Source organism: Mesorhizobium newzealandense (assembly GCF_042682145.1).
Lineage (GTDB): Bacteria > Pseudomonadota > Alphaproteobacteria > Rhizobiales > Rhizobiaceae > Mesorhizobium > Mesorhizobium newzealandense.
In genome coordinates this window covers 113467-171137 of record NZ_JBHUGZ010000016.1, presented here as the reverse complement: position 1 = coordinate 171137, position 57671 = coordinate 113467, and the positions used below count along the sequence as shown (strand labels likewise).

The window sequence follows — 57671 nt, the reverse complement described above, 5'->3', positions numbered from 1 at the left end:
CCGTCCAGCCGTTGCCCGATACAGCAATCGCCAATGTGCAAACAGCGCTGGCTCCCGACGCCTTACGTCTGGCGCTTGTAGCTGATCGGCGAGGTGTTCATGCAAGTGTGTCTATCGCGAGGCTCTTCATAAGCCGTTACCGTGACATCGCCCCTGCCATTCCTGAAGGTTCCAGCTTCCGCCGTACCCGCACGACGCCGAACGTCTCAGCGGCCGATAGCGCGTGACCGTCACGAGCCCGAGTTGTCGCCGAGCTGTCAACAAAAAAGCCGCTCTAACTCCGCCCTTTATACGACCCACAATCGTGAACTTTGTCCACCAAAACTTTAATCATCTTCCGTAAACTCGCAATGAAAATGCAAACTCTTTTTATATATCTTCCCTTGCTGATAACACAAATCCGGTGTTTATTCTATCTATGATGTACTATCGGACATAAATCTATCTATGAGGTACTATCGGACATAAATGAAGAGAAAATCGCGACTGTACTTGTGAAAGGAATTCTAGTGTCTATCGTAGAGGCTGTAAGCGACGCTCATTTCCGCAACGTCGAACGCATCGGATTCATTGGTACCGGCAGCATGGGGCGACCGATGATCGCCAAGCTCCTGCAAGCCGGCTATCAAGTGAACGTCTACGACATCGATCCTGCGGCTGCGAGAGACGTGCGGGAAAAGGGAGCCCGGTGGCATGACACACCGCGCGACGCGGCCCGCGATTGCGAAATCGTCATCACCTGTCTGCCGCTGCCAAGCGACGTCTTTGACAACATGACGGGCGAGCAAGGCGCTCTAGCCGGAATGGCACCGGCGAGCGTGTGGATCGATACGTCCACCACCGACTACCACAACACGATCGAGATCGCCCGCCGGGCCGCAGCAATTGGTGTGGATTCACTAGAAGCGCCCGTGAGCAACTTGTCCCACATGGGGGTCGATTTCGCCAATGTCAGCTTCTTCGTCGGCGGGCCACCGGAGGCCTATGTGCGTTGCGAGACGGTGTTGCAAATCATGGGAGCCGTCTCCTTCCATGTCGGAGACATCGGTCAGGGCCAATCAGTCAAATTACTAACGAACCTGCTCTTCTACACTGCAGCCGTTGCGAGCGGCCACGCGCTCTGCCAAAGCGTGCGAGATGGCGTTCCAGCGCAGCAGGCGTGGCGCAAGTTTGTCGCCTCGTCCGCAAACTCCGTTGCAACCGAGCAGTTCGTCCCGTTTCTCCTGGATGGCAGCTACGATCGCTCTTGCACTCTGGAGATCGCGGTGAAGGATATGGGCTTGACAGTCCAGCTAGCCGACGAACTCGGCGTGGGATTGCCGATCGGGCGCGCAGTCGAAAGGCGCTATAGCGAGGCGGGACGGAAGTTCGGCCGATACGACAGCCATCTGCGGGTCGTCGAGCTGGCGGAGGTGGTCTTCGGCGTTCGACTGCAAGTGCCGGGCTATCGCGCGCCATCCAAGTACGGTGCCGACCCCGCGCATCCGCCAGACCAAGAATTCCTGACCGATCCCATCGGACGGATCAAACCGAAGCGTGAGCATGTGTTTCCGCTCGACGACGTCCCGCTCAATGACATCCAGATACGCTTGCTCAAGTCGCTGGTCGGCGAGGTCACCCACGTCAATCGCCTGATCCTTGACGAGGCGTTTGATCTTGGGCGCGGCATGGGCCTGAGCGATGCCCTGATCTACGACGTTATCACCTGGAGCGTAGGCGCCTCTGCATGGTCGGATAGCCATGCTGAGCAATACGCCAACGGGCAGCTTGTAGATCTAGACAGTGCCACTGCGCCGCCGCTGACGACCGTGCCGCATCTCATCTGCCCCTACACGGAGGAACTGTGATGAATACCCTCGACCAACGGACCGCACTTGAGGAAGCCGCACGAAAGCGCATCAAGGATTCCCATGCCCTCGACGGCGACGTTGGTCGCTTGGCCAACTTCTATCGCGATTGGGCGAGTTCCTATGAAGTGGATGTCGTCCGCGACGGATATTGCGGGCCGACGGTGGTTGCGGAACTCGCGGGCGCCGTGCAGACAGCGTATTTTGCCAATGAGCGAGCAGCTATCGCGATCCTGGACGCTGGCTGCGGAACGGGCCTCGTCGGTGTTCAGCTTGAACGCCTCGGCTTCCGGTTGATCGAAGGGCTCGACCTCTCCGAGGAGATGGCCGAAAAGGCCCGGCAGACCGGCGTCTACCAGCATGTTCGAGCGGGTGTCGATCTTAACGGGCCGCTCTTCGAATACTCCAGCGGGAGCTATGACATCACGGTCTGCTGCGGCGTCTTAACGCTAGGGCATGTTCGACCGGACGCACTACGCGAACTGGCCCGCGTCACGCGCCCCAACGGATTTATCATCGCAAGCACCCGCAAGAGCTATGCGGAGACCACATCCTTTGAAGCTGAGGTACGGTCTCTGCAGGATGCGGGCACCCTGGTGCCGGCACAGTGTCTAAACGACGGCAAATACGTCGCCGAGGAGGGGGCGCATTACTGGGTTCTCCAAGTGACCGATAAAGCCAACGCACCCACGGAGCAGCAGCTATGACCCCACTACCGCAAATCTCACTAGCAACACTGGCAGCCGATGCAACGCGTCACGAAGAGTGCGAGCGCCTACGCGTGGCCTGCGAGGAGTACGGATTCTTTTACCTTGTCGAGCACGGAATCCCGAAGGAACAGATCGCACAAGCCATCGACGCTTCCAGCCGGTTCTTCGCATTGCCTCAGTCGACTAAGGAACGCTACGGTCACGCCTCGCAAGGGGTGTACCCCACTTCCGCCCGTGGATACAGTCCGTTGTACGGCGAGGTGCTGCATCCCGAGGCCGGCCCCGATCCGAAGGAAATGTTCGACCTCGGAATCGACAACGAAGCCGACCGACGTCCGTTTGCTGGTTGCACACGCCTTCCGGACGACGCGTTGGCTCCTGGTTTCGCTCGAAGCCTGCTTGCTTTGCAAGCTACCGTGGTCAACGAGGTTGTGCCGCAACTCGGGAACGCGCTGGCCAACCTGCTCGATATGGAGGAGGGCTGGTTCCAACGCCATTTCAGCCCGCCGACGGTGCTGCAGCGCGTGATCCGGTATCCATCTAGCGGAGGCATGGCCGGAAAGCATACCGACAATGGCTTCTTCACGCTGCTGCTGCAAGAGGAACTCCCCACGCGCTCCTTGCAGGTGTGGTTCGGGGGGCGCTGGGTGCCGGCGCCGAGCCTGCCCGACAGTCTCGTAGTCAATCTGGGCGACATGTTTCAAGCCTTGAGCGATGACCGATTCAAGAGCACGCCCCATCAGGTCGTGCACACTGGTCCGGCCGAACGAATTTCCCTTCCCTTTTTTATCTATCCCAACATCGACGCCCGCCTGACTTCCCGGCAAGGAAAGCAAACCTTCAGCGTCGCGGAAGTTATGTTGCGCAACTTCGACTCGATCTGGGAAACCGGGAATGGCGCCGGACGGGCGCGAGAGTTGCAGTAGGTTGTTCGGCTTTGTCATGCTGCGCATATATGGTGACGGCGTTGTCACCTTAACTTGATGGGGAGCGCGAAGTCGAAGTGGGTCGATTTCAGGCGGCTGCAGTCGCTGCTTTCCACTTGGCTATGGCGGTAAGTCGGTGGAGATGTATCTGGAAGGCGGAGTGTTGGTGGTGGGACGGAACGAAGTGGTTTCGGAGACCTGAGAAGATCGACACGAACCGTTGCAGGCCTCTCGATGATCGAAAGCCCTGCATGGCGTTCTCACGCTTTCGCAGTGGCACATGTGAATTCTCGGCGCGGTTGTTCAGGCCTTTGTGCGATCGATGCTCGACGTTCGGCATAACCTGACGCCGCGCCGCGCCATAGGAGCGTAGCTTGTCGGTGATCATCCGCTTCGGCGCGAAGCACTGCTTCTTCAGAAGCCGGGTCAGCAATCGCTTGGCTGCCTTGGTGTTGCGGCGGGCCTGAAGGCGTTGGAATGTTTTCGCGCGGCCAAGATTTGAGGAACGTGGCATCCTATGAAAATCGTTCGCATCTCGTTGTATCAGGTCGACCTTCCACTGACGAAACCGTACTGGCTTTCCGGTGGGCGTCTCAAATTTGAGACTCTCGACAGCACGTTCGTCAAGATCGAGACGGATGAAGGATTGTTCGGCTGGGGAGAAGGCTGTCCTTGGGGAAACACCTATTTGCCCGCGCACGGCCCTGGAATCCGAGCCGGTATCGCCACGCTTGCGCCCTCCTTATTGGGACAGGATCCCTGCGCTCTTAATGCCATCAATCAAACGATGGACGTAGCGCTGCCAGGACATCTATACGTCAAATCGGCCGTGGATATGGCCTGCTGGGATACCCTCGGAAAAGCCAGCGGCTTGCCTCTTTGGCGCTTGATGGGGGCTGACAGGGCTGATCCGGTGGCTGTGAATTCATCAATTTCCACCGGGTCGAATGAAGAGATGATTGCCCTTATTCGTGAGGCTTACGCGGAAGGTTATAGAACACACTCGGCCAAGGTCGGCGGGAGCATTCCCGTCGTTGACATATCGCGGATTGAGGCGATTGAAGCGGCGTTGCGACCCGATGAAACTGTCACTTACGATGTCAATCGCGCCTGGCTGCCCGCCGTGGCAGTGCAGGTCCTCAACAATGTCTCGTTGCGCGGCTGGGTCGAGCAACCATGCGAGACGCTCTCGCAATGTGCGCAGGTGGCTCAAAGAGTAAAACAGCCCATCATGCTCGACGAGTGCCTCCACACGTTCCAAGATCATCTCGATGCATGGAAGCTCGGCGCCTGCGAGGGAGTGAAGGTGAAACCAAATAGAGTCGGCGGCTTGACAAAGGCAAAGCAAATTAGGGACTTTGGCGTGTCCGTCGGGTGGCAGATGCATTTGGAAGATCTCGGTGGATCCGCGCTGGCGGACACCGCCGCCATCCATCTGGCTTCCTCCACTCCAAAAGAGAATCGGTTGGCGAGTTGGCTCTGCCACCATCACCTCGCTGTCGACCCGGTTCCCGGACAGGGGGCCAGAAATATTGACGGTTTTGCCACCCCACCTTCCGCACCCGGCCTCGGGGTGACACCGGACGCCGGGATTCTCGGCGATCCCGTGTCCGTCTTCGCATAGGCATGAGGGGCGTTGTCACCTTAACTTGATGAGGAGCGCGAAGTCGAAGTGGGTCGATTTCAGGCGGCTGCAGTCGCTGCTTTCCACTCAGCTATGGCGGTAAGTCGGTGGAGATGTATCTGGAAGGCGGAGTGTTGGTGGTGGGACGGAACGAAGTGGTTTCGGAGACCTGAGAAGATCGACACGAACCGTTGCAGGCCTCCTTCGCGCCTTCGTGGCGCACCCTCGTCTAGAGCACGTCCCGCGATCAATGAATCGATTGTGATGTGACGTCGGGCTTCGCGGGTGATTCAACATCCACTTTGATGAGGTTGTCTAATCGCTGCTTGAGCGTCAAGCATCTATCGCGTTGATATGGCGCTGCCGGGTGCATGGTTGTCTTCGCGGTCGACATCGGTCGCCGCATGATGGAGCTTCGCGGGACGAGCCTTCAATGTGGACGACGCACTTTGCTGAGACAGCGGTGCAACCCCATCAGCGGAATGGCTCGGCTCACGTCCCGGCAGGGACGCCTCAGGCGCTCAGATTCTGAACGCTATCTGGATTTACGCTATGGCTCCTGCGCTCGGATTGAAGAGCTCGCCAGTCTTGAGCATCGTGTGCATGATCACCGCCAATTTGCGCGCCACGGCCACGGCGGCTCGTTTGAAGCCGATCCTCTCCCGGAGCTTAAGACCCCATGTACGTAGGCTGCTCTCGGTCGAACAGCGTGTCAGGATGACCGCCGCAGCTTCGTAGAGAAGTCCCCGCAGATGTCGATCACCGCGTCGGGATATATGGCCGTCATAATCGACTTCTCCCGATTGGTAGCGGCGGGTTGTCAGGCCGATCCAAGCGGCGACAGAGCGGGACTTCTTCAAGTTGTTTGGATCCTCAATGGCGCTGACGAAAGAGGTCGCGGTGATCACGCCGATGCCGGGGATCGACATGAGGGTGCGGCAGGCTTGGCTTTGACGAGCATCCGCAACCAGTTGGCGCCCGAGCTCGGCCGCGCGAATGCGAATGCTGCGCCAGGCCTCCAACATTGGTATCACGATAGGAACAAGCTCGTTCTGATCGATGAGAAGACTCCGGACATTCTTTTCGAATGTGGTTCCCTTGCCTGCTGGGACGACGAGGCCGAACGTTTTCATGATCCCGCGGATCTGGTTGGAAAGCTCGACGGTGATCCTGACCAGTCGGGTGCGTGCTGCCACGAGCGTGCGGGTCAACATACTGTCGAAGCCTTTCACGCGCACCTCGCGAAAGAACCCTGCTTCAGCAAGATGCGCCAAACCATCGGCGTCATTCGCATCCGTCTTGTTCGCCGCCATATCGAGAGCGGCTTTGGCATGGCGCGCATCGATGCAGATGGCTGGCAATCCCTCGGCGCGCAGCGCATGATAGAACCACACCGACAGCGGGCCGGTTTCGAACACGACGCGCTTTGCGGCCGGCGCCCGCTTGCGGACAAGCTCGGCAATGAGGTTGGGATCAGATGCGCACTTTCCGCGCCAGATCCGTTCGCCTCCACGGCGGATCGATACTGCCGTCTCTTTCATCGACACGTCGAGACCGATATATTCTGTCATGGCTGTTCTCCGTTGATGCTGGGCCTGGCGTCCAGTCGTGAGCCCGTATTTCATATTATCGGGGAACAGCCACCCTTCAGGAACATGATTTGGTTCTCAGGGCCGCCGCTCCGGCGATTACCCCATGTGGATGATGGGAAGAGCACTGAGCGACGATCTTCGATCGCGGGTCTTGAAGGCTTCGGACGCGGGCATGTCTGCCCGGCAGGCGGCGGCGCGGTTCGGCGTCGGCATATCGAATGCAATCCGGTGGATCGCACGGGCGAAGATCGGCGAGCGGACGCCGCGGCCGCAAGGCCGTCGACGCGCGTCCAGCCTCGATGCGCATAAAGCCTTCATCGTGGGGTTGATCGATGAGCGCAAGGACATCACGCTGAACGAGATGGTAGAGCGGCTGGCGGTCGAGCGATCGGCTCGGATCAGTCGCAGCGCCTTAAGCGCCTGGCTTGGCCGGCACGGCTGGACGTTCAAAAAAAGTCCGCACATGCACTGGAGCAGGATCGTCCCGACATCCTGAAGCGCCGTCGTGCGTGGTTCGACGGCCAACTCGACCTCGATCCGGCAAAGCTGGTGTTCATCGATGAAAGTGTGCTGCAGAGGCACGGAAGGAGTTCAGTATGAACTAACCCCGTAACGTGAAGCTGCGTGAATGATGGAGGATGGCCCTCCGGGATCGGCTTTCAGGAGCGGGTCTCAAACCAGTCCGAGCTGCTGCGGTAAAGAGCCGTGGTGGTGAGCGTCGGATGAAACGTTCGGACGAGATCCGAGCAGGTGCATGTCCGAAAGACGAACGAAAGTGAACCCTCCGAGGTGTTAACGGCTGCGAGAAAGCGCGGACAAATGGTGCCGAGGATTGTGGGGGAGAAAGCGGCCCGATGGGGCCGCTTGGCCCGATGGGGCCGCTTTGTATTTTTTACCAGGAGGGATCGAGAGGATGGGGCTTTTGCCCTGTCTGCTCGTCGCTGGAAGGGTGCTGATGGTCAGGGGCTTGTTGGTGACGGACAAACTGCTGGATGTGGGGAGCGTAACGGCTCCAGATGCAGTCTCGCAGATCGTCGAGGAGTTCGAAGACGGCGGCTGCTTGCTCGGGTGTCCATTCGGCATTGACGATGAACTGGATTCCACGCCCGAGACCGGACGGCTGATGAGGATTTCCGGTCATGCTGCAGGCTCCTTTTCGTCAGCGGGGTGGCTGGTGCGTTGTTGACGCTGCGCCTTCGAGCGCTCGGAGGCTTCCTTGAAGCGGTAAGAATCGCCTTCGATGGGAATGACCTCACAATGGTGCAAAAGGCGATCGACCAGACTGACGACGCAGGCGGCATTGGGGAAGACCTCCGACCATTGCGCGAAGGGCTTGTTGGTGGTGACGATGGTCGAGCGTTTCTCGTATCGGCGGCTGATGAGATCGAACAGCAGATCGGCATGACGGTTGGAATAGGAGAGATATCCGACCTCGTCGATGACCAGGATATCGGGCGCCGCATAGTACTGCAGCTTTCGGCGGAGCATGGAATCGCTGTCGATGGCGGCGAGCTCGCCGAGCATTTCGCTGGCGGTGCGGAAGAGGACCGAATGGCCGGCGACCAGCGCCTGGTAGGCGACGTTAAGAGCGAGCGTGGACTTGCCGACGCCGTTAGGGCCGATAAGGACGATGTTGGCGGCCTCCTTGACGAAGGACAGCGTCATCAGTTCCTCGATGGCGGCGCGATCGATACGACGCGGCCATTTCCAGTCGTAATCGGCCAGTTGCCTGAAGTGGCCAAGCCTGGCGGCGCGCATGCGTCGCCGCAATGAGCGGTCGGAGCGCTCTTCTTCCTCCCATTGAAGCACGGCGGCCAGCCACGGCGCGTCGGCGATTTCGTCCCAGTGGGCGATCAGGCCATTGAGGCGCAGCGCCCTGGCGCGGTTGAACAGGATGCCGGGATTATTCATCGTCGTTGCCTGCGCAAGTGAGTTGATCGTAACGGTCGAGCTTGTGGGGCTGTACGACCGTATCCTTTTTGCGGACATGCTCCGGCAGCCTTGTTTCGACCGGCGGTGGAGCGCCACGCGCGATCCGGCGGCGTTCGAGCGCGACGTGAACCGATCTCGAATGAGAGGCCCCGGCCTGCAAGGCATCTTCGACGGCGGCCTGGAGTTCGGTGGCGCCGTAGAGGTCGAGCAGTTTGAGCATGGCATTGGTGATCGCGCCGATATTGGCGCCGCGCTCGGCGGCGTGGATCATCAGTTTCTGGCAGGCCGGCACGGCGCGCGTCAAACTGTTGAGGCCCCGATGCTGGCGCGCTTCGCGCTTGACGGCGACGAGCGCCTTGAGGTGCCGGGGGTCTTCGATCTGCTGGCCCCGGTCGTAGCTGCGGCGGTGGCTGGCGATCATCGTGGCGGCATCGAATATCCGGACCTGGGCGAGATCGGCGCGCACGGTGAGCGTGCGCCGGACATGAGTATGGGGAACCGAGTAATCGTTCAGGTCGAAGCGGACATAGGGTGTCTTTCCGACCTTCGCGGCGATCTGCTCCTCGATGGGGTACGGGTTGGTGGGCAATGGCAGAAGCATGGGCTGCTCCTGCGCAAACACCTGACGAACCGTCATCGTCCGGTCCTCGGGGCATGGCCGGTCGGCGGCCTGGTTGCGGCACCATTGTTCGGCCTGGGCATTCAGATCGTCGAGGTCCTTGAACTTGCGGGCGATGAAGAAGGCTTCCCGGATGTGGCGAATGGCGCGCTCGACGCGGCCCTTTTCGTTGCCCCGCGCCACGGCGACGGGACGGGGCTCGAAGCGATAATGGCCCGCGAAGGCCAGAAGTGTCGGATGGAACCGGATGGCATCGCCGTGACGCTCAAGCACAGCGCTCTTAAGGTTGTCATAGAGCAGCACCCTGGGCAAACCATTCCAGGCGTTGAACGCACCGGCGTGGCCGCGCAGGAAGTTTTCCATGCGGGCATCAAGAAAGAAGCGCAGATAGATGTCGCGCGAGTAGGACAACACCATGACGAAGGCCATCAGCGGGCGGCGAGCCTTGCCGATTTCGATGTGACCAAAATGCGCCCAGTCGACCTGGCCTTGCTCGCCCGGCAGGGTGCGCAGACGCAGGAACGCTTCCGCAGCCTTGCGCGGACGGTGGAGCGCGATCATATGCCGGAAGTGGGAGGACGAGCCCTTGTAGCCGCGCTCCTGCACCATCCCGTACAGGCGGCTGGCGGTCAGGTCTGGATATGTCTCAAGCGTCCGCTGGACGAACGGCAGATACTGGTCGATCTCGGCGGGACGTATCACCGGCCTGTGGCGGGGCAGACCGGCCTCCTTCAGAACCCGGAAGACCGTCGTATGGTGGCAATGCAATTGCGTTGCGATCGTTCCACAGCGCCACCTCTCAACGTGGTACAGGCGCAGGATCATCGCTTCCTTCTCGGCGGATATGGTCATCGGTTGGGTCTCCATAGTCGTGTTGACGGACATAGGCCCCTCGGCGACGCACGAAGCCGCCGCGAAAGAACGGCGGCAGCCGACAACTGCAGCGCCGGCAGCACGGAGCCGGAGGGATCGATGGCACCGCTTCAGCGGTGACGTCGTCCAGTGCGACGGTGCCGTCGATCAGGGGCGCGTTCAGTCGTGAACCATCCGGCAGACAAGGTGCAGACTGATGCGTCACGTTGTTTTTGCAGCGCTGGCGATATCGGCGGGAGCGGTCGGCGTGGGCAAAGCGGCCCCGGCGGGTGTTCTGGTAGCGCAGCCCCGCCGCACGCAGACTGTCACGGCGGGCTTCATGGGCGCAGTCAGAACCACAGAAGCGCTGACCCCGATCGCAATGCCGGCAAAGCAAGACCTGTGAGCGGCACCGTGCGCAGAGAAAGAAACGACCGGTTTGCATTGCGGCGGCGAACCTCTCGGAACGCCGTCGGGATTGCGGGGAAAAGCTCGACGGAATGCGCCAATGCCATTATGCTGGCGCATACCGTGAACCAGTCGGCATCAGTGCCCGGGGACCTGCAAGTCCCTCACACGGGCCGTTGGGATAGGACATCGAGTTTACGTGGTAGTGGGTCGATGTCTGATTGCGGCGCTCCGCACATGTAGCATGCGCGGACGCAGCGCGGGATGCGCCTCAGTCGCCCTCCGGGCTCCTGTCGGCGCATCCCGCGCTCTCATCCCCAACCAAATCAGATCATCAGCGTCATTCAGCACCACTCCGAGCCGAATTCCGCATCAATTCCCTCTCGGCGCCATCTATACGCGGTTCTCAACCGCCATCGACATCACGCGGCCGGGCGATTTTTTGTCCGTCGGTCCCGCCGGATCGATGCTGCTTGCCTGGCGCCGGCTGGCTGGCACGCCTGCCGAGAAACTGCTGACCGAGGCGAGCATCGGCGCGGTGCTGGATGACCTTGGTCTCCGCCGCGACGACGACGCAGTCGGCGAACTGGCAGATGATCTTCGACAGCTTTCCGCGAGCATCGGAATGGTCGGCATGCTGACCGGCGCGTTCACGGCCGCCGAAAGGTATGGCTTCGCACGAGCCTTCGGATGTTGGCTCGCGGACGCCCTGCTGGCGCAACGGCTGGGTTGGACGCAGGCCGTGCCGCTGTTGGGCGCCGAAGCGGCCTTGGGAACAAGCGGGCGCTCGCGTCGATCGGCAGCCAGCTCGGTGGCGACAGGCACTGACACAGATCCTGAGCGTGCGAAAGATCTGCTGGCCGCGCAAGCGCGCGCTGCGCTGCGCGCCATTGATCTTTCCGCCGAGCTCGAGCGCCGCGCGGACCGGCTGCTTGCAGTTGCGCCGAAACTCAGGGCCAAGGCGGCGGACGTCGTCGTCGAAAGACTCCTGTCCGACGACGCGATCGTCGCGTCCGAAAAAATCGCCGGCATGAGCGACCGCGGCCTGCGCCGGCTGTTCGACCGTCTGGTCGAACTCAGCGCCGTGCGGGAATTGTCAGGTCGATCAACCTTCCGCATCTACGGGCTGTGAGAGCGATGGCGGAGGCGATGCACAGGCGAGGGAAGGGCGGGCCAAATGACGGTCGAACAGGCGACCGCCTGTTTGATCGGGAGCTGGATCACCTGCCGCCGGAGGCGCGCTGGCGCGAGTGGATGAACCGCGTCGAGGCGACCATTTTCGCAGCGAGTGAACCGGTCGGCCGCGACACGCTCGCCCGGATTGTTGGCAAGAGCTGCAGCATCGACCTTTTGATCGACGATATCCGCGACGAACTGCGTGGCCGGCCTTACGACCTCGTCTCGGTCGCTGGCGGCTGGAAGCATCTCACCCGCCCGGCCTATGCCAATGCCATCCGCTGTGCAGTCGGCGGTAACGAACGCGCGGCAGACCTCACGCAATCTGAAGTGCTGGTGCTGATGTGCATCGGCTACTTCCAGCCGATCACCCGCGCCGAACTGTCGTCCTTCTTCGGCAAGGAGATCAGTCGCGATTTTATTGGTCATCTGCGCGGTGCGGGCCTGATCGCTTCCGGTCCGCGCAGCCCAACGCCGGGCGCGCCCTACACCTATGTGACGACAAAAGAATTCCTGCTGGAGTTCGGGCTCGACACGCTGCGCGACCTGCCGGATTTCGAGGCGCTCGAGGATGCCGGGTTGCTGTCGAAGGAAAAGCTGCTGGCGGGGGACATCATGCCGGACTTTGCGGGCGTCCGAGAGGACATAGCGGTCGAGGCAGAGGAATAGCTCTGCGTTGATACCAGCGGTCCACCTTATGGCGTTGCGGAGGCCCCGCGCTATGCCGACTTCGCCGACAGGAGCTTGCGCAAGGATTTCAGCTTCGCTAGCAGCTCATCGAACGTGATGATAGACAGACCGGACAAGCTGTTGCGATACAGTTCGAAGGAACGCTTCCGCTCGGTATCCGGGATTGTACCCGCCAGCACCACACCTTTGATGCCGTAGGACTCCAGCTTATGCTGGAGATTAAGCGCCTTAATTCGGTAGAGTTCGCTGGATCGCGCCACGGTGAACGACGAGGGGATTGCTTGGAGAGCCAATCCGCGGAACGCACTTATTCTGATCCCAAAGAGATCAGGCAACCTGCTCGGCTATCTGCGGGCTTTGGTATGACCGCTTCCAGCCCACGCAGCTCAACGCCGGGCGTGAGCAGAATGTCAGCCGCCATATATATTGCTCGACTGCTACACCCGCCACGTCCATGTCGATCCGTAGATCGTCATGTCACCATGCTGCGACCACTTGAACTTTTTCCACATATTCTCTTTTTGGTCACCGCCGAATTTCGCAGCATCGTTAATTCGATTGTAGACCGCTTCCGTGATCCACGTCCGTTGCGCAAGATCCAGATCGGTAAGCTTCGCAGCATAGTTCGCTGCCCGTCCGACCCATACAATGTCGTTGCCACCACGCACGCCTGTTCTGGCCGCCCTGATGTTGCTGACATCGATACCAACAACCTGCTTCACTGCATACTTAGCATCAGAATAGCGGGTTTCCAGCGCTGGATTGACAATCTGCTGCACCGCAAAGTTGATTTTTAAACCGCACCGAGCCGCCTGGGTGCATTGATATTCACCCACGAAAATACCCATTATACGATCACCGTCATATGAGGTGATAGAACCTCCCTCTGCCCGAACTAGCCTCGCAGCGCAGGAAAGAAATGTCTTGTAGACTTCGGCTGCAAACCACCATTTCTTGCCGTCCACCATCGCTGTCGAGCCCGACAGATCGGCATAGAGCACCGTCGCTCGTTCGAATTCGACCGCTTCGTTGCCTAAAGAGATGTCTTCCGGCTCAGGGACTACCTGTCCATTCCGCGTGGACCATTGGTCTCCGAATATTCTGGTGACTTCTGCCTTCATGTCATCTGCTAGCGCCATACAACGCTACCCATTGTTTGGTCCCAGCCTGTTGATATGGTCCCGCAGTACATTGCACGCTGGTGCCAGGAGCGCTGCAGCGTCTCCTCCTTTCTCAAAGCGGTAGGTGACAGTTGTTATGCCGGCTAGGTCACTTGGCAACTTCACTTTTTCCTCGCGGGGCTCCATCAATATGGCCCGCGCCCGACCAAGGCGGCCCATAAACAGCCCTAGCTCGAACACCACGTTGTCACGAGGGCTTGGCCACTCCTTTCCGCGGCTGTCGGTCAAATCGTCCGCGTGTGCGATCGCAACGGCAAAATCAGAATCGTCAATCTGTACCTCAAGATCCTGCAGTGTGTAGTTTGCGACACGAAAAACACCGTCTGTCCAAACGATAGTTACAAAGGCATCATGCTGGAACGCATTCTGCACCGCTCGTGCGATTGGCAGCGCTTCCGCCGACGAAATGATAAATATGCGGATCTTCTCCCGGAAATTATTGACCAGCGTGTTTCTCTGCATGAGGCGCCGGGACAGCTCCTGCGCAATATTACGATAAAGCGCAGTATGCCGTGAGGCGATATCAGCGAATGTCTCCTCGGTCACACGGGCGACTACCCCGTCCTCACTGGCGTAAACGCTCGCTGACCTTTTCTGGCTGGGCTCGATAGCCGCCATTTCGCCGACGTGGTCTTTGGGCCCTCGCTTTGCGACGAGCCTGCCGTTGACCACTACGTCAAAAGTACCAGCGAAGATCAAATACACGTCATTGTCGGAGGCGCCCTGCTCAATAATTGCCGAGCCCTTTGTCACCGCGATCAGTTCAATGCGCTCTGCGAGTTCCTCGGCGAGTAAGTGGTCGCCCATTACAATCTTCTGTGCGGCAAGGGTGGCGATGCGTAGCCTCTTGCCAACCTCGCCTTCAAACCGCTCGATCATTCCACGCCCCTTCCAACGATGGCCTCTGCCTGCCTTCGGTGATGCGTTGTTCACCTTGGAAGTGTTGGGCGAAATGCATCACGCGGCCTCTTCACGGTTCGCCAGCTCGCAACATCGGCATGCGGGCCAAGGACGGCTTATGGCCTTACCCCCATTGTGGTCGACACCCAGCAGCAGCTGCGCGGCCTCCGTCCACTTGCCGTCGAACTCTTCGAGGTGTTCGCGCCTGGCGGCCCAGATCCGGTGCGCGGAACGCTGAACCCTGTTAAGCAAACAATCGAGCGCGAGTTCGGCGATGAGATCATTAACGTGGCCCAGTTCGGTCGGACCATACGGGGCGAAATGCACTCCGCAGGCGGGCTCTTCAAACGTGGCGGGTCTGGCCCATTCCGTCATCTCGAACAGTGACATTCCAAGACTGTCGACGCCGGAAAATAGGCATCCGCCCTCCGGTGCTATGGCGACCGCGTGGCCAGCTCCGGCGTAGGGTTCGGTCCATCCGTAAACAATGGGCGTGGAACGGCCAGAATTGCGATGCCACTCATTCAGCATCGTGTCGGCTCGGCCGCTTCCGGTGGTCGAAACTATCAGGTCTGCCTGGCTGAACCAGATCGGCGATTCGAAGATAATCTGCTCGGCGTTGGCGTCGTGGCCCGTGATAGTGGCGTGCGGAAAATTAGCGCTGAGCTGCTCGGCTAGCTCCGTAGCCTTATTGCGCCCAACCGAGGTCGCACCAAGATAATGTCTCCCGACGTTCGGCCAATCCAGCTCGTCAAAATCGACGATATCCAGAGTTCCAACTCCCGCTTTGATGAGAGATGCAGCTACAAAACTACCCAGAGAACCGCACCCGAATAGAACCGCTTTCGAATTCCTAAGCTTCGTCGTGCGAGGGTCTCGCGCGCGGCCGTGAATCCAATCAGGATCAGCGCGAGCGACCCTGCTGCGCTTCGGCTCGGAAGCTCCGAGGTAACGTCCAGCCAGGAGAGCCGCAGACATCTTTTCGGGCCTGAAGCCCCCTTTGAGGATTGGATCTACTCGCCGCCGAGCGCGATTTGCGTCAGCGGGACGGTCAACGGTGACAGCCATTAGACCCGGGCCGTCCCGGCCTTCGGCTCCAAGAATCACCGTCACGGAAGATGGAACATTTAGGAAAATGGACTCGAGTACCCCGAGGCCGGAAGCGCCTGCCTTTTTCGCCAACCCCAGCAGGTCGGCGCTGCGGTGTGGATACTCGGAAGGAAGGGGCGCCTGGTCGAGCCATAGCAGGACGCCTGTTTGGATTGTCGGCTTCACAACGCTTTTGAAACGGTTTTCCAGCCATTTTTTGAGGGTTTCGTCGTCCTCTGCAAGCAGCGTGAACGATCGTCCGTACCAAACCCGTATCGGGCGTGACGGACCCCGGACGTCGAGCAGACTGTAGTGTCGTTCCGGCTTGCGCAGATCGTATGCCCAATAAGTCAGGAACTCGTCCTTAAAATCGCGCTCGACAATCGTCCCCTCGAGCAGTTCTTCGATGAGGCGGCAAGAGCGTGCTAGCAAATTCTCGACAACCTTGATGGGGTTCTTGATGTCGATTTGGTGGGAATTGCCGAGCAAACACAGGATGCCGTCGTCTTCGACGTGGGGCCACGTGAGTTTGGGCGGATGATCGACTAAAGCTGTCCGCGGGGCAACGATCGGAAACAAGGGTGTTATCAGCACATCAATGCGGCGGACGACGTCGTCTAAAAATTTAACAGACAAACGCCAGCCGCCTGTGAACTGGCGAGTCGGATAATCGGTTAGCTCATCCGGCCCTAGTCTTGACCAGCCGTCTCCATTTACAGCCCGAAAGAGAGCCTCCACGCCCTCTACTACCGCAGGGTCCAGCCGATCAAAGGTGCAGGCGCTATCTTCAAGCATGGCGATTTCCGCCGCTGTTCTGAATCGCTCCTTCGCTGGCTGCGGCCCTCGTCGTCCATCCGGCGGAGGTGCCGATTGTGGCTGGGGCGGCTAAAGCGGCAGCTCGTGAAGAGTCGAGCGAGAGCCGCTCTGAGGCGTCGGCGTAGTCGAGGTCCCGGGCGCGACGAGTGGTGGCGTCGAACAGGTGCTGGACATCAGGCGAGGCTGCTCCGAAAGCGCGCGAACCGAGCGCGGTCTGATCTCCATCACAGCCGGCCTGCAGTTCTTCAGAGTCGGACACGGCCTTGCTGGTCGCACAGCGGACTGAAAATTCACCACGGATTCCGAGGCGAGTGATCGGCGTAGGGCCAAGCTCGATGCCGATTGCGATACCAAGGTTCGCAATACCGGGCAGGATTGTTCGGCACAGATTGAAACTGGATCGCATCGCCGCGGCGCAGATGACGCTTCGGCGAACAGTTTCGCGCTCGTCGGTCTCGTAGGCCGTTCCTTCGGCTACCAAACCGTGCAGGCAGTCACCGATAAACCGCACTTTGCGCCCATCAAAGTCATGCTTCAGAACGGCCGCAAGTTCCAGACGGATTGCATGAAGATTGGAGACCAACTCCGGGATCTGGTTCGTCGCCAAACAATAATCCACGTATTTGGTGAAGCCATCAATGTCAGCGAAAATCGAGACGAGCGGCATGTGGATAGAGTTGGCGGGTGAAAGGCGCTCGTACTCGATTGTCCGAAGCGGCGGCGTGTGCCGATGGAAGATGAAGTTGGCTTCTCGAAAGATAACCTCTAGGTCGCGCCCGACATCCGCAGAGAGCGACTTAATGCGTGCGTCCGTGATGTAGCTAGGGCCTAACGTGCCCGCTGTAGAAACCCCACCGTGTTGCAGATTGTAAATTTGGCGCCGCTGATCAAACAAAGATCCGGCAGCCAACATACCGAGGACCTGCCGGGCCCGGTCGCTAAGGTAAATACCTGGCTCGGTGCCGTCAGCTAGCTTTGCCGCGTAGTTCGCAGGGCTTCCGAGGAACAGCGGCTCTGGCTCGGCGCCGCGGCCAGAGTTGACGGCAATCGACCGACCGGTGTCAATTCCTATACGTGTCTCTGTCTTGAACTCGCCGTTGAGAACGGCCTCTCCCGTTGCCTCCACCATTCTTGCGATTGCCTGAGCGAACTCCAGGGCGCGCTCGACTCGGCGCCGTTCGTTTGCTGGACCAGGAGGGGTGACGATTACAGCGTGCAGCCGTGGCCCGTGGAAGTCGACCCGCTGCGCATCGTACTCTCGGATGATCAGGTCACAGGCGCTATAGTGAGTATGTAGAAACTGCAGCGCTCGGCGATGTCGCGCCTCGGTTTGCCGTTGGGCATCCTGCAGAACCGAATGATAACCCGTGAGCTGGACATAAACGTGGACCCCGTCGACAACGATGGCATGGGATGGCGGGATCTGCACCAGAGGCTTGGGATCGCGACTGTCGCTGGCGGCGAGAGCTCTCGCCTTGAGCTGGCTATATCGATCGTCAAACAATTGTACCTGAACGATGTTCTTGGGAACGGTTTGAAGGGATTTCCGGATTCGTGCTTCGGACCCCGTGGCACTCCAGCTCATCTAACTCTCCTGGTCAATCGAAGTGTGAGCAACGAACTCTCGGTCCCCTTTCACGACGAAACGCCGGGTGTCCGATGACAACCGCTTCAGGAGATCAGGTTCTGAAATGAATGGGTAAACGGCCTCGCTGATCCGTAAGGGGCCTAACGGCATCCCGTCGGTGTCTAATCGAGCCTGTTCGTACCTGGACGCCGAGTTCACTGTTTCTCCCATAACCGTATAAGCGATGCGCCCGGTGCCCCCGAAATCCCCAATTACGACTGGCCCTAAATGCAACCCGATGCGAATGTCCAATGGAAGTTGTTCTGCAACGACGATGCTCCGGATTCGGTCAATTGTTGCGAGCGCGGCGCGAGCTGCCTTGGTAACCCGGTCCTTTGTCCGAGTTTCGTCAGGCAAACGCCAAAAGGCCATCAGCCCATCACCCATGAACTTGTCGATTTCGCCACCTGCCGTTCTAATTTCTTCGACCTGAACCTCCATGAAGCGTCGCATTTGCCGAGCTGCGTCGCTCGGGCTCATATCTTTGGAGAAACTTGAGAAACCAGCCACGTCACTAAACCACAGCAGCGCATCCGTCTGGTCCGGATCGATCTCTCCTGCTTTTGCGCTATCGAAGGTTGCGTTCACAGCCATAAGACCATCATCACAGACGAACTTGCGCAAAACCTGATCGAGGGAAACGTTGTCAGAGAGCAAGCGTGACCTTTGCTGCGTCGCTTCCATGACCTTGTCCGCCAGGACAGCAGCAACAGTTTCGAACCATTCCGATCGTTGTTCGGGGGAAAGCTTGTCAACGAAGGAGCGGTCGATTTCCCAGAGATTGGCAATCCCGTCTGCCTTCATTGAGGTGCTACGCTTCGTTTCTTCGCGGCGATGAAATGCAATTTCTCCGATCAGGTCTCCCTTGTGGCGCCTGACGATCTTATTTCCATCGCCGACTACGATGATTCCATCATCAATGATCCAGAAGCATTCCGCCGGCTCTCCGGCTCGACAAACTACTTCGTCATCATTGAGCCGGCGTTTTCTGCGCGTGGCTAAAAGCCCCTCCCTTATGAGCTCGGGGCAGCGAGCGTACCTCTCAAGGAACTGATCAAGTCCAGTCATGAAGCCATTGACCACGAAGACGCTCAAAGTGTGGATCGTCGATAAAGGCAGTCGACGGACTGCCACGGAATATGCAAACCTAATGTAGGGACGGAATCTATCTCCGTCAAGAAAATAGGAGCATTATGCGAGAATGCATAAAATAAATGGCGACGACAATGGCTGAGACCGTGGTCTCCGACCTCAAATGGGGCGTACGGAAGCGCCTCGAATTCATTGAGTTCAGGCTGTTTTGGGACGGCAGACTGAACCGGGGCGATCTGGCCGACGCCTTCGGAATGTCTCACCAGCAAGCATCATCAGATTTTGGGACATACCAGAAGTTCGCGCCTGACAATCTCGTGTACGACAATGCGCTCAAGGCCTATATTCGAACGCCCGAATTCTATCCCGTTCTTATCGGGGACAATTCAGATCGTTACCTTTTGCAAGTTGTAGCGATCCATTCGGGATGGATGCAGAAAGAAGATACGTGGTTTGACCAACTGCCACCAGTTGAAGTGGTTACCTTAGGCCGAAAACCGCTGAATACCACAAATCTACTGGCAGTACTCGACGCGATTCGCGAGCGCAAAAAGCTGCAAATTGACTATCGATCGATGACCGGCACACCGGAATCCTGGCGCTGGATTGCTCCGCATGCAATGTCGTTTTGCGCAGGGCGTTGGTATGTCCGAGCTTGGTCAGAAGAACACAATGATTTTCGAGACTACAGCCTCGGGCGAATTTTAGAGACCAGAGGCAGCACGCCTGCATCTGGTTTCAGCGCACTAGACTATGAATGGGCACAACGGATCAATCTTATTATCAGACCAAATCCTCAGCTGTCAGAAGATCGACAGAGGGCTGTCGAGTTCGAGTACAGCATGGTCAATGCTGAGGTGCTCGTGCCCGTTCGGTTGAGCCTGAGCTTTTACCTCATGAGCGAGCACAATCTTGATGTCCAACCTGGCCAGTTGCTGCCGGAGAAGCAGCAGTTGGTGTTAAAGAATCGCCAAGACGTCGAGGATGCGCGTCGACTCGCTCGACAAATGTCGAAAGAAGCGCTCAAGCGTGGTGGGGCGTGATCGCCGTGGAAGGCACGGGCCGATGGGAATTCTAGCGCTGGCACTTTACGGTAGCCGCGCACGAGGTGACAACACTAGGTCATCCGATATTGACCTTTTGCTGGTGACGGATGACGAGCGACCTGGGCATTCCCAAAAGGGCAGTATCTCCATGTCGTCGTATTCGCTCCGTGCGCTTAAGGAGCGCGCGAGTGAGGGAGATCTGTTTCTGTACCACCTCGTTTTTGAGGGTCGTCCCCTCTACGATCCCGACAATCATTTCTCTGGTCTAAGGACGGCGTTTCGCCTCAAACGATCGTACTCGACAGAGATACAGAAGGCAGTTGACCTTGGCTGGTTCATTGTTGGCTTTGGAAATTCTATCTCAAATCGTCCGCTACTCAGCCGTCGCATTACGTGGGTTGTCCGAACGATCCTGATAGCGACCGCGGCTGAGACAGGGCGCCCGATTTTCTCACGAGAAGAACTGTTGAATATTGCACCCGGTCTGGAAACAGAGCGGCTGATCGGTCAGAAGGACACCAGTGAACCTGATCCACGCAGCGGTCGTGATCTTGAATGGTTTCTAATAAGGTACGGCCGGCCCCCTTCAATTTCTACGAACGTGGCGAGGGACGAATACGTCGAGATGTTCAAAGAAACGAAAAACGATGTAGCTCTGCATCTGATTGTTAGTACCCCGAAAGCGCCCGTCGATGGATATACTTAAATGTGCCTACCATGCCTATCGAGGCCTCCACAGAATCACGTTTGTCGGTGATCGGCGGGTCGTTGCCGCGTGCAAGCTCTCAGGATTGGCGAGGGGCAGGTGCCGCATTGAGCGAAGCGAAACGCTAATGAACTTGATAAAGGCATAGAATGCTGACGATTCGCGACACGTTGAGGCTGCTCTTTCCGGACGCGTCTCGCGAACTCTCCTCCTTTTCGGAGTCTCCGGTGCTCCCGGCGGATATCTTTGCTTTTGCAGCTTTCGTGCTTGAGGCGAGCGGTGCGTATCATCATGTCGTGCCGGATACGGGCGATCAAGGAGCAGAAAGGCAAATGGTTGTCGACGCGAGCCTTCGAGCGCGCGCGGTTTCGATCGGGCGGGCGTGGCGCCAAAGTTCTGTGTCTCCCGGTTCGCTTCCGAAAGTGCCGCAACATGTCCATGACCTCTGGCGGGAGCTTGGACCTATCTCAAGGGAGCCGATTTTTCAGGCGCTTTCGCCACTTGCCGACATACCTGGGTGGTGGTGGACGATGCTGGAGTTGCTTATGATCGCCGACGAAGCCAGCAGAGATCTGGGCTTCGATCCGCAGAACGTATTCTATCAGCCGATCGCTGAGGCCTTCACCGAGGGTGATGTCATCAGCGGGAGAGAATTCCGTCGAATTCAGCGCGCGCCCGCAACTGTCTCCACTGCGGACCCCAGTATCCTTTGTGTGCAGCCAAAATCGCGCACGCCATCCGTTGGCTGTACCATGCGATCTTTGAGCCATCACCTTGCCCTTTTGCCGGGGCAAGGGGCCGTGCGAGCACGGTGGGTCACGTCGCCCTTTGGCACGTCAGAAAGGCGACCCCATGGCTTGGGATTGCTCCTCATTCCTTTCCCTTTTCAGATTGTCCCCGAAGCGTTTGTGGGTATTGGTGACCACGACGGTAAGTGGGGTTGGTTTGACGTCGATCAAACCTGGCTGCCCAAGCAATCTGAAACCGAGCGGCGCCGGGTGTTCGTCGATTTTGTTCGGAATCTAATTCAGAAGGCACGAGCTGCGGACAAGCAAATTGATGGTGTCATACTGCCTGAACTGTCTCTCGATTTTCCGCTTTTTCGTCAACTCGCGAAGGCCTTGGCGGAGGAGAAAGTTGATTTCTTAATTTCTGGATTAAGCAGCGACCGGGAAGGTCGGGGCGGAAATTTTGTGGCAATTGCTCCATTTTTTCTTTTTGAGCCGTCGGAGGAAATCAGTGGATCTGGCCTGGAGCAGGTATTCTTGATCCGCGAAAAGCATCATCGTTGGAAAATCACGGAGCCTCAAATTAAAGCCTACGGTATCGACAGCGCTTTGTCGGCGACACGTAACTGGTGGGAACATCTGAATATTCTTGGCCGCAGTCTAGACCTATTCGTCTATAGAGGAGGGACGTCGCTCACGACCTTAATCTGTGAAGATTTGGCCAGAGTGGATCCCTGCCAGGCTGTACTTAGATCTGTCGGCCCAAATTTGGTTATCGCTCTGCTGATGGATGGCCCTCAGCTTGAAGGCCGATGGCCAGCCCGCTACGCCACGGTGCTTGCTGAAGATCCCGGATCTTCGGTGCTGACGTTCACGTCGTTGGGACTCATCGAACGACAGAATGCGTCGAAGACCTTCCCCCAATCTAGCTCTGTGGCGCTCTGGAAGGACGAAGCAAACGGCGTTCGACGTCTTGAACTGCCCAGAAACGCGGACGCGATCTACCTTGCACTAACGGCGGATCAAAAGACCGAACACACTCTTGATGGGCGCTCTGATGACGCCTACTCGCATCGATGGATTTATGCGGATCACATTGGCATTGCAGCCGACCCACAGGCTAAGCCGTCTTGGCTCCTTAGCGCGAGGGGCGACCAGTAGGATGCCGGTTCTCCGCAGTCGGCTTCAGCGTGCTGTAGGCGGCTTTCGCTTGTTTGCGGAAAGCGTCGAAGACACGCTGCTCTTCACGAGAACGTGGCTCCTCCTTCCGCTGCTTGATCGCCTCTTTTGCAGCACGAGTAACCGTGGCGTACCGAGTTTTCAGATTCTGCATGGCCGCTCCTTCGTGTCTGTAATGTAGGCCTATTAGTGTCGCTCGCCAAGGCCCTACGACAGCCCCCTGGCGAGATGACACAAGCGACTTAAGCCGCTTCTTCTGGGTCAACCAGGTTCGAAAGCCCGCTATCATTAACCTTGTTGGTCGATCCGATCAAAGTGAAGACGCGCGACTTCAGATGAAATAGGTAGGCACCTGCGAAGAGGCGGCAGCACCAGGTCGCTCACACAACCTGCCGGAGGACAAATTGGCCATCACTGCGAAAGACGTCGAGGAACTGCATACCTACGCCGAGGGCGTCATGGGCCGCGCCGACCATCATGCCAGTGCGGTGAAGGGCATCGCGCTTGCCATCCTGGGCGGGATCATCTGGCGCGGCGAACCCGATTCTATCCGAATTCGCAGCTTCGCCGGCACCCCCGCCAATATGCTCTGGGCCAAGATCGGCGGGAATACCTACGTGTTTGCCTTCAACCACGAGACAGAGAAGATCGAGATCAGAGACCGCACCCAGACTGGCGCCGTCCTCCATAGTTTCGACAACAGCACGCCTGTCGCTGACGTCGAATCCGCATTCAGGGCCTTATGACTATGTTGGTTGCCCGCGCACAACTCGACTTCATCAAGACCCTCGTCGCGCGGTTCGAGCGGCAGGACAACATGATGCAGCCCGTCATCGTGTTCCAGTCGCAGTACATCGCGATTATCACCCTCCTGAGATCGGTCGGTCACGTCTTCGAGAAGGTCGATTGCGTCACTTCCGAGCAAAAGGCGTGGGGCAAGGCCAAGTGGCCCGAATGGCAACAGGCGCCGATCTTCCAGAACTTCATCGAACCCAAGCGCAACGACCTGCTCAAGCAGTTCAAAGGCGGCCTTGAGCTGCGCGATGACGCCTTCGATCCCCCGGCCGTTGTGGTTGACCTTTCAATGCCCGACATGGTCTCGATGGTGACGACCATGGATGCGGGGAGGCTCAGGGACGCTGATGGCCGCCTCGTCATGCCGGACATTCACGCAGCCATCCGATTCTGGAACCTCTGCCTGTGTGATGCCGAAGTGGCTTTTCGAGATACCCCTAGCTAGTTTCCGTCCATAAACCGCAACCGGTTGATTTTATTTAGTGAATCGTAGCTTTGCGCGAGCAAGGCCCGGCGGTTTCAGGTATCTTGGATCATGCCACTGAGTCCAATTCCCTGCCACCGCCGGAGCCGACAATGCGCCAAGAACGCACCGTCCAAGCCAGCATATTCGATCTTTTCGCCAGGCACGAGATCGGCCACGAGCTGAAGGCGATGTCGCAATGGCTGGACGAGCATCGCGATTTGCTCGGGCTGGTGGCGCGGGACCTGTGTCGAGATGACGTCAAGGCCACTGGACGGCAAGGGTTGCCCGCCGAAGCAGTGTTGCGTTGCGCGCTGCTCAAGCAATACCGCCAGCTGAGCTACCAGGAGCTGGCGTTCCACCTCGAGGACTCGGCCTCGTTTCGCGCCTTTGCCCGCTTGCCATGGTCGTGGAGCCCGCAGAAGTCGGTGCTGCAAAAGACGATCAGCGCGATCCGGCCCGAGACCTGGGAACAGGTCAATCGGACGCTGCTGTCGGGCGCCCGGCAGGCGAAGCTCGAAGACGGCGCGGTCGTGCGGCTGGACAGCACCGTGACCGCGGCACTCATGCATGAGCCGAGCGACAGCAGCCTGCTTTGGGATGCTGTGCGGGTCATGGTGCGCTTTCTGAAGCGGGCCGATAGCCTGGTAGGCGGCGCTGGCTCATCATGGCGCGATCATTGCCGCGCAGCCAAGAAGCGCGCCCGCAAGATCCAGTTCACGCGCGGTCGACCTAATCGCGTCCAACTCTACCGTGAACTGATTGCAATCACTCGCGCGACCTTGGCCTATCTGAAGCAGGCGAGCGAGCGATTGGCCATGGCGAGCACGCCACTCATCGCACTATGAACCGCGCCGGGTTTTCCGGAGGCCGTTTCGTTTGAGTCACGCGGCTATGGCTGGTTCATCCAGCATGGCGTAGTAGCGTTCCTCGGCTTCGGCCGGCGGGATGTTGCCGATGGGCTCCAGCAGCCGGCGATTATTGAACCAGTCGACCCATTCGAGCGTAGCGAACTCGACGGCTTCGAAGTTACGCCATGGTCCGCGTCGATGGATCACCTCGGCCTTGTAAAGACCGTTGATCGTTTCGGCGAGAGCATTGTCGTAGCTGTCGCCGACGCTGCCTACCGAAGGCTCGACGCCGGCCTCCGCCAGGCGCTCGGTATATCGAATGCTGACATATTGGCTGCCTCTATCGCTATGGTGCACGAGCCCGCCGCGGTGGATCGGCCGCCGATCATGGAGTGCCTGTTCCAGAGCGTCCAGGACGAAGCTCGCATGCGCCGTCCGGCTCACCCGCCAGCCAACGATCCGGCGGGCATAGGTGTCGATGACAAAGGCGACATAGACGAAGCCCGTCCAGGTCGCGACGTAGGTGAAGTCGGAGACCCACAGCATGTTCGGCGCCGGGGCATGGAACTGGCGATTAACGTGATCGAGAGGGCAAGGTGCGGCCTTGTCGCTCACCGTGGTGCGGATCGGCTTGCCGCGGATGATGCCCTCAAGACCCATGGCCCTCATCAGGCGGGCAACCGTGCAGCGGGCGACGTCGAAGCCCTCGCGCTGCAACTGCCGCCAGACCTTGCGAACGCCGTAGACGCGGAAGTTGGCCTCGAACACGCGTCGGACCTCATCCTTCAAGGCCTCATCCCGCTTCGCCCGAGCCGACAGCCGGGAGGGATCGATGCGCTTGGCGACATGGTCGTGGTAGGTCGACGAGGCGATCGGCAGCACCTTGCAGATCGGCTCGACCCCATGCGCCTGGCGGTGATCGTCGATGAACGCGATCATGGCTTGAACCGGCGGTCGAGCTCCGCCTGGGCAAAATACGCGGAAGCCTTGCGAAGGATCTCGTTGGCCTGGCGAAGCTCGCGGTTCTCGCGCTCCAAGGCCTTGAGTTTCGTTGCCACATCCGTAGGCACACCGGCGCGCACGCCACTGTCGCGTTCGGCCTTCTTCACCCACTCATGCAGCGTCTGCGCCGTGCAGCCGATCTTGGCCGCGATCGACAAGACCGCAGCCCAGCGCGAGGGGTGTTCATGCTCGTGATCCAGAACCAGCCGCACCGCACGGGTCCGGACTTCGGGAGAGAACTTGTTGGTCGTCTTGCTTGTCATGGCTCCACCTTCTCAGGAATTGGAGCCTCCGAGCAACCCGGTGCGGTTCACTATGGCAGGCCCAGGTCCGTCACTACCGGCCGTTGGTCGAACGCATCATCAGACAGAGCGAGCGGCGGGTGTTGGCCGGCAAGCCGGTGCCGGCTGGCGAGAAGTTGGTCAGCCTATTCGAACCGCATGCCGATATCATCGTCAAGGGCAGCCGCGATACCGAGTACGGTCACAAACTCAACCTGACCACCGGCAGGAGCGGCATGATCCTCGATCTGGTGATTGAAGCAGGCAATCCGGCCGACAGCGACCGCTTGTTGCCCATGCTGGAGCGCCACATCGCCCTCTATGGTCAAGCGCCGCGGCAAGCGGCGGCCGATGGCGGCTTCGCCACTCGCATCAATCTGGCCACAGCGAAGGCATGGGGCGTCTGCGACATGGCCTTCCACAAGAAGGCCGGCCTCCGGATCGAGGACATGGTCACAAGCAAGTGGGTCTACCGCAAGCTGCGTAACTTCCGCGCCGGCATCGAAGCTGGCATCTCTTGCCTCAAACGTGCTTACGGCCTGGCGCGCTGCACCTGGCGCGGCCTTGATCACTTCAAGGCTTACGTCTGGTCCTCGGTCGTGGCCTTCAACCTCGTCCTCTTCATCCGCCTCAAGCCGACCTGAGCCGGAGCCGCCATCGCGGTTGCGTCGCGCCGGCCATTGCCCTTCCGCAGTGGCGTGCGCCTGATCGTGCCGATGACACCATTCTGTCGACGGCCAACGCTCATGACACTATCCGTGCCCGCTAAGACGCCCAAGCAGGGAGCACGCGATTGTAAACCCTGCGAAATTTGCACGTTTACGGACGGAAACTAGACTAGGATCAATCCACATTCAGGATTCCCAAAACTGAGATGTGCTGAATCAATGCATTCCGGATTTACTGATTCGGAGCGGGTTGATGAGTGTAAAGCGCTATGAACTGAACGAGGCGCAGTGGGCCCGGATCGCCCCGCTTCGCCCGGGCAAGGTTGGTGATCCGGGCCGCAGCGGCGCCGACAACCGCCTGTTTGTGAACGGGGTTTATGGGTGCTGCGATCCGGAGCATTCTGGCAGCACCTGCCGGAGCGCTATGGCAAGTGGAAGAGCGTCCATGCCCGCTTCACCCGCTGGGCCAAGGCCGGTGTCTGGGAGAAGGTGTTCGTTGAACTGATCAAGGATCGCGACAACCAATATCTGATGCTCGACACCACCCTGGTCCGTGTCCACTAGCAGGCGGCATCGGGAAAAGATCCCATGAGGCGACGGGCGGCGGAACTCAGGTAAGGTTTCGGGGTCCGACATCCTAACCCTGGAGACGTCTCATGAATCTCTCATCCGTTGCTCCGCCGCCCGCCGGCGAGAAGACTGCCACGATTTTCGTTGCACTGGAATTGAGCAAGTCGACCTGGCTTGTGGCGCTGCACTCGCCGGCGGTCGACAAGATCAGCCTGCATCGCCTGCAAGGAGGTGACACCGAAGGGCTTATGGCTCTCATTGAACACCGGCGCGAACAGGCGCAGGCCGCCTTGACGCGTCCGGTTCGGGTAATGTCGTGCTACGAGGCCGGCTACGACGGTTTCTGGCTGCATCGTTTCCTGTGCGACCGCGGCATCGACAATCAGGTTCTGGACGCGGCCAGCATCCTGGTCGACCGCCGGTCACGCCGCGCCAAGACGGACCGCCTCGATGCGGCGGCGCTGCTGCGCACGCTGATGGCGCTGGAACGTGGCGAGCCGAGGGTCTGCCGGGTTGTGCGGGTGCCGAGCCTCGAGCAGGAGAACGATCGCCGTCGCAGCCGGGAACGGGCTCGGCTCGTCAACGAACGCGGCCAGCATTCCAGCCGCGTCAAGGGGCTTTTGATGACCCAGGGCATCCGCGACTTCAAGCCAGCCAGACGGGACTGGCGTGAGCAGCTCGAGACGCTGCGCACGGCTGACGGGCGGGATCTGCCGTCCTGCCTGAAGAACGAGATCAAGCGCGAGTGCCACCGCTTGTGGCAAGTGATTGAGATGATCATGGAGGTCGAGGCTGAGCAGCGTCAGGCCGCCGAGATCACAGCTCCCGGGATCATCCAACTGAGTCATCTGCGTGGCATTGGCCTGACGATCGCAAGCGTAATGACAAACGAGGTGTTCTTCCGCGACTTCCAGAATCGGCGTGAGGTCGCCGGTTATCTCGGTCTTGCATCCAGCCCTTGGAGCAGCGGCGCGGTCAGCCGCGATCAAGGCATCCAGAGATCGGGCAATCCGCGAGCGCGTCGAACCGCCATTGAACTTGCCCGGCTGTGGCAGCGCCATCAGCCCGATAGCGGTCTCGCGCGCTGGTTTCATGAGCGCGTCGGCGCCGGCAAAGGACGCATCCGCCGCACCATGATCGTCGCCTTGGCGCGCAAGCTGATAATCGCCTTGTGGCGGTATCTGACCCAGGGCCTGCTGCCGGAGGGCGCCATGACCAAGGCCTGACGAAAGAGTTCGACGCGAGGGGCGGCCAACGTCACTTGCGACGAAGCGGGATGGATGTGGACCGGCGCCCCCCAGGGCTGTTAACGCCGTCAAAAAGATGGGTCCCATCCTGCCCGGCCTCGCCAAACTTGCCCGTGCATGCGGGATATGGGTGCAGGCTCCACCAGAGCCGACCGGATATGAGGTGATGTGGACTTGTTCCGCAATTCGCCGCGAGGCCGATCCCGACAGCGTCCGAAGGTGATTAAGCCGCCGCCGCTACTATTGACACAACGAGCCTCATATGAGGGGGGCTCATGATCAGGCGTTGGGGCGTTCCCGAGGCGGTCTGACAACCAAGATCCACATGATCTGCGACAGCTGGGGCCGACCGCTGCGCTTCATGCTCACCGCCGGCCAGCGGCACGACAATCTTACCCCCAAGGCTCTGCTCAATGGCTTCCAGGCCGAGGCTGTGCTGGCTGACAGGGCCTACGACAACAATGATTTACGCCAGACCATTGCCGATATGAATGCCCAAGCGGTCATCCCTTCGACCCGCTCTCGCAAGGTCGCAATCCCTCACGATCAGGTAATCTACAGGCAACGCAACCGCATCGAGCGCTGCTTCAACAAACTCAAGCACTTCCGCCGCTTCGCAACTCGTTATGATCGACGCGCAGAATACTTTCTCGCCTTCGTTCACATCGCCGCAATCTGCTTGTGGCTACGTTGAATGTGGATTCGTCCTAAGTCTATGTCCGTTTGCAGCGCTCGAATGGCGGCTGGACAGTTTCGACCAACTGCCGGGATCTGAGGGGACCCGCCAGGAGGTCAGACGCCGCCGGCGGCCCGCCGCTCAGCGTCGTGAAAGCAAATGATGTGTAGTTGGCTCTCCGATGCCTGATCCATTCAAGGGGGCGCTATTGCCAGACCATACTCGGCATCACCGGGGTCGAAGTTTGGCAGCTTGTCGACCGAGGCAGAGCCAAGCAGGCGTATGGTCACCGATTCAGCGGTAGCGCGAACTTTTGATGCCGCGATAGCCTGCCACCAAAGTGCGGCAACACCGGCAACGTGAGGGCAAGCCATGCTGGTGCCGCTCATTGTTGCCAAGCCCCCCTTGAGGCCTGCAGACACTATGTTCTCGCCAGGAGCACAGATTTTCGCGCGGCCGTTTGAAAAATCTGCAATCTCGAAACCATCTTGAGCTTTCCGAACTGCAGCGACCGAGACCATGCCCTCAGCAGCCGAGGGAAGCGACGCCGAAATCCGAAAACGTGCATCCTCACCGCGTCGGCTTTCATTTCCAGCCGCCGCAACCACCATTGGGCCCCGCCCAAACGCCTGCCCCGCTTCGATAAGACGCATCATGGAATCGTATACCCGAAGGTTGTCCTTGAAATGCTCGAGGGCAATCGAGATTGCCAGGTCGGTTGGATACTGATCCTTTTCTAAGTCGTGAATCATACCGGGGAAGTCGAAGCCGAGCGACATCGAGATGATGTTGGCGCCCTCTCGGGCCGCCCATTGCATCGCTTTGAAAATCGCGAACGAGTCGCCTTCGCCATCGGCGAAGACTTTGCCTATCAGCGCCTTACGGATATTCCTGGCGATGCCGATGCGCCGCCCGTCTAAATCCTTGCCGAATATCGTACCGGCGCAGTGGGTACCGTGGCCATTGCTGTCACCGTTTCCCGAGCCCGAAAAGTCTTCCTCGACGATGTTGACACTGTCGAGAAAAGACGGGTGCGTCTTGTCGATTCCTGTGTCAAGCACCGCCACCACAACCCCCGACCCGTCCAGCTTGATGCGGTCCGCGCCCACCGCTGATATGCCCCATTGCGTCGCCGGCGCCGCATCGGCCGGAAGACCCAATTTTGAAACCGGAGCGATCAGACGCGTCGGCATGACCAGTCCAAGGTCCGCCACGTTCGGGTCTTGTCGAGTGTCGAGAACTTCGCGCTCGTTGAGCTCGGCGGTGTGAAGTTTGAACTTCTCGCCGGCCTGCTGCCCGGCTGCCTTGGGCGATGCGCCCAGCGAGCGCAGCTGGTCGTTGACTTCGATGATGGCGTATCTGCGCAACATGTTTGGCCCTCTGCGGCGGTCTTGTGCAACCACAATTGACTACTGCAGCACCAGCCGCCGTGTGGGGTCTCCATAGAAGACGTAGGAAGACCAGGTTTGCACGGCCTCTGGGCCAAACTCTCGAGCTTCAAGGCGAGCCAAACGCAGCGCTTCTGCGAAAGGCGTGCCCTGGAGTGGATTGCGGCGTATGAGTTGCCACCAAAGACTGTAGGAGGCCGGGAAAAGTCTAGCGTAGAACTCGCCGGCAAGTAAAGCTGCAATTTCGTCCTGAATAGGCCACTGGGCACCAATAAAATAGACGGCATTATTTAGGAAAGCGGAGGCGAAACCATAAATCTCGAGGCCTCGCTCCCAGCTGTCTTCCCGCGAACTGCCACATCCGTTTATGAAGGCAAGTAACAGATTGTGCGGTGCCGATTGCAACGCAGCCGCTATCTCCGCAGCCAGAATGTGTCCGCCACTGATGGGAAGATAGCTGTTGCCTGCTGCACCGGAACTGAACTCGGCGTGTCCCGCATAGTGGAAGATATTGGCAGCACAAATGGCATCGAGCACCTGCTGCTTGGTGGCGTCCGGACGCACGAAATCGACTTCCGCCCCCCATTTGCGTGCGGCGGCAGCCACGGATTTTGCCTCCGCTTCAGCCTGGGGCAGAGAAGGAGTGGATGGATCCAGATGAGGAGCGAAAATTGCGACCCTTAGCCTGGACGATCGTAGCGGTTCCGATTCTACCAGCACATCGCCCGAAACCGACCGGCCGATCGCGTACCGCAGCATTACCTGTGATGCGCCACCGTCATTGGCGAGTTCAATTGGCAACCACAAGAGCGATTTCGAAAGATCGACACTGATTGCTCCACTATCGAACTGGCTCGTCATAAAGCGGACGTTTTCGGGGAGTGCTTCCTCGCCAAGCACACTCGCGGCGCGCTTCATCGCCGTGTCGAACCTTTCTCGATGGGGCCGCACCTTGCCTTCGGCTACGCGCACCAGGTAGGGTAGGATTTCCTTGGGCGAAGCATCAAGCTGTGGCGCCGGTACATCGACGACCAGTCGGATCAGCGTCAGGGCTGACGGTGCTTCAAGTTCGTAACGAACGACATCGGGACCGAGGTTCTTTACTTCGATTGCAAAACGCGGGTCGTCCTTCTCGGTCGACCATCTGAGGCGACCGATCCGCAGCAAGACGAAGCCCGTCGGGCCGCGCCGCGTCAGCAGAAGACCCAGGAACATGATTGCCGCAACTACGACCGCGCCCAGCTTGTAGGGGTTCTGATAGAAAGGGAGCTTGACCGAGAATTTGGATTCCAGCGTGGGTCCAATGTTCAAGAACCCGTCGGTGACCTCGGCAGTTACCCGGTATGTTGTGAGATCTGCGAGATTGGAAAGATCCAGCCTGCTGGTCGGTCCGGTGACACCACGCTCGGCATTGGCGATCGAGGGGCTGTAGGTGATCGCCGTCGATTTGGAAGCCGGGAGTCCAACCAGGCCTGGCACGGATAGCTTGTAAGTCACCGCGTTTGTATCGATGGTGTCCGTTGATGGCGATCGTTGGATTTCAGCCTGTGGTGCCGCCTTTGGCAGTTCGATCAGGCTTAGCCGCAGGCCCGAGCCCACCCAGAAGCTTCGATCGTCCGACACAACCACTCCATCGAGCCCGGCGGCAAGTCTCGGATCGATGTCCCTCAGGCTTTTCCAGTGCCCGGAGATCGGGTCTCCATTCCAGACGAACAATCCCTCGTCGGCGCCAGCCAGCAAGCCAAAGGACGGATGTGACGCAAACTGACGAATAATATAGGGCTGATCCTGAACCGTGCTCAGTCCGCTCCCGGCCTCGCGATAAGCCTCGCCACTGCGCTTCAGAAACGCGGTGCCGCCCCAGCCACCGGAGGCAACGGCGTCCACACCGTCTACCGACGTTGTATTGGCAATGGCGCCGAACAGATGTTTGACACCGAAAGGTGTGGGCTCGAATGGTCCGAGTTCAGTTTGTGTTTTGCCAGCCACCGATATGCTGCGGATGCCAACTGCAAGCAGCGATCCAGCGGTGTCAAACGTCACGGCGGCTACGCTTCGCCCGCCAAAATCGTCCATGACCTCGGCAGATTGCTGCCAGGAGCCATCCTTGAAACATAGCGCCACGGTCGAGTCCAAAAGGCCAGTGCATGGCATGCCCTCGGCAGATATTGCCAGCGACGAGGGGACCGCTTGACTGTTGGATGGCATGGAGGGAAATTCCGCCATGCGCTTTGGCATCGATCCGTCTACCTTGAAGAGCCCCGCGGCGCTCAGCACCCATATCTCGTTTGCGGTCCCATCAGCGACAAGCGCCCCACGATAATAAGGGGAAGAAGGCGTTTCGGTCGGCGCGGGTAGGGCAATCTGAGTCGCTTCCAGCTTCCTGTTCACGTGCCAGACCTCACCGTTCGCAAGGCCAGCAACGACGCCACCATTCAAATCGCCAGCCATTGAAGAGATGCGCGCGCCATTGCCGGAGAACCTATGTTCTCGCGCAAGGTCGAAGTATCGCCAAAGACCGTCTGAAGCGCCAAGCCAGACGTTCGACATGCCGTCCTCTTCGATGGAGCTTGCCGCGATCGCCCCGCTCTGCCCAGGAAGCCACCGCCTCCAATCTTGAGTATCGTGGCGGTAGAGGCCATCGGTGGAGAGCCAGGCCGTGCCATCCTGTTGAATCTTGATGGCCGTGCAGTTTCCGTCGGCCAGCGTAGTGACGGCTACCCCTGAGGCGAGTGGCACCGCCAGACAGTTCGTGTCCGTGCCGACATAGACCACGCCAGGTGCGAAGGAAACGTTTCGTACAAAACTTTGGGACCCAATCTCCAGGTCGAGATGGCGAACAGGCTTGCCTGTGGTTTTATCTATCACCGAGACCGAGCCATACTGGCCGCGACCAGTTCGCTGCCGGCCATCCCGAGGTAGGAAGCGGACGTTTGGACGTCAATGACGCGATCGGGGATGGCCGCGCGCAATGCCTTCAATGCGTCGTGCTGTGTGCTTGCTATTGAGCTGGAGGCAACATAGATTGTCCCGTCCTGGGAGCTGGCGAACGCCCATTCTGCTCTTGGGCACGGGTTGGAACGGCGGGGGCAGGCACCATAAATTGCCCTGATCGCATTCCCTCTCCATTGCCACAGGCTGTCATTGATTGTTCCAACAAGCACCGTGCCCGCCGCAGCTTCGACAAGTGAATTGACGAATATTGGCTGCTCGGCATCAACCGATTCAAATTCCGGCACCTGCATATCGGCTCCGTTGTAGGAGGCGACACCGCTCGGCGTTCCAAGGAATATGCGGTCTTTGTCTTTGGACAGGAGAATATGCGTGACGTTCCGGTCAGGGAGGGGGACGGGGATAAACTGCCAGTTTCCCGTCAGATCGGCGACAGGAATGGTCGAAGGCAATCGCTCGGGAAATCCGCGCTGACCCAAGCTCTGGCTCATTGTCAGGAATGTGAACAGACTTGCCAAGGCAAAACACCGGGCTATCTGGTCCCACTGCTGCCAGGTTGCATCGCCTGGCCGGCGCCTGAAGGATCGGCAATGGAAAACGACATTCAGGGTAATCGGCCATGTCGCGTTATCCGCCGCAAGACTGCGCCCGGTAGGAGCGCAAATCTTCGATTGCAACAAGACTAATGAATGTTGCCCAAAGTCGCGAGAGATGGAAGCACGATAATCACGGTCGGGCCGCAACGGCCGCGTTCACTTTGAACGGCGACCGCGACCAAGCCGCAGGCGCGTTGCGTTCGTTGGCAGGAGTCTCGCCCTTAGGCGAGCAATTACAGCTTAACGGCGTCTGCCAAGGAACTGGAGCTGGACGGTGTGTTCTACGTCGCATGCTTCAGCGACCCGGTCCATGATGGACCGTTCTGCCTTGCTGGGAGCACGCACATCAATCGCGTACGTGCGGTCGCCGCCGACGAACTCAATTCCCGGCAGGTCTTCAATTAGCTCGAAGATATCAATCGACTTGCCGCGGAAGCTGCGCTTCACGGAGATCGTCAGTTCAATGTTTTTCACGCATTGGTCTCCAGAAATCTCAATCGAATCATACCATCTTCGTCTGGTTCGGGATACCCTGGAGGCGGGGTATGCCGCTTCCGCTAAGACGAGGCGACAGACCCATCGGGTCGCACATTTTGCGGAAGGTGGCCCTGGCGTATTTCGATCTCTCGAACGTGCGGTTCAAGTGGCTGTAGGCTGGATCCTTTGCGAGCACGGCAGCCAGCGCGCCAACAGCCATAGGGCAGGCAAACGACGAGCCGTAGAGATCGAACGGCCCCTTGCCGTTCACGTCCACGATGATACCGCTCCCTGGCGCGACAGCCGTGACACCAGATCTTGGCGAAAAATTGCAGACGTAGAGGTCGTCTTTTGTAAACAGGGGGAGATGTTCGTGCACTTCCAAGGCGGCGACAGAGTCAGATGGAGCGAACCCGTTCAAACCTACTGCGCCAATTGCAACGGTTAGTGGGTCAGAGGCAGGATATTTCAACCCGGCGCCTTCGTTTCCGGCAGCCACCATGACCAGAGTTCCAGCGTCGAAGGCATCGCTGATGGCCTGCTTGAGAGGCTTCGACCGGACTTCACCGTCGCCGATACTCAGATTGATAAGGTCGACCTGATGGTGCTTGACCAGCAAATTGATCGCCGATGCCACGGTTCCCGCCCGAGGAATTCCATCAACGGTCTCACCATTGACGTGGATGATCTCGGCTCCTCTTACGATCCCGGCGTAGCCCGTTTCATCGGACGGATGTCCGGCGAGTACAGAACAAACCTTTGGTAATTACCCACCCTTTCGATGCGGCACGGTGCGTCGTCACTCGTCGTCGATGTCCGGGTACTGCGGGGGAGCCTTGCCGATCTTGCTGACGATCCTCGGGTAATTGGCATCGGGCTGCGCCTGCCCTGTTCCAATAAGTTCAACGCGGAAGCGCCACTCGTCACCGTAGTCGTACAAGAAGGTCATTGCCGAGCCCACCTTCTGGAAGGCTGTGCTGACGCGCGTGCCCTTCACGCTGCGAGAGCCGCTCCCCTCTATGTCGGCGAAGAGTTCGAACCGCAGGGGCGAGTCGAACAGCTTTCCCGTCAGCTTTGAATAGAAGCCGTAGGCGTGGTCCAAGTCGAAGCCAAATGCCGCTACGATGGCTTCGGCCAGATCCGCCAGCGTGCTCGAACTCGACACCTCGATGTCCCGACAAAGCCGGGCCCGAAGAGAGGCTCGGAAGATCAAGGTCGCGGGCTCAGTCATCGCAGATTTCAGGCGCTGACGGTTTGAAGGATGATTTTGAAGGAGTTCGTGCCTGGCGCGAGACGAGCCGTGTCGACGACGGTTCGAATGTCGGCTTCGCCCTGGGCGGCCCACATGGCGCGATAGCCGTTGGTGATCTTCCGTTGAACGACGGCGGGTCTCAGCGCCCGTTCGCAGGCGTTGTTCGTCGCGTCGACCATTCCTGGCCATTGGGCAAAGGTCAAAAGTTGATCACGAGCTCGCCTGAACTTGTTTTGGATGTCGCGGGCCAGATCGCACGACGTTGTGGTGGCGAAGATATCGTCCAGACTTCGCTCCAGGGCGCGACGCTTGCCGGCGATGGTCGAGGCGGCGAAGGTTTCAATACCGTCGGCTAGGGCGAAGGCCCTTTGCAGCCAACGTTTGAGCCGTGAGGGCAGCATGTCCTCACTTGCCTCGTCCGCATAGGCGACGTCGCGGGCGAGATGCGCCAGGCAGGTCTGATGCGCATTTGCGTGACCTTGTTGTGCGGCATAGCGATCGGAACACCAGACGTCGGGACGATGGCCGTCCATCAGGGTCCGGACCACGACAGCGCCGCGCGTTGGCGCCGCTTGATGAACAACCGCTTCGGCGCAGCGAAACACCCAGTGGTAGGCGTTGCTTCCTTCGATCCGCACGCCGGTCTCATCGGAGGCGATGACCTTGGCCCGGCGCAACGCCGCGACGGCCTTGTCGCACTCGGCCGCGAACGCGCCCTGCGCACGGCGCAACATGTTCATCAGTCCGCCCTGGCTAATGTTGAGACCGAAAAGGTTCGCGAACGCGCCCTGCAGCCGCTCGTAGGACAGGGCCTGGAAAGTCTTGAGATAGGTCGCTACGGCGTGCACGCGTGGCCCGAACGGCGTCCCCTTCGCCGCATCTGGCACAGCCGCGACGACCAGCGTGCCGCAGGACGGGCATCGGACTGCCAGACGCCGATGGCGCTCAATCAAAGGCCTGATCGCGGGAAGCTCAATCTTGTCGTGCTCGCTGACGGTTTCGGCAGCAAGATCGCTCGACAGGCTGGCGCGGCAGCAAAGACATTGGTCGGGATGATGATCGATGATGCGATCGGCATCCTCACTCATGGCGCGGCTGTGACCTTTATGACCCGCCTTAGCGCCGCCAGGCTTTGCCCTGTCCCGACGCGCCTTGCGATCGCTCGAAGGTGGCTTGGACGACGTGCGCGATGTCTTCTCTGGCCGCTGTATCCGCAGCACCAGATCGATCAACTCTTCCTTCGTCAGACGCTGCAAATCAGTGCGATCCATATCCCCATAGATTCAGGGATTCTTGCCCCTGACAAGGGCGTGAGTAATTACTACCTTTGCTCCGTGCGCCAGCGGATCTGCAGGCCCGACTGACGTTGGCCAGTCATGTTCGACGCAGGTCACACGACCGGCAAGGCCTACTGGTTGAAAGGCGCTATCGACGACCCCAATTCGAATTCCTTTTCCGAGATGCTCATCGACCGGCAGCTTCATCACGTCGTGCCACCAGCCAACAGGTCCGTCCGGCAAAGCCGGACATGTGACCCTGATTTTGGCCGGTCCGAGAAACATCCGGGCGACTGCCCAGTGCCATGGTTCCTCAGGCGTTATGTATACGCCGGCCGGCCACTCGTCCGCATCGAGGCGCAAGATCACAGAGCCATCAGACTCACTCAGAAACTCTGATTTGCCGCGGGGCGACATAAGCGTCAAATGCCACCGAAGCGACTTCCCACTCGTTCCATAAACACGGATTTTTATTTCTGACATAGTCCTGCCTGCTGCAATTTCGATGCTCCCTAGAATGGGTGGGCGCCATATGAGCAAGGATCGCTCGACAACGAAACATAAATCACCATCCCAGTGCGAATAATTGAAAGTGCGCGCTCAATGTATTGGGCGTTGTCTGAAAGGCCAGGCGAGAACTTCGACCGGCCAGAAAAATTGCGCAGTCGATCTGGTTGCGCCTGGCGGGTTTTCGGATTTCAGCCTTGCGCCGGTGGTTCAGAGATCATGGGCAACGGATACGTCGGCGGCGAAGATAAACCAGGCCTGTATTCTCACGCTGATTTGTCCGTCGATAAACAAACAAATGCCATCTCGCACCGGCTTCGCAAGTCACCTGGCGCAGCATCCTCGCGGAATTCGCCGCCTTCAGACACGCCACAACAATTCGAATCGCGCCTTCCGCAATCTGAACGCAGATCTGAAAAAAATCGCGACCAAGACGAGCGTGAGCGATAGATGATACTTGTTGATAGGCGTGAAGCGCGGAACGCTGCTCCGGTCGATCAATTACGAGGCCCTGTTGCAAAACCGCCAACGACCTTGACGCTAAGCCGCCGTTCGTCGATTTTGAGTTCGGTGGTCGTGTTACGCAATGGCTTAAGGGTACTAACTTCTGCGAATTCTTCGACTGTCTTGGTCAATTTGCCTGCCAAGTAGAGAATTGAATCGACGGGTTTGATCCCGCCAGTCAATTCGGCCTCGAAACGGCGCAAGAATGTGCGAAGCCGCCCTCCAAACTCCCAGAAATCACGGCCTTGAATAGCTGGCTCTCCGTGATACTCGTAGGGGCTTGCGCCTGCGAAATTCGCGTCGATCAGGAGCATTCGGACCGGTATGCCACTCGCGCGAGCGACAGCAAGGATTGCTGAGGCCAGTTCCTTCAGCCGCTGTCGGCTGTTGCGCTTGCCGCCGAAGAGAACGTGTTTTTCGTCGTCCGTGGACTCAAGGTTGCTGGGGACAACAGTGACCTTGCCGTTCTCACGGCGGGCATCACGCATTACGCCACTGATTTTGACATTGATAGCATCCATCATGCGGTTAACTCTGGCCCGGTACTCGAGCAATTCCTGACCTGCGAGGCCGGTACGGCTGCCTTTCGCATCGATTACATCGAACCATAGAGCGTAATCAAATGTGGTGCTCGTAAGTATGCGTGCGTACCGACGAACGTCTTCATCGACCTCTGCGGCAAGATTGCGTGCCGCCTCTTCGTTGCGTTCGATCAACCTCAATCCGTAGGCGTAGCCGAGCGCTGGATCGGGCATCAGTGACCGCGCGCTGGCCAGGTCCTTCAGGCGGAAGAAAGCTTCATGTTGTTTCGGGGGAAGCAGGCTTTGAATTTCTTCAAGATAACCTACGACTTTGACGCAGATTTCAGCGTAACGCCGGGGCAGCATGCGATGTCTCGTTACGAGAGCGGAGGCAATGGCAAGTTCCATGCTGAAGATCCCCACCGCTATCATTAGAAACTCTCGTGCAAGCTTTCCGAGCTGCTGCTCGAATGCATCGCGTTGACGCGACTGCTCGGCGCCGACGATCGGTTTCCATATCCCATCCCAGCTTCTCGCGACGAAGTCACCCATTGCGTCGCTGGTGCGCAAGGAGGAGGAGCACCGTTCGACGATTTCAACGGGTTCGTTCTTCAGGTAGCCACACAGTTTAAATCGTGCCGAGTTGAAAGCCGCGTAGCCCCCACTATGAACCATGTCGGCAATAGCTTTCTCGCAGGCCCGGTCGCTTCCCAGGTTGAGTCGCTTGAACTGTTCACGGCAGCCGACAAACCATTGATCGAAGATGCGGTATTCCGCAAACACCGCGCCTGCGGCATCACGCGGCTGAGGGCACGTCACAAGGAGGGTCAAATCTCTCTGAGACAATGTTGCTCCGTCATTACGGGCGGCGTTCAACTTGCCCAGCAGCCAGCCAAGTTGATTGGCTTCTTCAACAGCCACGGTGGATATCAAGCCGGCAACCGGCTCACTGCCGAGCACGTAGTTAGCGCCTAGCCGGGATAGGACTCCGACACTCACCAAGTGACGCGAAAGCCAGCTTTCCTGGTGGTCTGCGAACACTGTGGGCTCGTCAGCAAGTGTGATAACTGCGCCATGACGATGGAACGCTATCCGCGCCACGCGCTCAGAGCCATTGGTGCCAAAATGAGGTGTCAGAAACTTGCGCGATATCCCTACCCGCATGAGAGCCACAAGCAGCTTTTCCATTGTGAGACGCGGCACATCGTTCCGCCCCGATCCTTCCAGGAAGCCCTTGGCTACCTGATAAGCAAGCGCATGTTCCTGTTCGGCAAACAGCGCGTCCTCGCCGTGACGATAAGCTCGAAAAAGGACGCCATGGCGCTCTGCTATGATCGGCACGGCAATACCGATGTCGATGAGGGCGTCGAGCATCAGGCTCATCTGCATGGATCGAACCTTGCGAAGAGGCATTTTGGCGCGGCGAGCCAGAAAATCGCTCAGAGTTGACCACGTAATTCCCATCTTCAACCGATCGCGGCGCGGCATTTCAGACGGCTTGGCTTCGTCAAGGCGCTTTCCGAGCTTGCGTACCTCTTCGCGAGCTGGGATTTCGTACTGCGCATGAAGCTCGACAAAGACACGAATAAGGTCAGAGAAAAGATTGCGCGGTTCATCTAGCAATCCGTGTTTTGCGCGCCGGTTCGCGAAGAGTTCGTTCAAGTCGAACTTCTCAACGTCTTTGACCTCCTCGGGTAGTTCCGCGGGGATGGTCGCAGCCCCTGCGATCCTCGGGGTGTTTGTGCCTCTGGCGATGCTGGCTGCTGCGCCGTGCAGCGCGTCAATCTCGGGCTGCAGCCAAGGCCCAAACAAACGCGACGCCTCATCCATGTCGAATTGAATTGGACGGTCACGTCCGAGCGCTGAAGTAAGGCTGTCAACAAACTGTTCGCCCACAATCAAGCCTAGGAAGTATTGCAGGAAGCGAAGCTGCGAACGAGGTGTTGCCAGCCGCTGCTGAAGGGTGTCTCGGTGAGACTGTTCCAGGGTATCCAGTTCCTGGAGAACCGCATCGAAAAGCTGTTTGATACGGTCTTGCGTCAACGGCCGGAGTGTGACGATCGGGATCACCCTGGCGGAATGTCGGGTGTCGGAAGTGAAGACGAAGCTGCGTACCTTGGCAATTTCGACAATGCGCCACAGCTTGCCGATCGTCGCCGAGAGCTGCTCATGGTTGGTCACGGTTGGCAGGTGCGAGTAATAATATACCGCAGCATCCTCTTGCAGCTCGGTAGTGAGGGCGTAGCTGTCCCACCCAGACATCGAATACATTGTGCTCAGTTCAGAGCGGGCCAGCCGCAACCGCTCTGATACAGGAAAGTCGGTAAGATAGGGGACGCCCGCCAGTCCCAGTGCCTCGACCTCGGCGGCGCAGAAATTGAGCATCGCCTTTTGGTCCAGACTGACGAAATGGCGATCAACATCGCAAATGTCCTTGCACCAATTGTCGTGATCGACGGCAAAGACGATTTTGACGATCGAGTCCACCCCAGCGAAGCGAAGCTTACTCTCGGCGTCGGCCAATGTTGTTCCGAGAATAAGCGTGTCGTCTACGAGGGCGCAACGCTTGCCAGCAAGAACCGTGAGCGATTGGTCAAGCACGTGGTCCGTGATCACAGTCGCCTGCGGCCTGCGGCAGCCGACTGCAATCAAAAGGTCGTGCAGTCGAATGGCTTTGCGAGCCATGAAAATAATGTAGTCCACATCGAGCGTCGCAATATATTCGGCGAATTCCAACAGCGGTGGCACCAGCGTGGCCGGGAGCATATCCAGCAACTGTTCGCGCGAGCGACGCGCGCTCTTTGATCGTGCACCTTGTGGCATCCTGCCCCCATACCCCTTTTTGTGTCCCGGCAAGACGTTCATCTGCCGGATCCCTGACACATTACCTCTGTGCCCCGTCACAGAATGACCAAACAACACCGGCCGAATGGTATTTGCTTCATTTGCAGCGTTTTCAGACAACGCAACGCGCTGTTGGTCCCCGTAACCTCATTCAGCATATTCTGCCCGGCACTGTCGATGCAATTTGGATATTGGAAGCCCCATATAATTTATCCTCAGCAAAGTTGGCGAACTTGCAACAGAATCGTCGGCCCTCGATTGTGTTTTGCTATTCAATCGCTAGATTTGTGCGGGGAAAGTCGGGGGAGAGTATGCATACCAGGCAAGAAATCGCCGTGCGATGGGATCGCGCTGCGATTAGCATAGTAGATCACGTTCAATGAGCGCGCTCGCAATCTTGCGCGAATTGCTTTCTGGTGCGCCGGTTCTCACGGCTTCGGACAACGACGGGCTGCCTACAGACGAGTTGCGTTTCGCATTGGAATATCGCGCTCGGCCCGACCCTTCCAAAGAGCGGGCAAAGTTGGCCTTGCTGCTGGGCAGTGAGTCCTTTCTCCTTGTGCCTTTCGCCGGCCTTGACGACTTTCTAATCCTCCGGTTTCCGACGATTGAACGCACGTTGCCGGCCCGAGAGCTGTTCGCGATTGGCTACGAGCTTTGCGATGCAATGGATCTTACCAGCGCTGAGCCCGATTTGGGCACACGCTTCTTTGGCGACCCAAGCCCCGTTGCGCCGATGCATGAGGCGGAAGCAGCCCATGTCATCGGCCCGATGTGTTGGGTATCGACCCCAGCGCCGCCCAACCGTGGCTGGGCACTTGAAGCTGCCAGAATAACCGAGGCCTGGCCGACTAGCCGAGGCGAGGGGATCCTTATCGGACAGCCTGATACCGGGGTTGCGGACCACCATGAGCTTGAAAATGGCATGCTCCGTTTGGAGCTTTCCTGGAACGCAATTGATGGCAGCAACAATCCAACTGATCCCTTGCGTAAAGATGCCGCTAATCCCGGGCACGGCACGGGCACCGCCAGTGTGGCCGCCAGCCGACATGGTGGATTGATTACTGGCGCGGCACCGGAAGCGGGGCTTGTCCCCATCAGATGCCTCGACGATGTCAAGGTATTCAACACAACGCCGGTGACCGCGGCAATCCTTCACGCCAAGGCAGTCGGGTGCGACATTGTTACAATGAGTCTCGGCGGTGTGCCCGGTCGAGCCTTGCACCGAGCCATACAGGTCGCGATTGAACATGATTTGATAGTGGTCGCTGCTGCCGGCAACTGTGTCGGCACGGTCGTATGGCCAGCGCGCTATGCGGAAGTGATTTGCGTCGCCGGTACAAACATTGGTAGTCGGCCTTGGAAGGGCAGCAGTCGCGGATCAAGCGTTGACATTGCAGCTCCGGCCGAGTTGGTCTGGCGAGCCGAGAGGGCACATAGTTCGGATGATCTGTCGGGAATAGCGCCTGGGCAGGGCACGTCATTTGCGACTGCACTGGTAGCCGGCGTAGCGGCGTTGTGGCTTGCGGCAAAGGGCCGTGAAAGAGTCCGCGAGGCAGCACGTCAGCGCGGCACGACTGTCCAGGCGATGTTCAGGGCGGCCATCAAACGCACAGCGCGGGTTCCTTCTCAATGGGATGAACAGGCCTATGGCCCTGGCATCATTGATGCTGCCGCTTTGCTTGACCTCGCCCTGGACGAAATCCCTGCAGCTCGCGTCGAAGCGGCGGTGGGGCGCGAACCTATGGCGGATTTCCTCGACGAAGAAATATCGCCGGGTCCGGCCGACCGTGAATTCGATTGGCCCCGCTACCAGATGGAAATCGCCACCATCAGTCTTTCCCAGGCAGAACTTGGCGGTGCGCCGACCGATCTCGCGGTAGAAGCAAAATGGTCGACCACGCGGCCATCTGCTGCGCTGAGCTCAGCCGCCAAAGCTTCAAAAGACTCTCGGCTTCACCGTTTCGCGGAGGCCGATGGTGCAAGTATTGGCAGGCCCGTTATGCTGCCCACCAAGCTTCCGCCACTGCCGCGGCCCAAACTCCTTGCGCGGTCAGGCGTCAGGCCCGAAGGTTCGGCAAGGACCTTGGGGAGCTCTGATGCACAGTCGCGCCAAAACAGCATCGATGAGCTCGAAAGGCTCATTCGTGCCAGCGGAACAAGTTCGACCGTCGACCGAGATATTCTGGAAGGTGCCAATGAGGCATTTGAGAAGTCTGCCAAGGGCACTCCATTGTCTGGTACGGCACGGATTGGGCTTGAGGCGTTGGTCCGGCTTCGCGATCGACCCTCTCTGCGCGTGCGAGACGGCCGAATAGATATTGAGGATCGGCGCACCGAGGGTTGGTACGAACGGCTTTTTATGATGCTATCGACCAACGTAATCCAATCACACCTTGCGAGCATAGGTCGGATCGACTGCGATTTCGCCCATGTAGGCACCGGGTTCGTGGTTGGAGACGGGCTAATACTGACCAACCGCCACGTGTTGCAGGCCTTCGCAGCACCGGTCCCGCGCAGAAATGAGCCAAGCCGCTGGGTGATGACAAGCGACAATGTCACCATCGACTTTGCGGACCAGCCATCGTCGCGCACCGCCGACACGCGGTTTCGCATCACCGGGGTGCTTGGCGCCGGACCCAATGATATCGACTATACGGCGATTGATCTTGGACACCTCGATGCGGCGCTATTGATCGCAGAGACAGACAATGGAAAACGGAACCTCCCTCCGCGCCTGCCGATTGATGCTGACGAGACAAGCGTTGACCCGGGCCGTACGCTTTTGGTGGTGGGTTATCCGGCTCAACCAGCATCGCTTCCCACCCGAACGGATGGCAATATCGACACTGAAGTCACGGCGCGGCTCAACACTTTATTTGGGGCCGACTACGGGACCAAATATGCAGCGCCCGGCGACGTAATTGCGGCTTTGGGCGGCCGTTCTGCCGACGGAGCCCACCTTGTCTTCTGCCACGACGCAACCACGCTTGTCGGCAATTCGGGTTCGGCGCTCATCGGTGCGATCGCACCCCAGGACATTGTTGGACTGCATTTCGGCGGCCAGTGGATGCGAGAAAACTATGCTCACAGCCTCGCTGCCTTACGCGGGAAGACCGGGTTTCTTGATCAAGGCGGCATTGACTGGAGCAACAAGCCGTGAGTGGGCCGGACGACGCAGATCTTGTCAACATGGCAGCGAAAATCACGTTGCCACGCGCAGAGCTCGAGTTGCTCTTTGACGAGTTGAGCTCGAAGCATGGAGGCCGCACCTTTAAAATCTCTGCCCTGTTTTCACCGGCTGAGTCACCTTATCTTGGAGCCTTCAAGTCGGCGCGTGACGGCGGGTGGTTCGAGGAACTTCTTGAGCGTCTGTTGCTTTCAGACGCTTTCCGGGGCGATGAGGCGACTGCGCCAGCCGACGAGTGGCAAGTCCGACTGCAGGGGATGGTGCAACCCGCCCTCGGCGCCGAGCCCGTCGGAGCATCCACTACTGGCTTCATGAATGCTGCCAGGCGCGTATGCCTGGTCGAGGTTTTGACCAATCCGAAGGCCGGTGGCACGGGCTTTCTTGTCGGGCCGCAAGCCGTTCTTACAGCGCGCCACGTCATCGAGAACCTGGTCGATGGAAACGGCCAAAGGACGAATGGCAGTGCTGATTTGATCCGTGTGGTGTTCGGTGCCGTCGGCCGCTACTACAATCGCCGGTCAGAATGCGGCGTTACGACCGACTGGCTCATAGAGGCCAGCCAATGTCACGACAGCGAGAAGCTCGGCAATGTCTTTTCCGCGATCGCTGAGGCGGATCCCGAGAGCTTTCGAGATCGTCTCGACTTCGCTATCTTGCGGCTCGACAGGCCGGTCGGGCGTGAGCGCGGGTTCTACCGCCTCGACAAGAAGCGCGTGCCTTGCGTTCAGGCGACCGGTGCCGAGATCACGCTGTTCCAGCATCCATATGGTGGAGAGATGTACAGGACTCATGGCCAGGGAATTGAGCTTTGGCCGAAGTCCGTAGAAACGCGACTTCGCCACAACGCCAATGCAACCGATGGATCCTCGGGTGGACTCATTCTGGACAAGACCTTTGAGCCGGTCGCGATGCATCAGTGCACGTTTCGAGACAAAAACGGCGTAGCCACGATCAACGGGGCAATCCCGACGGCGTGCATTGCCGCACGTATGGGGGCAGAAGCAATCGAACAGGTGATCGGTCTTGACCCGATATGGCAGATCGAGGCCACTGGTGAGCCGGTGGTCGGCCGACAAGGTTTCCAGGAAAGCGTGATGAGGGCCCTGTCTGGCCAGGCCAGGATCATCGCTGTACGAGGTGGTCCTGACTGCGGAAAATCCTTCAGCGCGTCGATTCTGCGTGCCATGCTCGCCGACGGCGGCAACTTGGTCATCACGATGAGTGCCTCGACCATCCCGCTTGACGCAAAGTCCTTCGCTCGACAGCTGCTTGAGTTGACCCATTGCCCGCCCTCAGCGCTGCCTGCCGAGGAACCGGACACCGCGCGGGAGGCATGGGAAAGAGATCTTCTCTTGCCCGCACTGATGAAGCAACTTTCCAACTACGTCGGTAACCGGCTGCTATGGCTCGTCATTGATGATCTGGACACCAATCCCATTGCGGCTGGCTCGACTACGAGCCTGCTCGAGCGCCTGTACAGCGATATTCTGGCCTACCCATATCTGAGGCTTGTCCTTATCGGCATGCGCGGGCAGATTCCAGCTGCGAAGCCCCTGCAGACCGTGTATGATGATGTGAACGTGGTTACGGAGAGCGAAGTTGAAGACTATCTCAACCGCAAGGATATCGCCGCCGGCTGCGCGAGAAGTCCGGAAACGGTTCACGAACTCGCCGAGTCCATCGTAGCGCTTGCAAGGACAAACCTCCGCCCTATCACCGATAGCTATAGCCGCGGCATTGATTACAATCGGAAACAAGCCGGGAGTGGCCGGATGAACCATTCGCTTCCGCAATTCAGTTCGAATCCAGCCAAGGCGCTGTGGACACAAGTGCGTGAACGTGCCGCCATGGTCGGCGCTTTTGACCCGCTGAAGCTTGTTGGCAAGCCAGACGGGATGGAGCTGGAAGTGTTGACAGCGCTCGGCAATGAGTGCGTGGAAGTGCTAACGTCCAGTTTACCTCACTGGCAGCTTAATCCAGACAGCCGCCGGCGAATTCTGGCGGCCCTGATGAGAAGCGGTCGTCTGGAGGCGATGGCCAGAGCGGCAGATCCAAAAGATGATTTTGGACGCTATCTGGTTGATGCTGTCCTGGGGGAGTTGCGCATACCTAACGCTGCGAGTCTCACGGAACTTGACGTCATCCATCGCGCTGCCCAGTTTGCTGCAACCGTAAATGGTGGCCAGGACGCAATTGCGGCGATTGATAGGGCGGTTGCAAGACGAGAAACGAAAGAGGCCATCGAATGGCTTCTGCCGCACGGCCTCATTGGACGCGACCATCAACTCCGTAAATTGCGTTCATTCATTGAGCGCCCGATTGAAGCGGCGTTGCCCTTCATCTTTGTCAGTGGAACCGGCGGCGTTGGCAAGTCGGCGCTAATGGCCGAGTTCATCCGGCGCACCGAACGGGACTATGGCGACGGGCTTCCCATTATTCGGTTCGATTTTGATCGCGCCGTGTTGGCCGAGGCAAACCCAACTACGCTTATGCGCGAGTTCTCAAGACAACTGGCGCTCGCTGTGCCTTCGATAAGCGCGCCGCTAAACAGTTTCTGCGCGCAGCTTGATCAGCGGTTCGACTTTGCCCTCGATACCGAAAGCATCGATTTTACAAGCCATTCCGCTCGCGAAAGTACCAATTGGTCTTTGTGGCGCGGTCTTGGGCTGGCCGACGAACTTGCAAATCAGCCCGTTGTGCTGGTGATTGACACCATCGAGGAGATACTCGTGCATCACGACGGCCGCGGAACGGCCGTCGTCGATTGGCTTAGGTCCTTGATGACGGATGGCGGTGCGGTGCACCTGCGTGCCATATTGTGCGGAAGGTCGGAAGATCAATTTGAAGAGTTAGCTGAGACGTTCAGCGCCGAGCATATCCGGCTTGGCGATCTTGGACCGGTATCGGCATTGCGTCTGCTTAAGGCCTATCTTTCCGATGCTACCTTTACCCTGAGTGAAAGTGAGGGTCGGGAACTGGTATCCTATTATGGCGCCAATCCGATGACCTTGAAAATCCTTGCGCGCTACCTCCTTGTGGAGGGAAAAGGCGGGGCCAAAGCTCTATTGGGTAAGAAAGGGCAAAGACGCTTCACAGCACAGGTGGCCCAACAATATCTTTACACACGTATTCTCGGTCGCATCCGCACCGAGGATGGCGACCTTGTCAGAGTTGCTCATCCCGGGCTTGTCCTTCGTCGCGTGACGCCAAGCCTTTTGCGCCACGTTCTTGCCGAGCCGTGTGGGTTGGGTCCTATTGACGACAGACGCGCCTTGCAGTTGTTCGACGCGCTCGCACTACAAATCTGGCTTGTTGAACCGACGGCCGATGCTTCTGCTGTGCGTCACAGGCGGGACCTCCGAAGGCTCATCTTCGCCTCCATGAACGAAACCGAAAGAGAGAAGACGCAGCGCATCCACCGTTCGGCATCCCAGTATTATGCCAAACATCTAGATGCGCACCTAACACCTGTCGAGCAGGACCGCGAAGCACTGTATCATAGACTATTTGTAGATCCTAAATTGAAGCTTACGGACTCGGCTTTGCTGGAATTTGCATCTGCCTTAGGGAAAGACAGCGCGGACCTTCCGATTGCTTTTCGCGCCCGATTGCGGCAGCTCGACGGCCGTGCGCTTCGAAGGGATGAGCTCGCCGCACTGGACGGCAAGGTACGGCTGCAGATCGAGGAGAGGCGGGATCGTGATCGATTGAAACGGCTCGGCGCGACATCATCCGGGCTATCTGCATCGCCGCCGGCTTCGCAACGAAGTCAGAGTATTGAGGTCGAAAGTGCATATGCGGAGGGGGATCTCGCTGCGGTGGTTTCGATACGCGGTTCGGTTTTCGACGCGTTCGTCGAAGATATACTGTTCGGTGACCGGACTGCTGGACACATGCCTGCCGACCTGACTGATCTGCCAATCTGGCGAGTTGCGATGAGTATACTTGGACAGCCCGAAAAACGGAGCTTCGCGCGCCTGGTTGTCAGCCGCTTCGAGGAGATCGATCGTCGTGTCGAATGGGATCGTCCGCTTAATCCCAATCGCAAGCAATCAATCAGTGTCGGCCGGGCAGTAAAAGCGCTTGTTCGCCTTCTTGGCGGCAATCCGCTTTTCCTTGCAACTGAAGACCGGGGGGGCTTTCCGGATGTTGAGCATCTCGAAACCACTGAGGCACTGAGGGCGCGGCAGCTGCTGCGCGACGATGAACCCACACGGCGCTCACTTCGCATCCCGCTAATTCTGATGCGGTATATGTCAGATGGTTTCTTGGATATCGGCTCCGCTCCGTCTAACCCCGATATCTTCCGACTGGATCCAATCGCGCGAGATGCGATTTCTTCCATTTACAAGGGCAGCCATTCGCTGCGTCCCTCTTTGATCGACATCGCGCGGCCTGAAGGCCGCCAGGCCGCCCTTCAGGTCACTGCCAAGAGTTTCGTCGATGCCTCTTCAGCGGTTCACTTGCGCGGCGTTAGCCCGGAACTTTATCCGCCGATCCAGGCATTGCTTCAGCCAGAACACGTTCTGGAGTTTGTCGCGGTTATGGAGGAATCCCTTTCTGTTTGGCCCAGGGAGCTGACGCGGGTTCAACTTTCAGCGTCTCTGAGGCAGAATCCTCGCCGTTGGACTGCCACCGTTTTAGATATGGCAGATCGCTTCGGGAAACTCTCTAATCTGGTCGATAGGATGGTACGGGTTCCGCGCCCAGGAGGCGCTGAACTTAGTGTTGCCGCGATGGTGAGGCGTTACACCCGCCGGCTACTTCCCTCAAAGTGAGGAATAGGAAGGGCACATAACATTGGCATTTGATCCGGAATATGCGCCGCGGCTTTCCCAGATGCGGGTCCTCGGCGGCCAACCCTCATGGTTGTCATCGTTTTCGACCGAGGCCGAGGCTCGCCGCTTTGGGCCAAGGATCTCAAGCCCGCTAACTCTCGAAAGGCGTGTTGGGTACGCCGCAGAATTTCTCGGGGAATTCGTCGTGCCCTGGCCAGCTGTCATCGGCATGCGGGCTGCAGACGTTCTGCCCGTCCCAGGCGCCGCTACAAGCAGGCTGGACTACACGCACTTCTCTGTTGCCATGTCACGTGCCCGACGCATGGCGATCTTCGTCGGTGTAAATATTGATGGAAAAACATCGGTGTCCATCGAGCGTAGCGCCGACAAATGGTCGCTTGACGGTCGGATCCTACCCGGAGAGCAGATTGGTGAGGACTTGTATTTAGAAAATCTGCTCGATCGCGGACATCTGGTGCGGCGCGAAGACCCTAACTGGGGCGATGAAGCGGCAACCGCCAATGAGGATACGTTTCACTTCCCCAATTGTGCGCCACAGATGGCGGGGTTCAATCAGAAGACGTGGCTCAGTCTAGAGAAGTATGTTCTCGACAACACCCGTCGCTGGGCCGAGCGAGTGACAGTTTTTTCGGGCCCGGTATTTCGCGATGACGATCGCCTCTATCGCGGCGTTCTAATCCCAACCGCCTTCTGGAAGGTCATCGCCTTCTTGGGCGATGACGGCAAGCCGTCGGCGACGGCTTATATGATCGACCAAAAAAGAGAGCTCGGAAGTCTTGAGGCGGCATTCGGCGTATTCAAGACATATCAACGCAGCGTCCGGCAGATCGAGCTTCTTACTGACATCGACTTTGGCGTGCTATCCGGCTTCGACGGCTTCTCCAACGAGGAACTCGCGACTGGAACGCGCATCGAGGCAGAATTGCGCACGCCAAACGATATACGCATCTAGCCCGGAAAATTCATGGAGGTTGACGGATGTGGTGCAAGCCGTTGAAATGACGTAGGATTTGGTTGCTTAAGCCGATCCGAACCATTTCCCGGAGACCACACCCGCCATGAATGATCTTACGCTGCCGCTGAGCGGTTTGTCATCTGTTGGCGGCAAGTCCGTCGTCGCCCGTTTCGACGGCGGCATGCTGTCGTCCAACAGTGGGGTTCTGGCTCTGGCCGAGGTGGAAAAGCGGCTGCGTGTCGCCGAGCGTCTGGCGCGCTGCATCGATGATCCGCGCTGCCCGGACCAGGTCATCCATAGCGTGGCCGATATGATCGGCTTTCGCATGAAGATGATTGCCGCCGGCTACGAGGATGGCAACGACGCCAACCGGCTGCGCTGCGATCCGGTCTTCAAGATGGCCCAGGATGCGCTGCCTTCGGGTCGGGATCTGGCCTCGCAATCGACGATGTGCCGGCTGGAGAACCTGCCTGGCGTGCGGGAACTGGTCGTTATGGGCCGTGCGATGGTCGACCTCTATTGCTCTTCCTTCCGGCAGGTTCCGAAGCGGATCGTGCTCGACATTGACGACACTTTTGACGCCGTGCATGGCGGCCAGCAATTGCGGCTGTTCAATGCCCATTACGACGAATACGGCTTCCAGCCGATTGTTGTGTTCGATGGCGACGGCCGGTTCGTCGGTGCGGTCCTGCGACCAGCGAAGCGGCCGAGCGGGGCTGAAATCCGCCCCCACCTGCGCCGCCTGGTGCGGGCGATCCGGAGCACTGGCCGAACACCGGCATCCTTATCCGGGCCGACGGGCATTACTGCAGCCCGCAGGTCATCGACTGGTGCCGCGCCAACGATGTCGACTTCATCCTCGGCGTGGCGCCCACCACGACCCTGCGCAAGCATGTCGCGGACCTGGAAACCAGCACGATGGCGCGCTTTGAAGCATCGAAGACGAACAAGGTCCGCCGCTTCAAGGAGTTTTTTGACGGCGCCGACAGTTGGAGCCGCGTAGAGCGCATCATCGCCCGCGTCGAGGTCGGCGCCCAAGGTGCCGATACCCGCTTCATCGTCACCAACCTTGCGAGTGGCAAGGCCAAGGCGCTCTACGAGGATGTCTACTGCCGGCGCGGCGCTGCCGAGAACCACATCAAGTCGTGGAAGACGCATCTCGCCGCCGACCGCACCTCCTGCACAAGAGCGACGGCCAACCAGTTCCGGCTATTCCTGCATGCCGGCGCCTACTGGTTGATGTGGGGCTTGCGCGCCGCGATGCCGAAACGCTCCAGCTTTGCCGTCGCCCAATTCGACACGCTGCGATTGCGCCTCATCAAGATCGCCGCCCGCGTGGTCGAGATGAAAACCCAGATCCGCCTGCACCTGCCGACATCCTGCCCCGACCAGCGCATCCTGCGCATCGTCCTCAGCCGCATCCCGCAACTCGCGACATAAACGATGGGACGCAGACGTCCCGAAACAAACCCGCCGACCTCAACCCGCAAACCCCCGCCTTCCATCACGACGGATCATCGCCGGCGCCCGACGAGGCTTGTCAAAATGCACTCCGAGGGCGGCCAGATCGCCGATGCAGGCCGCCGAAAGCCGATCGCCGTGCATCAAGCGGGCTAGAGTGGCTCGTGTATCCGCCAAGTGCTGCGCGAAGAGACACGGTGGCTAACCTTTAAGGTCGCATTATCCGCATCATACACTTCCAACAGACCCTCGGCATCACAGTCCGCCACTGCGGGAGCACCAGTCCGATCGATGAAGCGCCAGCGCCCACCACGGACGGCATCGCCGTTCACCCTTTGTACCTGATGTTGCAACCAAGTTCGATTGTCGCGCAGCCAGCAAAGTAGAAATGTCGCAATCCGGTGCTGCCGGCTGCGGCGCCAGCGCCCGATCGGGCGGCAGCTGGTCGGGGTTGCGCAGCCCGATCGGGGGCGATCCAGTAGATCTCCGTCGGCTTTAGCTTTGAGAGCCGCGTGGCCCTCTTCGAGCTAAAAGCCGGCGTCCGTTGTCGGTTGAGTCTCCCGGTTGATTGGAAACTCGTCCAGCACTGCGAGGACATCCGCAATACGATGCCTATCGCTCTCTGTGAGTGTCAGATCGACTTTGACGGCCTGGCTCTCGACCTTGGCTGCGGGCATTCTGTCAAACGCCTGCTCACGCCGCACGACCGCGGGGTCCTTTGTGAAATCCGCCTTCCGACCGGGCTTGCGGCCACGCTTCACATAGCCATTGCTCTGGCTGCCGTCGGGAATGCCGAACATGTGGTTCGTCTGTCCGGTGCGCCGCGGCCCGCGCTGGCTGCGATGAAGCTCCCGGCCAGCCTGCATCTGGGCGACCAGGTCCAGGGCAGCATCAAGTCGCTTGTTCTCGACAATCTCTGATCTATGAACCGAACGCAGCTTGTCGAAGGTTCTGTAGGGTAGGGCGATGCCGTCGTGCATAACCTCGAGGCGACCGTCGGGATAGTCGCAGACGACGACCTTTTTGCGGGCAAGCCGCTTCGCGGTATCGGTCGGATCGAGAATGAACAGCACCTTGTCGTAGCGCAGCGTCAAAGCCTGAGACAGGGTGCGAACCTCCTTGCGGCACATGGCGCCGTCCAGATTCTCATGATCGGCGAGGGGGCGGTGCATATCCTTCGGATTGCGGGGTTCCTTGCCGAAGCGTGCGTTAAAGTCCGCCATGAACTCGGGCGCATAGGCATTGGCCGCTCCGCTCGTGCTGATGTCGCGCAGGCGCAGTTCCTTCACAAGCCGGTCCTGGAGCGTTTGGTTGGCGCGCTCGACGCGACCCTTGGCCTGCGGGGTGTTGGCACAGATGATATCGATGTTGAGTTCATAAAGAGCCCGGCCGAACTGTGTCAGCCCGCTGCTTCTATCCTTCTCGGAACCATGGGTCGCTCGGAAAATGCCATGCTTGTCGCTGTAAAACGCAAGCGGCTTGCCCCATTCCCGCAGATACGCCTTTGCCGCGTGAAAGTAGTCGAACGTGTTCTCGGAGCCGGCAAAGCGCAGATGAAGCAGCTTGCCGGTCGCATCGTCGATGAAGACGAGCAGGGCGCATTTGGGCCCACGGTTCTCGAACCACCAGTGATGCGAGCCGTCGATCTGCACCATCTCGCCCAAGCAGTCTCGTCGCCCGCGCGGCTGATGCAGCCGCTGCTTGCGTTCACGGCGCGACGTCCAGATTCCAGCCTCCGTCATCCACTTGCGGAGCGTCTCCTTGCTGACCGCGAGCTGATGCCGTTCGATCAGCTTCTCGCGGGCAAGCGTTGGACCGAAGTCAATGTAGTGTTCGCGGATCAGCTGAAGCACGAAGTCGCGAACACCATCGACAATGCGATTGTTGGAACGCCGGCCACGCGCCTTGTGCCGGAGAGCCGCAGCGCCATCCGCTTGGAACGTCTTCAACAGCCGCTGGACCTGACGAACTGAAACGTCGAGCAGGTTTGCCGCTGCAACGCCTGTCATTCGCTGCTCAATAACCTTCGACAGAGCCTCGATACGCCGCAGCTCGCGTTCGCTCATCAGAACCAGTCCCAATCTGCAATCTCCCGCGCTCTCGAACGCGGGGAGATTGGCAAGGCAGGAGCGACATTCCTACTTTGCCAGATCCGGACATTTTAACTTAGCTGCTACACCTGAAAGTCGCATAATTGGCAGTGTGGAACATGACCTGCCACTAAACTGTCATCCATTGGCGATTAGAGCCTTGGCCGTTTCTGTTACGCCTCTTGGCGCGGGTTGAGCAACCGGCGGAGGCGCGGAGCCTTCCATCAGCGCAGCGTCGGAGCCGGTTGCGGTGATGACCTCGGCATAGGCTGCCGGGGTCTGGTAGCCGAGCGAGGAATGAGGCCTCGCGGTGTTGAACAACTCGGCGACGGAACACCCACGGGACCGGCCCGGAGCGCGAGCTTCTCTATCCATTGCATCCTTGGGCGGGTCGCCAGGTCCATATTCATGAAGTGATCGACAAGAAAGAAGCAGAGGTTTTCCGCTGCAGTCTTTCTGGCCGGGTATCGGATCGCTGGCTGGAGGTTCCTGGATGGATGTTCGATCGGATCCTCAGTACGAGCTGGCGCATCACGACTGCTCCGCACGTCGATCTTGCCGCGCTGGACACCCTGGCGAGACTGCTCCACGACACGGGCGCCCCATCGCAATCGCCGGAGATGGGCGCAGCATTGGGCTGTCACGCGAATCGGGGAGATGTCCATGCCGCGCCAGCCCACGACATACCAGTTCGATCTGTTCCCGAAGCCGAACGACGCCGACACGGTGCAGACGCCGCAATGGCAGGCGCTGCCGGCCGAGGCGCGCCGATCAGTGACGAAGCTGATGGTCAGCCTGATCCTCGGGCACGTCGACGGCGAGGGTGCCGCAAAACGGGAGGGCGCGGATCATGATGCATGAGAAGATTGGGCCGCATCATCTGGAGCGCAAAGCGATCCTGTATGTGCGGCAGTCGTCAGCCCATCAGGTCCTGCACAATCGTGAGAGCAGCATGCTTCAATATGCGATGCGCGACCGCCTGACGGCCCTTGGCTGGTCTCGCGTAGAGACGATCGATGACGATCTCGGCCGTTCCGCCGCCGGCGGCGTCGTACGCGCCGGCTTCGATCGGATGGTCGCTGAGGTCTGTCTCGGCAAGGTCGGGGCGGTTGCGGCACGGGAGGTGTCGCGGTTTGCCCGCAACAGCCGCGACTGGCAGCAGCTTATCGAGATGTGTCGTGTCGTCGATACCGTGCTGATCGACCAGGAGACGGTCTATGCGCCGCGTCAGGGCAATGATCGGCTGCTGCTGGGATTGAAGGGCAGTCTCAACGAGTATGAACTCGATCTTCTGCGCCAGCGTTCGCTGTCGGCCCGCTACGAGAAGGCCCGCCGCGGCGAACTCGTCGTCGCAGCCCCTGTCGGCTTCGTGAAGGTCGGCGATCGGCTTGAGAAGGAACCTGATCGGCGTGTGCAGGAATCCATTACCCTGGTGTTCGACAAGGTTGCTGAGCTCGGCAGCGCCCGTCAGGCCTTGATGTGGTTCCTCGAGCATGGGCTGGATTTGCCCGCCAAGCGCAACAATGGCGAAGTGGTCTGGCGCAGGCCGAGCTATGCGACCATCCACCGGATGATCGAGAACCCGATCTACGGCGGCGCCTACGCCTATGGTAAGACTCGTGTCGCGCCGGGATTTGGGCGATCCGCCGTTCGAGCAGGTATCCGACGCAGGACGCGCGAGGAATGGCTGGCGCTGATCCCGGACAGCCATGAGGGCTATGTCCGTTGGGAAAGGGCAGAGTCGATCCGCAAGATGGTGAGCGACAACGTGCCCACGAGCCGGCATCACGGGGCGCCCAAGCATGGCGACGCTCTGCTCGCCGGGCTTGTCCGCTGCCGGCGCTGCGGCCGCAAGCTCACGGTGCGGTACACGGGCATCAAGCACAACATTCCGCGCTATTCCTGCTGGCGGGGTCTGCTCGACAATGGCGAGCCGCGATGCATCGCTTTTGGCGGACTGCGCGTCGATGATGCGATTGAGGAAGCGCTCCTGCGAGTCGTGGAGCCGGGAGCGATTGCTGCCGCTGCCGAAGCTGAGGCGCAAGCTGCCAATCGTCGTGACCAGGTCCGGGACGCCCTCAGTCGGGATCTTGAGGCTGCCCGCTACGCTGCCGACCGGGCCTTCCGGCAATACGACGCGGCCGATCCCGAGAACCGGCTGGTCGCGGCGGAACTGGAAGCGCGTTGGAACCAGGCACTCATCCGTGTCGGTGAGATCGAGAGCAAGATCGCCGCGCATGATGCCGCGACGCCGAGGCCATCACCTGTGTTGGCAACGGGCATCACGGCGCTGGCCACAGACCTTCAGGCTGTCTGGTCGGCGCCAACGACGGACGCCAGGCTCAAGAAGCGCATCGTGCGCACCGTCATTCAGGAGGTGGTCGCCGATATCGACGATAAAGCCTCCGAGATCGTGCTGCTGATCCACTGGATTGGCGGCGCCCATACCGAGCTGCGCCTGCCGAAGCGCCGGCGTGGACAGCGCAACAGCAGCTCTGGTGATATCATCGCAGCCATCCGGCAACTGGTGCTGATCGCCAGCGATGATCTGCTCGCCGGCATTCTCAACCGCAACGGCCTGGTGACCGGGCATGGCAATCGCTGGACACGGGAGCGGGTCACCGCACACAGATCGCATCACAAGATCCCGGTCTTCCGGCCGGCACCGGATGGGACCGAGCCATGGCTCAACCTGAACAAGGCGGCGCGCCTGCTCGGCGTTGCACCGAAGACCCTCAGACTCGCCGCCGAGGCAGGCGAGATCGAAGGCATTCATCCTCTACCGGATGGGCCGTGGATCTTCAGCCGATCAGAACTTGGAAAGCCGCGAGCCCAGCAGATTGTTCATCGTGCGCGACAGAACCCGAAGGACCCCGCGGGATCGCACCCCGATCAGCAAAACCTATTCCCTTCAACGACATAGACAGATGGGTGTTATGAAACAGGATTCAAGTCTTCCCGCCATTCGGCGATGGCGCTGCGGGCGTGGTCGAGGCCGAATAACAGGCTCTCGTTCAAGAGCTCGTCGCGCATGCGACCGTTGAAGGATTCGACATAACCGTTCTGCATCGGCTTGCCCGGCGCGATGTAGTGCCATTCGATCCCGTGATCCTTCGACCATGCAAGGATGGCGTTCGACGTGAACTCCGTGCCGTGGTCGGAGACGATCATGCCTGGCTTGCCGCGCTGGGCGATCAGTTCCGTCAGCTCGCGAGCAACCCGACGGCCGGAGATCGAGGTGTCCGGAATCGCGGCCAGACATTCGCGTGTCACGTCGTCGACGATGTTGAGCAGACGGAAGCGCCGGCCGCAGGCGAACTGGTCATGGACGAAATCCAGCGACCAGCGCGCATTCGGCTTTGCCTCGACCAGGATCGGCGCCCGCGTGCCGACTGCTCGCCGTCTTGCCCGGCGCTTGCGCACCGTCAGACCTTCCTCGCGATAGAGACGGTAGATACGGTTGACCCCAGATGCCTCGCCCTCGCGCCTGAGCAGGATGAACAGCCGCCGGTAGCCGAAGCGTCGGCGCTCGTTCGCGAGGTCACGCAGCCGACCACGCAGCTCC

Annotated in this window: 37 protein-coding genes, 11 pseudogenes and 1 other annotated feature (1 of these 49 running past the window's edge); of the genes and pseudogenes, 23 read left to right on the top strand and 25 right to left on the bottom strand. The window is 59.2% G+C overall.

Annotated elements, in window-relative coordinates:
• Window positions 1-494 precede the first annotated feature (494 nt).
• The 3 genes from ACFSOZ_RS23725 to ACFSOZ_RS23715 are packed head-to-tail and all read left to right on the top strand — an operon-like array spanning window position 495 to window position 3483.
• Window positions 495-1847 (top strand): NAD(P)-dependent oxidoreductase, encoded by a 1353-nt coding sequence (locus ACFSOZ_RS23725; RefSeq protein WP_379101881.1) that lies wholly within the window; start codon window positions 495-497, stop codon window positions 1845-1847.
• Window positions 1847-2554: a class I SAM-dependent DNA methyltransferase gene (locus ACFSOZ_RS23720; protein ID WP_379101880.1), complete on the top strand. Its 708-nt coding sequence runs from the start codon at window positions 1847-1849 to the stop codon at window positions 2552-2554. The genes ACFSOZ_RS23725 and ACFSOZ_RS23720 overlap by 1 nt, the downstream gene beginning before the upstream one ends.
• Window positions 2551-3483, top strand: a complete 933-nt coding sequence (locus tag ACFSOZ_RS23715; RefSeq protein WP_379101878.1) for a 2-oxoglutarate and iron-dependent oxygenase domain-containing protein — start codon at window positions 2551-2553, stop codon at window positions 3481-3483. The genes ACFSOZ_RS23720 and ACFSOZ_RS23715 overlap by 4 nt, the downstream gene beginning before the upstream one ends.
• Before the next feature lie 88 nt (window positions 3484-3571).
• On the opposite strand, the pseudogene ACFSOZ_RS23710 reads toward ACFSOZ_RS23715, so the two are convergent.
• Window positions 3572-3952, bottom strand: a pseudogene (locus ACFSOZ_RS23710) (DDE-type integrase/transposase/recombinase); the annotation flags it as partial.
• Window positions 3953-4000: 48 nt separating this feature from the next.
• Between ACFSOZ_RS23710 and ACFSOZ_RS23705 the strand changes: the two are divergent.
• Entirely contained in the window at window positions 4001-5107 is a 1107-nt protein-coding gene (locus tag ACFSOZ_RS23705) for a mandelate racemase/muconate lactonizing enzyme family protein (RefSeq protein WP_379101876.1), read from the top strand.
• A gap of 59 nt (window positions 5108-5166) precedes the next feature.
• On the opposite strand, the pseudogene ACFSOZ_RS23700 reads toward ACFSOZ_RS23705, so the two are convergent.
• A pseudogene (locus tag ACFSOZ_RS23700) lies at window positions 5167-5319 on the bottom strand (IS6 family transposase); the annotation flags it as partial.
• Window positions 5320-5652: 333 nt separating this feature from the next.
• Window positions 5653-6678 (bottom strand): IS110 family RNA-guided transposase, encoded by a 1026-nt coding sequence (locus ACFSOZ_RS23695; RefSeq protein WP_379101874.1) that lies wholly within the window; start codon window positions 6676-6678, stop codon window positions 5653-5655.
• Window positions 6679-6811: 133 nt separating this feature from the next.
• On the opposite strand from ACFSOZ_RS23695, the pseudogene ACFSOZ_RS23690 reads away from it, so the two are divergent.
• Window positions 6812-7272 (top strand): annotated as a pseudogene (locus ACFSOZ_RS23690) (IS630 transposase-related protein); the annotation flags it as partial.
• Window positions 7273-7591: 319 nt separating this feature from the next.
• Here the strand turns inward: ACFSOZ_RS23690 and ACFSOZ_RS23685 are convergent.
• Genes ACFSOZ_RS23685 through istA form a run of 3 tightly spaced genes read right to left on the bottom strand, consistent with a single transcriptional unit; the run spans window position 7592 to window position 10102 of the window.
• Complete coding sequence (locus ACFSOZ_RS23685) at window positions 7592-7840, bottom strand: hypothetical protein (RefSeq protein WP_095090367.1); 249 nt, start codon at window positions 7838-7840, stop codon at window positions 7592-7594.
• Window positions 7837-8610, bottom strand: a complete 774-nt coding sequence (gene istB / locus ACFSOZ_RS23680; protein WP_095090157.1) for an IS21-like element helper ATPase IstB — start codon at window positions 8608-8610, stop codon at window positions 7837-7839. The genes ACFSOZ_RS23685 and istB overlap by 4 nt, the downstream gene beginning before the upstream one ends.
• On the bottom strand, window positions 8603-10102 hold the full coding sequence (gene istA / locus ACFSOZ_RS23675) for an IS21 family transposase (RefSeq protein ID WP_379092803.1): 1500 nt from the start codon (window positions 10100-10102) through the stop codon (window positions 8603-8605). Before istA ends, istB begins: the two co-directional genes overlap by 8 nt.
• A gap of 652 nt (window positions 10103-10754) precedes the next feature.
• On the opposite strand from istA, the gene ACFSOZ_RS23670 reads away from it, so the two are divergent.
• Together ACFSOZ_RS23670 and scpB are read left to right on the top strand one after the other, a co-directional pair.
• A complete protein-coding gene (locus tag ACFSOZ_RS23670) occupies window positions 10755-11642 on the top strand; it encodes a DUF1403 family protein (protein ID WP_379101873.1) in 888 nt (295 codons plus the stop codon).
• A 5-nt stretch (window positions 11643-11647) separates the two neighbouring features.
• Window positions 11648-12355, top strand: coding sequence for an SMC-Scp complex subunit ScpB (gene scpB, locus ACFSOZ_RS23665; protein ID WP_379101871.1), 708 nt, complete (start codon window positions 11648-11650; stop codon window positions 12353-12355).
• 50 nt (window positions 12356-12405) lie between these two features.
• On the opposite strand, the gene ACFSOZ_RS23660 is transcribed toward scpB, so the two are convergent.
• The 6 genes from ACFSOZ_RS23660 to ACFSOZ_RS23635 all read right to left on the bottom strand — a co-directional run bounded on the left by ACFSOZ_RS23660 (window position 12406) and on the right by ACFSOZ_RS23635 (window position 19084).
• Window positions 12406-12711, bottom strand: coding sequence for a Shedu immune nuclease family protein (locus ACFSOZ_RS23660; RefSeq protein WP_379101870.1), 306 nt, complete (start codon window positions 12709-12711; stop codon window positions 12406-12408).
• A gap of 102 nt (window positions 12712-12813) precedes the next feature.
• Window positions 12814-13497 (bottom strand): adenylate/guanylate cyclase domain-containing protein, encoded by a 684-nt coding sequence (locus tag ACFSOZ_RS23655; protein WP_379101868.1) that lies wholly within the window; start codon window positions 13495-13497, stop codon window positions 12814-12816.
• 24 nt (window positions 13498-13521) lie between these two features.
• On the bottom strand, window positions 13522-14436 hold the full coding sequence (locus ACFSOZ_RS23650; RefSeq protein WP_379101866.1) for a TIR domain-containing protein: 915 nt from the start codon (window positions 14434-14436) through the stop codon (window positions 13522-13524).
• Between the two features lie 78 nt (window positions 14437-14514).
• Window positions 14515-16341, bottom strand: coding sequence for a ThiF family adenylyltransferase (locus ACFSOZ_RS23645; RefSeq protein ID WP_379101864.1), 1827 nt, complete (start codon window positions 16339-16341; stop codon window positions 14515-14517).
• The gene (locus ACFSOZ_RS23640; RefSeq protein ID WP_379101862.1) at window positions 16334-17947 is read right to left on the bottom strand and encodes a nucleotidyl cyclase domain-containing protein; all 1614 of its coding nucleotides are present in this window, start codon (window positions 17945-17947) and stop codon (window positions 16334-16336) included. The genes ACFSOZ_RS23645 and ACFSOZ_RS23640 overlap by 8 nt, the downstream gene beginning before the upstream one ends.
• Window positions 17948-19084: an adenylate/guanylate cyclase domain-containing protein gene (locus tag ACFSOZ_RS23635; RefSeq protein WP_379101860.1), complete on the bottom strand. Its 1137-nt coding sequence runs from the start codon at window positions 19082-19084 to the stop codon at window positions 17948-17950. It lies immediately after the preceding gene.
• A 131-nt stretch (window positions 19085-19215) separates the two neighbouring features.
• Here ACFSOZ_RS23635 and ACFSOZ_RS23630 point away from each other — a divergent pair, with 131 nt between their 5' ends.
• The 3 genes from ACFSOZ_RS23630 (at window position 19216) to ACFSOZ_RS23620 (ending at window position 22722) form a co-directional block, all read left to right on the top strand.
• On the top strand, window positions 19216-20124 hold the full coding sequence (locus ACFSOZ_RS23630) for a WYL domain-containing protein (protein ID WP_379101859.1): 909 nt from the start codon (window positions 19216-19218) through the stop codon (window positions 20122-20124).
• Between the two features lie 22 nt (window positions 20125-20146).
• The gene (halB, locus tag ACFSOZ_RS23625) at window positions 20147-20833 is read left to right on the top strand and encodes an anti-phage Hailong system nucleotidyltransferase HalB (protein ID WP_379101857.1); all 687 of its coding nucleotides are present in this window, start codon (window positions 20147-20149) and stop codon (window positions 20831-20833) included.
• Window positions 20834-21060: 227 nt separating this feature from the next.
• Window positions 21061-22722 carry a hypothetical protein gene (locus ACFSOZ_RS23620; protein WP_379101855.1) on the top strand — a complete coding sequence of 554 codons (1662 nt, stop codon included), beginning with the start codon at window positions 21061-21063 and terminating at the stop codon, window positions 22720-22722.
• On the opposite strand, the gene ACFSOZ_RS23615 is transcribed toward ACFSOZ_RS23620, so the two are convergent.
• Window positions 22700-22894, bottom strand: coding sequence for a hypothetical protein (locus ACFSOZ_RS23615; protein WP_352479091.1), 195 nt, complete (start codon window positions 22892-22894; stop codon window positions 22700-22702). The two genes, ACFSOZ_RS23620 and ACFSOZ_RS23615, sit on opposite strands and share 23 nt — an antisense overlap.
• A 250-nt stretch (window positions 22895-23144) precedes the next feature.
• On the opposite strand from ACFSOZ_RS23615, the gene ACFSOZ_RS23610 reads away from it, so the two are divergent.
• The 3 genes and pseudogenes from ACFSOZ_RS23610 to ACFSOZ_RS23600 form a co-directional block, all read left to right on the top strand.
• Entirely contained in the window at window positions 23145-23486 is a 342-nt protein-coding gene (locus ACFSOZ_RS23610) for a hypothetical protein (protein WP_379101853.1), read from the top strand.
• A 2-nt stretch (window positions 23487-23488) separates the two neighbouring features.
• Entirely contained in the window at window positions 23489-23980 is a 492-nt protein-coding gene (locus ACFSOZ_RS23605) for a hypothetical protein (protein ID WP_379101851.1), read from the top strand.
• A gap of 131 nt (window positions 23981-24111) precedes the next feature.
• Window positions 24112-24843: pseudogene (locus ACFSOZ_RS23600) on the top strand (transposase); the annotation flags it as partial.
• Window positions 24844-24882: 39 nt separating this feature from the next.
• Here the strand turns inward: ACFSOZ_RS23600 and ACFSOZ_RS23595 are convergent.
• A protein-coding gene (locus ACFSOZ_RS23595; RefSeq protein WP_379101850.1) for an IS3 family transposase occupies window positions 24883-26114 on the bottom strand; the annotation gives its coding sequence in 2 pieces (ribosomal slippage) (window positions 24883-25823 and window positions 25823-26114; 1233 coding nt in all).
• Window positions 25714-25830, bottom strand: a sequence feature (AL1L pseudoknot). It overlaps the preceding gene by 117 nt.
• A gap of 47 nt (window positions 26115-26161) precedes the next feature.
• Between ACFSOZ_RS23595 and ACFSOZ_RS23590 the strand changes: the two are divergent.
• From ACFSOZ_RS23590 to ACFSOZ_RS23575, 4 genes and pseudogenes are all read left to right on the top strand, one after another.
• A pseudogene (locus tag ACFSOZ_RS23590) lies at window positions 26162-26776 on the top strand (transposase); the annotation flags it as partial.
• A 277-nt stretch (window positions 26777-27053) separates the two neighbouring features.
• A pseudogene (locus ACFSOZ_RS23585) lies at window positions 27054-27361 on the top strand (IS5 family transposase); the annotation flags it as partial.
• 95 nt (window positions 27362-27456) lie between these two features.
• On the top strand, window positions 27457-28596 hold the full coding sequence (locus ACFSOZ_RS23580; RefSeq protein WP_379101849.1) for an IS110 family RNA-guided transposase: 1140 nt from the start codon (window positions 27457-27459) through the stop codon (window positions 28594-28596).
• Between the two features lie 283 nt (window positions 28597-28879).
• Window positions 28880-29311 (top strand): IS5 family transposase, encoded by a 432-nt coding sequence (locus tag ACFSOZ_RS23575; protein WP_379101848.1) that lies wholly within the window; start codon window positions 28880-28882, stop codon window positions 29309-29311.
• Window positions 29312-29487: 176 nt separating this feature from the next.
• Here ACFSOZ_RS23575 and ACFSOZ_RS23570 read toward each other — a convergent pair whose 3' ends face one another.
• The 8 genes and pseudogenes from ACFSOZ_RS23570 to ACFSOZ_RS23535 all read right to left on the bottom strand — a co-directional run bounded on the left by ACFSOZ_RS23570 (window position 29488) and on the right by ACFSOZ_RS23535 (window position 41632).
• Complete coding sequence (locus ACFSOZ_RS23570) at window positions 29488-30663, bottom strand: S8 family peptidase (protein ID WP_379101846.1); 1176 nt, start codon at window positions 30661-30663, stop codon at window positions 29488-29490.
• A gap of 39 nt (window positions 30664-30702) precedes the next feature.
• A complete protein-coding gene (locus ACFSOZ_RS23565; RefSeq protein WP_379101845.1) occupies window positions 30703-33549 on the bottom strand; it encodes a CHAT domain-containing protein in 2847 nt (948 codons plus the stop codon).
• Window positions 33546-34151, bottom strand: coding sequence for a hypothetical protein (locus ACFSOZ_RS23560; protein WP_379101843.1), 606 nt, complete (start codon window positions 34149-34151; stop codon window positions 33546-33548). Before ACFSOZ_RS23560 ends, ACFSOZ_RS23565 begins: the two co-directional genes overlap by 4 nt.
• Before the next feature lie 318 nt (window positions 34152-34469).
• Window positions 34470-34703, bottom strand: coding sequence for a hypothetical protein (locus tag ACFSOZ_RS23555; RefSeq protein WP_379101841.1), 234 nt, complete (start codon window positions 34701-34703; stop codon window positions 34470-34472).
• Window positions 34704-34731: 28 nt separating this feature from the next.
• A pseudogene (locus ACFSOZ_RS23550) lies at window positions 34732-35451 on the bottom strand (S8 family serine peptidase); the annotation flags it as partial.
• Window positions 35452-35505: 54 nt separating this feature from the next.
• Window positions 35506-35937: an IS1096 element passenger TnpR family protein gene (locus tag ACFSOZ_RS23545; RefSeq protein ID WP_095090355.1), complete on the bottom strand. Its 432-nt coding sequence runs from the start codon at window positions 35935-35937 to the stop codon at window positions 35506-35508.
• An 8-nt stretch (window positions 35938-35945) separates the two neighbouring features.
• Window positions 35946-37229 carry an IS66 family transposase gene (gene tnpC, locus ACFSOZ_RS23540; protein ID WP_379101839.1) on the bottom strand — a complete coding sequence of 428 codons (1284 nt, stop codon included), beginning with the start codon at window positions 37227-37229 and terminating at the stop codon, window positions 35946-35948.
• A gap of 1010 nt (window positions 37230-38239) precedes the next feature.
• Window positions 38240-41632 (bottom strand): hypothetical protein, encoded by a 3393-nt coding sequence (locus tag ACFSOZ_RS23535; protein WP_379101837.1) that lies wholly within the window; start codon window positions 41630-41632, stop codon window positions 38240-38242.
• Window positions 41633-41990: 358 nt separating this feature from the next.
• On the opposite strand from ACFSOZ_RS23535, the gene ACFSOZ_RS23530 reads away from it, so the two are divergent.
• The 4 genes and pseudogenes from ACFSOZ_RS23530 to ACFSOZ_RS23515 all read left to right on the top strand — a co-directional run bounded on the left by ACFSOZ_RS23530 (window position 41991) and on the right by ACFSOZ_RS23515 (window position 51995).
• Window positions 41991-44774, top strand: coding sequence for a S8 family serine peptidase (locus ACFSOZ_RS23530; RefSeq protein WP_379101835.1), 2784 nt, complete (start codon window positions 41991-41993; stop codon window positions 44772-44774).
• Complete coding sequence (locus tag ACFSOZ_RS23525; RefSeq protein WP_379101833.1) at window positions 44771-49579, top strand: AAA family ATPase; 4809 nt, start codon at window positions 44771-44773, stop codon at window positions 49577-49579. Before ACFSOZ_RS23530 ends, ACFSOZ_RS23525 begins: the two co-directional genes overlap by 4 nt.
• Window positions 49580-49601: 22 nt before the next feature.
• Window positions 49602-50552: a DNA/RNA non-specific endonuclease gene (locus ACFSOZ_RS23520; RefSeq protein ID WP_379101831.1), complete on the top strand. Its 951-nt coding sequence runs from the start codon at window positions 49602-49604 to the stop codon at window positions 50550-50552.
• A gap of 106 nt (window positions 50553-50658) precedes the next feature.
• Window positions 50659-51995: pseudogene (locus tag ACFSOZ_RS23515) on the top strand (IS1380 family transposase).
• A 683-nt stretch (window positions 51996-52678) separates the two neighbouring features.
• Here ACFSOZ_RS23515 and ACFSOZ_RS23510 read toward each other — a convergent pair.
• Window positions 52679-54082: pseudogene (locus ACFSOZ_RS23510) on the bottom strand (ISNCY family transposase); the annotation flags it as partial.
• Between the two features lie 162 nt (window positions 54083-54244).
• Window positions 54245-54421, bottom strand: a pseudogene (locus ACFSOZ_RS23505) (IS3 family transposase); the annotation flags it as partial.
• A 348-nt stretch (window positions 54422-54769) separates the two neighbouring features.
• Between ACFSOZ_RS23505 and ACFSOZ_RS23500 the strand changes: the two are divergent.
• Window positions 54770-54967 carry a hypothetical protein gene (locus ACFSOZ_RS23500; protein ID WP_379020656.1) on the top strand — a complete coding sequence of 66 codons (198 nt, stop codon included), beginning with the start codon at window positions 54770-54772 and terminating at the stop codon, window positions 54965-54967.
• Window positions 54957-57029 (top strand): recombinase family protein, encoded by a 2073-nt coding sequence (locus ACFSOZ_RS23495; RefSeq protein WP_379101829.1) that lies wholly within the window; start codon window positions 54957-54959, stop codon window positions 57027-57029. Before ACFSOZ_RS23500 ends, ACFSOZ_RS23495 begins: the two co-directional genes overlap by 11 nt.
• 23 nt (window positions 57030-57052) lie before the next feature.
• Here the strand turns inward: ACFSOZ_RS23495 and ACFSOZ_RS23490 are convergent.
• A pseudogene (locus ACFSOZ_RS23490) lies at window positions 57053-57671 on the bottom strand (IS3 family transposase) (its annotated part continues 397 nt past the right edge of the window); the annotation flags it as partial.

Coding starts and splice junctions, on each gene's coding strand:
- ACFSOZ_RS23720 (WP_379101880.1), top strand. CDS start 1,847: ATGAATACCCTCGACCAACGGACCGCACTTGAGGAAGCCGCACGAAAG.
- ACFSOZ_RS23715 (WP_379101878.1), top strand. CDS start 2,551: ATGACCCCACTACCGCAAATCTCACTAGCAACACTGGCAGCCGATGCA.
- ACFSOZ_RS23705 (WP_379101876.1), top strand. CDS start 4,001: ATGAAAATCGTTCGCATCTCGTTGTATCAGGTCGACCTTCCACTGACG.
- ACFSOZ_RS23695 (WP_379101874.1), bottom strand. CDS start 6,678: ATGACAGAATATATCGGTCTCGACGTGTCGATGAAAGAGACGGCAGTA.
- ACFSOZ_RS23685 (WP_095090367.1), bottom strand. CDS start 7,840: ATGACCGGAAATCCTCATCAGCCGTCCGGTCTCGGGCGTGGAATCCAG.
- istB (WP_095090157.1), bottom strand. CDS start 8,610: ATGAATAATCCCGGCATCCTGTTCAACCGCGCCAGGGCGCTGCGCCTC.
- istA (WP_379092803.1), bottom strand. CDS start 10,102: ATGACCATATCCGCCGAGAAGGAAGCGATGATCCTGCGCCTGTACCAC.
- ACFSOZ_RS23670 (WP_379101873.1), top strand. CDS start 10,755: ATGCGCGGACGCAGCGCGGGATGCGCCTCAGTCGCCCTCCGGGCTCCT.
- scpB (WP_379101871.1), top strand. CDS start 11,648: ATGGCGGAGGCGATGCACAGGCGAGGGAAGGGCGGGCCAAATGACGGT.
- ACFSOZ_RS23655 (WP_379101868.1), bottom strand. CDS start 13,497: ATGAAGGCAGAAGTCACCAGAATATTCGGAGACCAATGGTCCACGCGG.
- ACFSOZ_RS23650 (WP_379101866.1), bottom strand. CDS start 14,436: ATGATCGAGCGGTTTGAAGGCGAGGTTGGCAAGAGGCTACGCATCGCC.
- ACFSOZ_RS23645 (WP_379101864.1), bottom strand. CDS start 16,341: ATGCTTGAAGATAGCGCCTGCACCTTTGATCGGCTGGACCCTGCGGTA.
- ACFSOZ_RS23640 (WP_379101862.1), bottom strand. CDS start 17,947: ATGAGCTGGAGTGCCACGGGGTCCGAAGCACGAATCCGGAAATCCCTT.
- ACFSOZ_RS23630 (WP_379101859.1), top strand. CDS start 19,216: ATGGCTGAGACCGTGGTCTCCGACCTCAAATGGGGCGTACGGAAGCGC.
- halB (WP_379101857.1), top strand. CDS start 20,147: ATGGGAATTCTAGCGCTGGCACTTTACGGTAGCCGCGCACGAGGTGAC.
- ACFSOZ_RS23615 (WP_352479091.1), bottom strand. CDS start 22,894: ATGCAGAATCTGAAAACTCGGTACGCCACGGTTACTCGTGCTGCAAAA.
- ACFSOZ_RS23605 (WP_379101851.1), top strand. CDS start 23,489: ATGTTGGTTGCCCGCGCACAACTCGACTTCATCAAGACCCTCGTCGCG.
- ACFSOZ_RS23580 (WP_379101849.1), top strand. CDS start 27,457: ATGAATCTCTCATCCGTTGCTCCGCCGCCCGCCGGCGAGAAGACTGCC.
- ACFSOZ_RS23575 (WP_379101848.1), top strand. CDS start 28,880: ATGAGGGGGGCTCATGATCAGGCGTTGGGGCGTTCCCGAGGCGGTCTG.
- ACFSOZ_RS23570 (WP_379101846.1), bottom strand. CDS start 30,663: ATGTTGCGCAGATACGCCATCATCGAAGTCAACGACCAGCTGCGCTCG.
- ACFSOZ_RS23545 (WP_095090355.1), bottom strand. CDS start 35,937: ATGACTGAGCCCGCGACCTTGATCTTCCGAGCCTCTCTTCGGGCCCGG.
- tnpC (WP_379101839.1), bottom strand. CDS start 37,229: ATGGATCGCACTGATTTGCAGCGTCTGACGAAGGAAGAGTTGATCGAT.
- ACFSOZ_RS23535 (WP_379101837.1), bottom strand. CDS start 41,632: ATGAACGTCTTGCCGGGACACAAAAAGGGGTATGGGGGCAGGATGCCA.
- ACFSOZ_RS23530 (WP_379101835.1), top strand. CDS start 41,991: ATGAGCGCGCTCGCAATCTTGCGCGAATTGCTTTCTGGTGCGCCGGTT.
- ACFSOZ_RS23500 (WP_379020656.1), top strand. CDS start 54,770: ATGCCGCGCCAGCCCACGACATACCAGTTCGATCTGTTCCCGAAGCCG.
- ACFSOZ_RS23495 (WP_379101829.1), top strand. CDS start 54,957: ATGATGCATGAGAAGATTGGGCCGCATCATCTGGAGCGCAAAGCGATC.